The sequence below is a fragment of the Rhizobium sp. AN5 genome, from assembly GCF_900215255.1.
In the GTDB taxonomy this organism is placed as follows: Bacteria; Pseudomonadota; Alphaproteobacteria; order Rhizobiales; family Rhizobiaceae; genus Agrobacterium; species Agrobacterium tumefaciens.
The window spans coordinates 1809853-1867523 of record NZ_OCMJ01000004.1; the positions used below are offsets into that span (position 1 = coordinate 1809853).

At 58.9% G+C, this 57671-nt stretch carries 54 protein-coding genes and 1 other RNA gene (1 of these 55 running past the window's edge); 19 read left to right on the forward strand and 36 right to left on the reverse strand.

The features are described 5' to 3' along the window. On the forward strand, positions 1-493 hold the 3' portion of the coding sequence (pncA, locus tag CRP02_RS21590; protein ID WP_097172246.1) for a bifunctional nicotinamidase/pyrazinamidase. 134 nt of this gene lie to the left of the window's left edge; the window shows 493 of its 627 coding nt (coding positions 135-627); its start codon lies off the left edge, out of view; it ends in the stop codon at positions 491-493. 7 nt (positions 494-500) lie between these two features. On the opposite strand, the gene CRP02_RS21595 is transcribed toward pncA, so the two are convergent. After that, positions 501-737, reverse strand: coding sequence for a DUF2164 domain-containing protein (locus CRP02_RS21595; RefSeq protein ID WP_003513169.1), 237 nt, complete (start codon positions 735-737; stop codon positions 501-503). A gap of 181 nt (positions 738-918) precedes the next feature. On the opposite strand from CRP02_RS21595, the gene CRP02_RS21600 reads away from it, so the two are divergent. Further along, complete coding sequence (locus CRP02_RS21600) at positions 919-1638, forward strand: AzlC family ABC transporter permease (RefSeq protein WP_097172247.1); 720 nt, start codon at positions 919-921, stop codon at positions 1636-1638. Further along, positions 1635-1949, forward strand: a complete 315-nt coding sequence (locus CRP02_RS21605; protein ID WP_097172248.1) for an AzlD family protein — start codon at positions 1635-1637, stop codon at positions 1947-1949. Before CRP02_RS21600 ends, CRP02_RS21605 begins: the two co-directional genes overlap by 4 nt. Here the strand turns inward: CRP02_RS21605 and CRP02_RS21610 are convergent. After that, complete coding sequence (locus tag CRP02_RS21610; RefSeq protein ID WP_097172249.1) at positions 1946-3787, reverse strand: aminopeptidase P family protein; 1842 nt, start codon at positions 3785-3787, stop codon at positions 1946-1948. The genes CRP02_RS21605 and CRP02_RS21610 overlap by 4 nt on opposite strands. A 338-nt stretch (positions 3788-4125) precedes the next feature. Between CRP02_RS21610 and CRP02_RS27655 the strand changes: the two genes are divergently transcribed. Continuing rightward, complete coding sequence (locus tag CRP02_RS27655; RefSeq protein WP_003513176.1) at positions 4126-4299, forward strand: hypothetical protein; 174 nt, start codon at positions 4126-4128, stop codon at positions 4297-4299. 149 nt (positions 4300-4448) lie between these two features. Here the strand turns inward: CRP02_RS27655 and CRP02_RS21620 are convergent, their stop codons facing one another. The 3 genes from CRP02_RS21620 to CRP02_RS21630 all read right to left on the reverse strand — a co-directional run bounded on the left by CRP02_RS21620 (position 4449) and on the right by CRP02_RS21630 (position 6462). After that, positions 4449-5327, reverse strand: coding sequence for a 50S ribosomal protein L11 methyltransferase (locus CRP02_RS21620; RefSeq protein WP_097172250.1), 879 nt, complete (start codon positions 5325-5327; stop codon positions 4449-4451). A gap of 94 nt (positions 5328-5421) precedes the next feature. Continuing rightward, positions 5422-6021, reverse strand: a complete 600-nt coding sequence (gene sco, locus CRP02_RS21625) for a cytochrome oxidase assembly protein Sco (RefSeq protein WP_097172251.1) — start codon at positions 6019-6021, stop codon at positions 5422-5424. Between the two features lie 144 nt (positions 6022-6165). Then, positions 6166-6462, reverse strand: a complete 297-nt coding sequence (locus tag CRP02_RS21630; protein WP_414896239.1) for a hypothetical protein — start codon at positions 6460-6462, stop codon at positions 6166-6168. Between the two features lie 85 nt (positions 6463-6547). On the opposite strand from CRP02_RS21630, the gene CRP02_RS21635 reads away from it, so the two are divergent. Next, a complete protein-coding gene (locus CRP02_RS21635; protein ID WP_003513183.1) occupies positions 6548-7015 on the forward strand; it encodes a chemotaxis protein CheW in 468 nt (155 codons plus the stop codon). 208 nt (positions 7016-7223) lie between these two features. On the opposite strand, the gene CRP02_RS21640 is transcribed toward CRP02_RS21635, so the two are convergent. The 3 genes from CRP02_RS21640 to gcvA are packed head-to-tail and all read right to left on the reverse strand — an operon-like array spanning position 7224 to position 9316. Then, positions 7224-7715, reverse strand: a complete 492-nt coding sequence (locus CRP02_RS21640) for a CreA family protein (protein WP_097172252.1) — start codon at positions 7713-7715, stop codon at positions 7224-7226. Positions 7716-7761: 46 nt separating this feature from the next. Further along, complete coding sequence (locus tag CRP02_RS21645; RefSeq protein ID WP_097172253.1) at positions 7762-8370, reverse strand: 3'-5' exonuclease; 609 nt, start codon at positions 8368-8370, stop codon at positions 7762-7764. Between the two features lie 43 nt (positions 8371-8413). Further along, positions 8414-9316, reverse strand: coding sequence for a transcriptional regulator GcvA (gene gcvA, locus CRP02_RS21650; RefSeq protein WP_097100585.1), 903 nt, complete (start codon positions 9314-9316; stop codon positions 8414-8416). Between the two features lie 196 nt (positions 9317-9512). On the opposite strand from gcvA, the gene CRP02_RS21655 reads away from it, so the two are divergent. Together CRP02_RS21655 and CRP02_RS21660 are read left to right on the forward strand one after the other, a co-directional pair. Then, the gene (locus CRP02_RS21655; RefSeq protein ID WP_179784093.1) at positions 9513-10445 is read left to right on the forward strand and encodes a DMT family transporter; all 933 of its coding nucleotides are present in this window, start codon (positions 9513-9515) and stop codon (positions 10443-10445) included. A 187-nt stretch (positions 10446-10632) separates the two neighbouring features. Continuing rightward, positions 10633-11163, forward strand: coding sequence for a GNAT family N-acetyltransferase (locus CRP02_RS21660; RefSeq protein WP_097172254.1), 531 nt, complete (start codon positions 10633-10635; stop codon positions 11161-11163). 4 nt (positions 11164-11167) lie between these two features. Here CRP02_RS21660 and CRP02_RS21665 read toward each other — a convergent pair whose 3' ends face one another. Next, on the reverse strand, positions 11168-12061 hold the full coding sequence (locus tag CRP02_RS21665; RefSeq protein WP_097172255.1) for an aminoglycoside phosphotransferase family protein: 894 nt from the start codon (positions 12059-12061) through the stop codon (positions 11168-11170). A 64-nt stretch (positions 12062-12125) separates the two neighbouring features. Then, positions 12126-14300, reverse strand: coding sequence for an NAD-dependent DNA ligase LigA (gene ligA / locus CRP02_RS21670; protein WP_097172256.1), 2175 nt, complete (start codon positions 14298-14300; stop codon positions 12126-12128). A gap of 130 nt (positions 14301-14430) precedes the next feature. On the opposite strand from ligA, the gene CRP02_RS21675 reads away from it, so the two are divergent. Then, positions 14431-15045 carry a LysE family translocator gene (locus CRP02_RS21675; RefSeq protein ID WP_097172257.1) on the forward strand — a complete coding sequence of 205 codons (615 nt, stop codon included), beginning with the start codon at positions 14431-14433 and terminating at the stop codon, positions 15043-15045. On the opposite strand, the gene recN is transcribed toward CRP02_RS21675, so the two are convergent. The 7 genes from recN to CRP02_RS21710 form a co-directional block, all read right to left on the reverse strand. Beyond that, positions 15042-16715: a DNA repair protein RecN gene (gene recN, locus CRP02_RS21680; RefSeq protein ID WP_097172258.1), complete on the reverse strand. Its 1674-nt coding sequence runs from the start codon at positions 16713-16715 to the stop codon at positions 15042-15044. The genes CRP02_RS21675 and recN overlap by 4 nt on opposite strands. A gap of 15 nt (positions 16716-16730) precedes the next feature. Continuing rightward, positions 16731-17597 carry an outer membrane protein assembly factor BamD gene (locus tag CRP02_RS21685; RefSeq protein ID WP_097100591.1) on the reverse strand — a complete coding sequence of 289 codons (867 nt, stop codon included), beginning with the start codon at positions 17595-17597 and terminating at the stop codon, positions 16731-16733. Between the two features lie 237 nt (positions 17598-17834). Then, complete coding sequence (gene lpxC, locus CRP02_RS21690) at positions 17835-18791, reverse strand: UDP-3-O-acyl-N-acetylglucosamine deacetylase (RefSeq protein ID WP_003513204.1); 957 nt, start codon at positions 18789-18791, stop codon at positions 17835-17837. Positions 18792-19062: 271 nt separating this feature from the next. After that, positions 19063-20808, reverse strand: coding sequence for a cell division protein FtsZ (gene ftsZ / locus CRP02_RS21695; protein ID WP_065659193.1), 1746 nt, complete (start codon positions 20806-20808; stop codon positions 19063-19065). Positions 20809-20900: 92 nt separating this feature from the next. Then, positions 20901-22232 (reverse strand): cell division protein FtsA, encoded by a 1332-nt coding sequence (gene ftsA / locus CRP02_RS21700; RefSeq protein WP_003513208.1) that lies wholly within the window; start codon positions 22230-22232, stop codon positions 20901-20903. Continuing rightward, entirely contained in the window at positions 22229-23161 is a 933-nt protein-coding gene (locus CRP02_RS21705; protein WP_003513210.1) for a cell division protein FtsQ/DivIB, read from the reverse strand. Before CRP02_RS21705 ends, ftsA begins: the two co-directional genes overlap by 4 nt. Then, entirely contained in the window at positions 23149-24075 is a 927-nt protein-coding gene (locus CRP02_RS21710; RefSeq protein WP_097100593.1) for a D-alanine--D-alanine ligase, read from the reverse strand. The genes CRP02_RS21705 and CRP02_RS21710 overlap by 13 nt, the downstream gene beginning before the upstream one ends. 542 nt (positions 24076-24617) lie before the next feature. Here CRP02_RS21710 and CRP02_RS21715 point away from each other — a divergent pair. Next, entirely contained in the window at positions 24618-25922 is a 1305-nt protein-coding gene (locus tag CRP02_RS21715; RefSeq protein ID WP_097102977.1) for an MFS transporter, read from the forward strand. Positions 25923-25991: 69 nt separating this feature from the next. Here the strand turns inward: CRP02_RS21715 and CRP02_RS21720 are convergent, their stop codons facing one another. From CRP02_RS21720 to mraZ, 13 genes are all read right to left on the reverse strand, one after another. Continuing rightward, positions 25992-26834, reverse strand: a complete 843-nt coding sequence (locus CRP02_RS21720) for a GGDEF domain-containing protein (RefSeq protein ID WP_323455385.1) — start codon at positions 26832-26834, stop codon at positions 25992-25994. A 200-nt stretch (positions 26835-27034) separates the two neighbouring features. Continuing rightward, the gene (gene murB, locus CRP02_RS21725; RefSeq protein WP_097172260.1) at positions 27035-28000 is read right to left on the reverse strand and encodes a UDP-N-acetylmuramate dehydrogenase; all 966 of its coding nucleotides are present in this window, start codon (positions 27998-28000) and stop codon (positions 27035-27037) included. Next, positions 27997-29412, reverse strand: coding sequence for a UDP-N-acetylmuramate--L-alanine ligase (gene murC / locus CRP02_RS21730; protein ID WP_097100594.1), 1416 nt, complete (start codon positions 29410-29412; stop codon positions 27997-27999). Before murC ends, murB begins: the two co-directional genes overlap by 4 nt. Continuing rightward, positions 29409-30545: an undecaprenyldiphospho-muramoylpentapeptide beta-N-acetylglucosaminyltransferase gene (gene murG, locus CRP02_RS21735; RefSeq protein WP_097172875.1), complete on the reverse strand. Its 1137-nt coding sequence runs from the start codon at positions 30543-30545 to the stop codon at positions 29409-29411. Before murG ends, murC begins: the two co-directional genes overlap by 4 nt. A 6-nt stretch (positions 30546-30551) precedes the next feature. Beyond that, the gene (ftsW, locus tag CRP02_RS21740; protein WP_003513223.1) at positions 30552-31706 is read right to left on the reverse strand and encodes a putative lipid II flippase FtsW; all 1155 of its coding nucleotides are present in this window, start codon (positions 31704-31706) and stop codon (positions 30552-30554) included. 4 nt (positions 31707-31710) lie between these two features. Then, positions 31711-33120 (reverse strand): UDP-N-acetylmuramoyl-L-alanine--D-glutamate ligase, encoded by a 1410-nt coding sequence (gene murD / locus CRP02_RS21745; protein WP_097172261.1) that lies wholly within the window; start codon positions 33118-33120, stop codon positions 31711-31713. A gap of 3 nt (positions 33121-33123) precedes the next feature. After that, on the reverse strand, positions 33124-34224 hold the full coding sequence (gene mraY, locus CRP02_RS21750; protein WP_003513226.1) for a phospho-N-acetylmuramoyl-pentapeptide-transferase: 1101 nt from the start codon (positions 34222-34224) through the stop codon (positions 33124-33126). A 23-nt stretch (positions 34225-34247) separates the two neighbouring features. Further along, complete coding sequence (locus CRP02_RS21755; RefSeq protein ID WP_097172262.1) at positions 34248-35681, reverse strand: UDP-N-acetylmuramoylalanyl-D-glutamyl-2,6-diaminopimelate--D-alanyl-D-alanine ligase; 1434 nt, start codon at positions 35679-35681, stop codon at positions 34248-34250. Further along, positions 35678-37138, reverse strand: a complete 1461-nt coding sequence (locus tag CRP02_RS21760) for a UDP-N-acetylmuramoyl-L-alanyl-D-glutamate--2,6-diaminopimelate ligase (RefSeq protein WP_097172263.1) — start codon at positions 37136-37138, stop codon at positions 35678-35680. The genes CRP02_RS21755 and CRP02_RS21760 overlap by 4 nt, the downstream gene beginning before the upstream one ends. 59 nt (positions 37139-37197) lie before the next feature. Further along, on the reverse strand, positions 37198-38940 hold the full coding sequence (locus tag CRP02_RS21765) for a peptidoglycan D,D-transpeptidase FtsI family protein (protein ID WP_003513230.1): 1743 nt from the start codon (positions 38938-38940) through the stop codon (positions 37198-37200). Further along, positions 38940-39500 carry a hypothetical protein gene (locus CRP02_RS21770; protein WP_003513232.1) on the reverse strand — a complete coding sequence of 187 codons (561 nt, stop codon included), beginning with the start codon at positions 39498-39500 and terminating at the stop codon, positions 38940-38942. The genes CRP02_RS21765 and CRP02_RS21770 overlap by 1 nt, the downstream gene beginning before the upstream one ends. A 1-nt stretch (position 39501) precedes the next feature. Further along, positions 39502-40527 (reverse strand): 16S rRNA (cytosine(1402)-N(4))-methyltransferase RsmH, encoded by a 1026-nt coding sequence (gene rsmH / locus CRP02_RS21775; protein ID WP_013636514.1) that lies wholly within the window; start codon positions 40525-40527, stop codon positions 39502-39504. A gap of 14 nt (positions 40528-40541) precedes the next feature. Next, complete coding sequence (gene mraZ, locus CRP02_RS21780) at positions 40542-40982, reverse strand: division/cell wall cluster transcriptional repressor MraZ (protein WP_013636515.1); 441 nt, start codon at positions 40980-40982, stop codon at positions 40542-40544. Positions 40983-41590: 608 nt separating this feature from the next. Between mraZ and CRP02_RS21785 the strand changes: the two genes are divergently transcribed. Genes CRP02_RS21785 through CRP02_RS21795 form a run of 3 tightly spaced genes read left to right on the forward strand, consistent with a single transcriptional unit; the run spans position 41591 to position 43736 of the window. Then, positions 41591-41992: a DUF350 domain-containing protein gene (locus CRP02_RS21785; protein ID WP_097172264.1), complete on the forward strand. Its 402-nt coding sequence runs from the start codon at positions 41591-41593 to the stop codon at positions 41990-41992. A 9-nt stretch (positions 41993-42001) separates the two neighbouring features. Beyond that, positions 42002-42577 carry a DUF1190 domain-containing protein gene (locus CRP02_RS21790; protein WP_097172265.1) on the forward strand — a complete coding sequence of 192 codons (576 nt, stop codon included), beginning with the start codon at positions 42002-42004 and terminating at the stop codon, positions 42575-42577. A 1-nt stretch (position 42578) separates the two neighbouring features. After that, positions 42579-43736, forward strand: coding sequence for a glutathionylspermidine synthase family protein (locus CRP02_RS21795; protein WP_097172266.1), 1158 nt, complete (start codon positions 42579-42581; stop codon positions 43734-43736). Positions 43737-43792: 56 nt separating this feature from the next. Here the strand turns inward: CRP02_RS21795 and rnpB are convergent. From rnpB to CRP02_RS21825, 6 genes are all read right to left on the reverse strand, one after another. Continuing rightward, an RNA gene (gene rnpB / locus CRP02_RS21800) (RNase P RNA component class A) lies at positions 43793-44198 on the reverse strand. A 56-nt stretch (positions 44199-44254) separates the two neighbouring features. Beyond that, positions 44255-45445: an NAD(P)/FAD-dependent oxidoreductase gene (locus tag CRP02_RS21805; protein WP_097172267.1), complete on the reverse strand. Its 1191-nt coding sequence runs from the start codon at positions 45443-45445 to the stop codon at positions 44255-44257. A gap of 66 nt (positions 45446-45511) precedes the next feature. Continuing rightward, complete coding sequence (locus CRP02_RS21810; protein WP_097172268.1) at positions 45512-46699, reverse strand: NAD(P)/FAD-dependent oxidoreductase; 1188 nt, start codon at positions 46697-46699, stop codon at positions 45512-45514. Between the two features lie 186 nt (positions 46700-46885). Next, positions 46886-47425: a lytic transglycosylase domain-containing protein gene (locus tag CRP02_RS21815; RefSeq protein ID WP_097172269.1), complete on the reverse strand. Its 540-nt coding sequence runs from the start codon at positions 47423-47425 to the stop codon at positions 46886-46888. A 247-nt stretch (positions 47426-47672) separates the two neighbouring features. Beyond that, positions 47673-48452 (reverse strand): N-acetylmuramoyl-L-alanine amidase, encoded by a 780-nt coding sequence (locus tag CRP02_RS21820; protein ID WP_097172270.1) that lies wholly within the window; start codon positions 48450-48452, stop codon positions 47673-47675. Continuing rightward, positions 48449-49189, reverse strand: a complete 741-nt coding sequence (locus tag CRP02_RS21825) for a J domain-containing protein (protein WP_013636520.1) — start codon at positions 49187-49189, stop codon at positions 48449-48451. Before CRP02_RS21825 ends, CRP02_RS21820 begins: the two co-directional genes overlap by 4 nt. Positions 49190-49507: 318 nt before the next feature. On the opposite strand from CRP02_RS21825, the gene CRP02_RS21830 reads away from it, so the two are divergent. From CRP02_RS21830 to CRP02_RS21860, 7 genes are all read left to right on the forward strand, one after another. Next, positions 49508-50719: a pyrophosphate--fructose-6-phosphate 1-phosphotransferase gene (locus CRP02_RS21830; protein ID WP_097172876.1), complete on the forward strand. Its 1212-nt coding sequence runs from the start codon at positions 49508-49510 to the stop codon at positions 50717-50719. Between the two features lie 51 nt (positions 50720-50770). Then, positions 50771-51406 carry a LysE family translocator gene (locus CRP02_RS21835; protein WP_097172271.1) on the forward strand — a complete coding sequence of 212 codons (636 nt, stop codon included), beginning with the start codon at positions 50771-50773 and terminating at the stop codon, positions 51404-51406. A gap of 125 nt (positions 51407-51531) precedes the next feature. Further along, on the forward strand, positions 51532-52611 hold the full coding sequence (locus CRP02_RS21840) for a lytic transglycosylase domain-containing protein (protein WP_097172272.1): 1080 nt from the start codon (positions 51532-51534) through the stop codon (positions 52609-52611). 294 nt (positions 52612-52905) lie between these two features. Then, positions 52906-54156 carry a DUF3419 family protein gene (locus CRP02_RS21845; protein ID WP_097172273.1) on the forward strand — a complete coding sequence of 417 codons (1251 nt, stop codon included), beginning with the start codon at positions 52906-52908 and terminating at the stop codon, positions 54154-54156. Further along, positions 54153-54869 (forward strand): class I SAM-dependent methyltransferase, encoded by a 717-nt coding sequence (locus CRP02_RS21850; protein WP_179784094.1) that lies wholly within the window; start codon positions 54153-54155, stop codon positions 54867-54869. The genes CRP02_RS21845 and CRP02_RS21850 overlap by 4 nt, the downstream gene beginning before the upstream one ends. Positions 54870-55113: 244 nt before the next feature. Further along, complete coding sequence (locus CRP02_RS21855; protein ID WP_097172274.1) at positions 55114-55893, forward strand: GH25 family lysozyme; 780 nt, start codon at positions 55114-55116, stop codon at positions 55891-55893. A gap of 122 nt (positions 55894-56015) precedes the next feature. Further along, entirely contained in the window at positions 56016-57242 is a 1227-nt protein-coding gene (locus tag CRP02_RS21860) for a lytic murein transglycosylase (protein WP_003513276.1), read from the forward strand. The last annotated feature ends 429 nt before the right edge of the window (positions 57243-57671 follow it).

Below are 57671 nucleotides of genomic sequence, written 5' to 3' on the forward strand. Positions count from 1 at the left end.
CTCGCAGGATTGGCACCCGGAAAATCACGGCAGCTTTGCCTCGCAGCATGTCGGCAAGAAGCCGTTCGATATGGGTGAACTCTCCGGCAAACCGCAGATGATGTGGCCGGACCATTGCGTGCAGGGCACCCCGGATGCGGAATTCCATCCCGACCTCAAGACGGAGGCTTTCGACTATATCCAGCAGAAAGGCGAAAATCCCGCCGTCGACAGCTATTCCGCCTTTCGCGACAATGATCAGGGGGCAACGACAGGTCTTGCCGATTATCTGACGCGCCAAGGCGTAACCCAGCTCGACATATGCGGGCTCGCCACCGATTATTGCGTCAGTTTTTCGGTGCTCGATGCCCTCGACATGCTGCCTGGCGTAAAGGTCCGCTTCATCGAGGACGCAAGCCGCGGCATCGATCCCCAAGGTATACAGGCGTCGATTGCGGCCATGCGGGAAAAAGGCGCCACCATCCTCAAAAGCCGCGACATTTTGCGCGACTGAGGGCCGGTCAGCGCAGCCTTGGCTTCTCCAGCACGTCGATATCGCCTGCCGCATCCTCGAGACGCCGCAGGATCGCGGCATGCGCATCCTTGAGCCCCTGATTGTAGAAGACATATCCGACTTCTTCGGCCAGAAAGTCGACGAAGATTTCCGCCTGCAGCAAGCCGATCTCGGTTTCGGTCTCCCGGGCCAGATACTCCCGAACACGCGCGGCCAGCACGGCCCTGTCCTGCTTCTCCAGCATTGATCCTCCATTATTCAATCGTTTGGGCGGGGAGCAAAAACCGGGTGAGGCCTTCCGTCCGACGTCGCGTATCGGCGTTACCGTAACGGAAGCTTCAAGGGAATCAATCGATCCATTCATGCAATTTGTTTGCCAGCCGGCCGGGACGGCGATAGAGCGGCGGGCAAGGAGTTCCTGAACAATGTCCAATGCAGATTTCCGCGAAGGCCTCAAAAGCGGCTTTCCGATCGCCCTTTCCGCCGCTCCCTTCGGCGCGCTGTTCGGCGCGGTCGCAGTCGATAACGGGCTGAGCGTCGCCGAAGCGACGATCATGAGCGGCACCGTCTATGCGGGTGCCAGCCAGCTGGTCGGCATCGAATTATTCGGCCAGAAGGTAGCCCCCTGGCTGATCGTTCTATCGGTCTTTGCCGTCAATTTTCGCCATATTCTCTATTCGGCCGCCATTACCAGGATGATAACCAACTGGACTTTCCTGCAAAAGGCCATGGGGTTCTTCGTGCTGGTGGATCCGCAATTCGCCGAGTCGGTCAGGAAATACGAAAACACCGGCGTGGTCGGTTTCGCCTGGTACATGGGCTTCGCCACGCCGATCTATATTCTGTGGCTGGTGATGACCATTGTCGGTGCATCACTCGGCAATCTCGTCGGCGACCCGAAAGCCATCGGCCTTGATGTGCTGTTGCCGATCTATTTCATGGGCATGGTTTTGAGCTTCCGCCAGCGGAAGAATTTTTACCCGGTGATGCTGGCAAGTGCGCTTGGCGCGACCGTTGCCTATCACATCGTCGGCTCGCCCTGGCATGTCAGCCTCGGCGCGCTTGCCGGCATTCTCGTCGCAGTCGTCTATCCGCCGAAACCAACCGGCGAGGCCAATTCTGAAAGCAAGGTGGAAACGCCATGAGCGATCTGCTGCACGCCGACACGCTGATCCTGATCGCGCTCGCCACCGTCGCCACCTATCTTACCCGCATCGGCGGTTATGTTCTGATGACGCGGATGAAATCCATCCCGCCGCGCATGGAGGCGGGATTGAACGCCGTTCCCGTGGCGGTTTTGACGACCCTTGTCGCACCCGCCTTTTTTGAAGGCGGATACGAGGTGAAGATCGCCATGGTGGCCGCTCTTCTGGTCTGCCTGCGTTTCCCCGGCCTGACGATGCTGGCCGTTGGCTGGGCGATCGTCATCGCCATCAGGCACTTTTCCATCCTTTAAGCGTTCCGCGCCAGAGGCTGCGTGGCCGCAACAAGCCACGCCTTCACCTCTTCATCCGCGATCAAAGGCGAGAGCTTTTCCAGAACGCTGGCGTGATAGGCATTCAGCCAGTCCAGTTCGTCGTCGGTCAAAAGTGCTGTAACGACCAGCCTGCGATCGATAGGGCACCAGGTCAGGGTCTCGAAGGACAACATCGGCTGATCGCCGCCCGCGACTTCCGCCGCCTCGCGCACATAGATCAGGTTTTCGATGCGGATGCCAAAAGCGCCCGGGCGGTAATAACCTGGCTCATTCGACAGAATCATGCCCGGCAGAAGTTCCTGCGTCGAAAGCCGAGAAATACGCTGCGGCCCCTCATGCACCGAAAGATAGGAGCCGACGCCGTGGCCAGTGCCATGGGCATAATCCGCCCCGGCCTTCCACAACGCGATACGCGCCAGGGGATCGAGATCGCAACCGCGCGTTCCCTTGGGAAACCGTGCGTCGCTGATGGCGATCACGCCCTTCAGCACCAGCGTGAAGAAACGCCGCTGATCTTCCGGGACATTGCCGATTGCCACGGTGCGGGTGATGTCAGTGGTGCCGTTGACATATTGCGCGCCGGAATCGACGAGGAACATCTCGCCATCGCCAAGGGTGCGGTCGGTATCGGTGGTGACGCGATAATGGATGATGGCGGCATGTTCGCCCGCGCCCGAAATCGTATCGAAAGACACGTCCTTTAGAGGATTCTGGAGAGACTGCCCCACCTTGGCGCGCGCAGCCTCCAGCGCCTTCACGGCCGCGATTTCGGTAACGCTGCCCGGTTGCTGACGATCCAGCCAGCACAGATATTCGGCCATGGCTGCACCGTCCTGCACATGTGCTGCAGCAGAACCGGCAAGCTCAGCCGCATTCTTGCAGGCACGCGGCAAGCGGACGGGATCGGCCTCCTCAATCAAGGTGCAACCCGCCGCCGTAATCGCCCCTGTCAGCGCCACAGGCGTCAGATCGGCGTCCACCATGACGCGGCCCTTGGCGCTGGCAATGGCGTGCAGACGATCGGCGATATTCGATGGCGGCAACTGCGTCGCCAGCTGTGCCAGATAGGCCTCGGCCTCTATACCGGTCTTGCGTTTGTCGAGAAAAATATCGGCCTTGCCATCCGCATAGATGATGGCACGGGCAAGCGGATGCGGCGTGTGCGGCACATCGTTGCCGCGAATATTGAAAATCCAGGCAATGGAAGACGGATCTGTTACCAGCAGGGCATCGGCTTCCTTGGCAGACACCGTCTCCGCCAGCGAGGCGATCTTTTCCTTCGCCAGCTTGCCGGTGAAGGCTTCCGGCTGAATAACGACAGGCTCCAGCGGTTCGGACGGGCGGTCGTGCCACAGGGCATCGAGCGGGTTGTTTTCGAGCAGGACGACGGAACCGCCCTTCCCCGCAAGCGCCTTTTCCAGCCGCTTCAATTCAGCGCCGGTATGCAGCCATGGATCGATCCCGAGCCGAAAGCCCGGAGCCCCGTGCTCCGACAACCAGACGGAAGGCGGGGCACCGACCAGATCACCACCGCTGAACACCGTCTGGTCGACCTGCGACTTCAGCTGTGTGGTATACCGACCATCGACAAACACCACCGCTTCTGCGCGCGTTACCAGCGCAATGCCGGCAGAGCCGGTAAATCCGGTCAGCCATGACAGACGCTCAGATGATTCAGGTACATATTCGCCCTGATATTCATCGGCACGCGGCACCAGGAAACCATCGATACCAAGGGCGTCGAAACTGGCACGCAGCGCCTCGACGCGGGCCTTGCCGAATTGCGGCGCGGATTTGTTTTCGAAGGTCTGGAACATGGGCATCTTTCGGGAACTGTCATGAGGAAAGCTGGTCAGTCACGCCGTCAAATCATTGGCGCGCAACGACAATGCCATGCCGGCAAACCCTGTTTCAAGCCATATGTGCCATCACCCATTACGACAGGCGCGCGCGCTGCCGTTTACCCCAAAGGCTGAGAAAAGAAGCCGCTAAATTGAGCAGTTTTCCCTAAATAAGTAATATTGAAAAGCCGCAGACATGTGAAAAACGCATACCTACCTTGAAGCAAGACCCCTAACCAAACAAAAACACATCGCTTATCTTCAAGCCAACACAGCGAGAGACACACTCTCCTGGCAAACAAGGATTTGAAGCAATGGCAAAATCTTTCCTCCGCACCGCCTTCGATCGCGTCATTGAAGCACGCGAGCGTCAGGTCAGCCGTCATGTCAACGCAGCCCTGCTCAACCTCGACGACAAGTCGCTCGAAGCGCTCGGCATGAACCGCGCCGAACTTCGCCGCACCGCAAAGTCCAGCTACGTATTCTGATCACTTCGGGCGCGGCCATCCTCCCTCCACCGCGCAGGAACAGGAATACGTCGACCCGCTTGAGCGATTCTCCTCCAATATGCTCGCGGGTTTTCAGGCGGCGCGAAAGCGCCGCCTTTTCTTTGTCCAAAACGGATGCTGCTAAAGCTTCAGTCCTTGCGCAGATGCAGCGTGACCCAGCCATTGCGCCAGATGGTGCGGATGTGGGAAAGCCGCGCGCCATTATAGGCCGCAAGCACCTTCCAGCGCTGCGATGCGAGAATTCCCGACAGGATGACGGTGCCGCCGGGCGCCAGATGCGTGACAAGCTGCGGCGCCATCTTGATGAGCGGCCGCGCCAGAATATTGGCGATGATGAGATCGAACGGGCCGTATTTGCGGAAAGCGTCGGAGTGGAAACCCGGAGCGGTTTCAAGCGCCAGCCCGGAGACGATGCCGTTCAGCCGCACATTCTCCCTGGCCACGCGCACCGCGATGGGATCAATATCCGTTGCGAGTACCGGAATATGGCGCATCTTGCGCACGGCAATTGCCAATACACCGCTGCCGGTGCCGAGATCGAGCGCATTGCGCACGGTCCGCGCCCGCAGAACGTCCTCGATCATCTCAAGGCAGCCCGCTGTCGTGCCATGATGGCCGGTGCCGAAAGCCTGACCGGCCTCGATCTCGATGGCCAGATCGTTGGGCTTGATCTTATCGCGATCATGCGCGCCGTGAACGATGAAGCGCCCTGCCCGTACCGGTTTCAGCCCCTCGAGCGACTTGGCGATCCAGTCGATGTCGGGAACGATCTCCTTTTCGATGGCGAGGCCGGGAAAGGCCGGTGCCAGCAAGGTGTCGATACGCTCGCGGAATTCGTCTTCCTGCTCGGCCATCAGGTAAACCGAAGCTTCCCAGATGTCGCGTTTCTCATCCACCTCGGTGGTGGCGATCGCGACATCCTCCTCGCCGAAATAGTCCGACATGAGATCGAGGATTTCACCGGCCTTGATTTCGGTCGTGGTGACGTAAAGTCGGATTTCGCTCACGGCAGGCTGCTTTCTCTAGCTAAGGTTCTTAGGCTTGCCTTTGCCACAAAACCTCCGCCAGTCCAATAAGCCAGGCACAATTATGCCGTCTCGTTCAGCCCTTCAGCAGATTCTGAAGCTTCTGCTCGGCAACATCGGGGTTTTCGCCATAGGCGATGGTGCCGGAAAAACGACCATTGGCGTCAAGCAGGATGACGGAAGCCGTGTGATCCATGGTGTAGTCACCGTTCGGATCCTTGTCATCGACCGGCACCTTCTTGGCATAGATGCGATAGCCTTTCAGCGTTTCGGCAATCTTGTCGGCCGGACCGGTGATGCCGGTGATCCGCTTCGAGACGTTGGAGACATATTGCTGCATGAGCTCAGGCGTATCGCGCTCGGGGTCTACGGATAGGAAATAGGCCTGCAGCTTGTCGCCGGCCGGGTCTACCTTCTCCATCCAGCCGTTCAGCTCGAACAACGTCGTTGGGCAGACTTCCGGGCAGTGGGTGAAACCGAAAAAGAGCGCCGTGGGTTTGCCCTGAAACGCCTTTTCGGTGATCGGCTGACCGTTTTGCGCCGTGAGTTCAAACGGCACGCCATAGGCCGTTTCCACCATTTCCTCACGGGTCTTCGTCATTTCGAGCGTCAACCAGCTGACGACACCGACAAGAACGACCACCACGGCCCACAATACGATGCGAATATTTCTCATTGTCCTAATCCTACCCCCCGAAGGCCGGCCGCATGACGTGGGCCTCCATCGTCTGATAACGAACAGCGGTGGCGACGGCAAATCAACTGGGCGTATTTGCGTAAACCGCGCTGATTTGTCACAAAGCCGGGACGGGACGGCAGATTACAGACACCAGGCGATGCCGCTTTGCACGGCGGAGAGGAAAATATCCGTGCCGTGTCGCACCCAGCCATCGAAGGCAAGAAGCACGACGGCAAGCGAGGCCGCTACCGCAAGGCTTGCAAGAATAAACTTCAGCGGATTGGCAACGAGTGCGTTCATGTGTCTGTTATACCCTGTTTGCACCGGCACGAAAACCGCCAAAATACTGGGTTTTGCGATCGGGACACCGCCAATTGTTAGGGAAAGTTTAAAATCTTGCTGTGCAATATGGCCATAGCGGTTTTTAACTTCCGACATGATGTCTCCCGGTCCATTCCGGCCACCGCATAAAGCTCAATCATGCATGGGCCTGCCTAAGAGCCGCCAGAGGAAACCTGCCGTCATGTCCAACGCCATCAAGCAATCCGGCGCATATCTCGAAATCGTTTCCTTCCATCTCGGCGGTCAGGAATTCTGCATCGACATCATGGCGATCCGCGAAATCCGCGGCTGGGCGCCGGTTACACCGATGCCGCACACGCCGCCTTATGTTCTCGGCCTCATCAACCTGCGCGGCGCCGTCATCCCCGTGATCGACATGGCCGGCCGTCTCGGCATGAAAATGACCGAACCTTCCGAGCGCTCCGCCATCATCGTCACCGATATCGGCGGCAAGCTGGTCGGACTTCTCGTAGAACAGGTCTCCGACATGATGACCATCCGCTCCGAAGACCTGCAGCCCGCGCCCGACATCATTCCCGAAGAACAGCGCAACTTCTGCCGCGGCATCGTTGCGCTGGAAAAGAGCATGGTGTGCTTCCTCAACCTCGACACCGTGATTGCCGACGAGCTGGCGCGCGAAGCGGCTTGATAGAGCCGGTTTTGATAATATAACGCGCAGGTTCCACAGCTTGCCCTGAGGGGCACGGCAGGGTCGGAAACCTCTCCTCCGTCATGCTCGGGCCTGTCCCGAGCATCTACAACCTATCGATTTTACGATACGTGATTGGATCCTCGGGACAGGCCCGAGGATGACGTCGCGGGTGAATTATGGTGTCAGCAGTACCAAGGGCAAAGCCTCAAGGCTTGCCCTTTTCCCACGTCACCTGCTGGTTGTAGAGCGGCACCGTGGAAATCGCCATCTTTGCCGAACCGTCGCTCAATTCCCGCGCATGCACCAGATAGATCAGCGTGTCATTCGTCTTGTCGTAAACGCGACTGACGACCAGCTTCTTCCAGACCAGTGACATGCCCTGCCGGAAAACCTCTTCCCCGCCCTTCGACAGATCGATGTCGCCGATTTCGACCGGTCCTGTCTGGCTGCAGGAAATGGCATTGTTCGAAGGGTCTTCAAACCAGTTGCCGTTCTTCAGGCGGTCGATAACGCCGCGCTCGAAATAGGTGACGTGGCAGGTCACGCCCTTGATCTTGGGATCGGCAATAGCCTCGATGACGATATCGTTGCCGATCCAGTCGACACCGACCTTACCGACGACTTGCGAATGCGCAACTGTCACCGGGAACAACACCAGAAAGCCCGCAAACAAACCCGAGAGAGTTTTCATCGTCATCGCATGTTCTCCGTTACGCTGCTTCAAACATAAGTGCGTGGAACGGTTACGCAACCCGCGAGACGGCACGTTTTTTCATGCTGCAGGGCTGATAGCCGGTGGAAGTGAGACGGCCGGCAACCATGCCGATCTTTTCCGGCAGGTCACGGATATGGGCAACGCGCAACGCCCTGGCCGCCGCAATCGACGCTGCCGCGCAGACGACAGCATCCTCGGCAGCATTGTGGTGCACGAAACGCAACTGGAGATGATGGGCAATAACATTCAGCTTATGCGATTCCAGCTGCGGCCAGACATGGCGGGCAATCTTGACGCTGCACAAATAGGAAAGGTCAGGATAGGACTGCCGGTATTTGTCGAAGGAAGCCCGCATGACGCTGAAATCAAAGGCGGCATTGTGGGCGATCATCGTGGCGCCGTGGAAATCGTCGATGAATTCTTCTATCACATCAGGGAATTCCGGCGCGTCCTCGACATCGGCGGGGCGAATTCCGTGCACGGCGACGTTGAAGGGCGAAAACCGCATGTCCTTCGGCCGGATGAGCCGTTCCTCGACGCGAACGATCTCACCGTCTTCTATCCACGCAAGCCCGATGGAGCAGGCGCTACCCCGCTCCTCATTGGCGGTCTCGAAATCGATGGCGATGGTTTTCAAGAGTGATTCCCGTTGTTTCATTCCGGCATAGACCGGATCGGCGTCAAAGAGAACCGGCTTCGGTAGACCCCGCTTCCGCAAGCATCCAGTCAAGCAGCCTCACAAGATCGGGATTATCAAGCATGCGCCGTGGATAAACCAGGAAATAGGCAAGCGTGCTGGCAATGTCCGTGCCGAAGGGAGCTATTAGCGCTCCCTCGGCAAGTTCGCGGGAAACAAGCGATCGCCGCGTTAGCGCAACACCATGCCCGGCCTTGGCCGCATCCAGCGCGCCGTTGCTGTCGATGAACACGGTGCCCCCGGAAGCATCGACCTCTGTAGCCCCCGCCGTTTCCAGCCAGCGCCGCCACTCGTTGCGGTTTTCATCGTGCAGAAGCGGCACGCATTTCAGATCACCGGCCACCCGAAGCGGGCCATATTTTTCAAAAAGCTGTGGCGAGCAGACCGGCAAGGTGCTGTCGTCTATGAACCGGATGCTTTCCAGCCCTTCATAGCGACCAAAACCGTGACGCACGGCCAGATCGACATCGTCCCTTGAGAAATCCACCAGCCGGTTCGTCACGCTGATACGAACATCCACTTGCGGATGTTGTTGCTGAAAGCCGGGCAGTCTCGGCATCAGCCATTGCACCGCGAAAGTCGGCGTGCAGCTTAGCGTTAAGACCGTAATCTCTGATCGCGCCGTCAGCTCCGCCGTCGCCTCGCGCATCATCCGGAATGCGGTGCGAAGGGAACCGTAATACCGCTCGCCTTCCCTCGTCAGCTGGATGCTGCGCGGCCTGCGCAGAAACAGCTGCACGCCAAGGCGGGCTTCCAGCTCCCGGATTTGCAGGCTGACCGCGCCGGGGGTGACGTTCAACTCGTTGGAGGCAAGCGTGACACTGCGATAGCGCGCCGCAGCCTCAAAGGCCTGCAATCCTTTCAAAGACGGAAGTTCTGCAACCATGGTTTAGCTGAGCTCAATTATCCGACGAGAAACTATCGTTTGAAAACAGCATAATGTGAGGAGTAGATAGATGCAACGGCGCGGACGGGACCAAGATTGCCAAACGACTGATTGAGATAAACTCAACCGATATCGGGTGGCTGAGCGTGGCGTTCTCTGCGACTATTTCAATTTTCCAGCGGCGGGAGAGACGAAGATGGCAATACAAAAACAGATGGATGCCAGCGAATGGGGGATGCTTGTTGCGCTCTCGCTGCTATGGGGCGGATCGTTCTTTTTCATCGGCATTGCCGTCAAGGAACTGCCGCCAGTCACCATCGTCACGCTGCGCGTCAGCCTCGCTGCCACGGCACTGCTGATCGTCTGCCGCATCATGGGCCTTCATCTGCCACGGCAATGGGCCGTTTGGCGCGCCTTTTTCGGCATGGGCCTGCTCAACAACATCATTCCCTTCTGCCTGATCGTCTGGGGCCAGACCCATATTGCCAGCGGGTTGGCCTCGATCCTCAATGCGACGACGCCGCTCTTTACCGTCATCGTCGCCCATTTTCTCACCGTCGACGAGAAGATGACCGGCAACAAGCTGGCGGGTGTTCTCATCGGTTTTGCCGGCGTGGCGACGATGATCGGCCCGGCAGCCTTTGGCGGTGCGATCTCCGGCCTCTGGGGCCAGATTGCCATTCTCGGCGCTGCCATCTCCTATTCTTTCGCGGGCATATTCGGCCGCCGCTTCAAGGCCATGGGCGTGCCGCCGCTGATGACCGCCACCGGCCAGATATCGTCCTCGACACTGATGCTGATCCCGGCCGCGCTCCTCATTGACAAGCCTTGGACGCTTGCCATGCCGAGCCTCGGCACCTGGGGCGCACTCATCGGTATCGCGCTCTTGTCCACAGCCCTGGCCTACCTCATCTTCTTTCGCATCCTTGCCACTGCCGGCGCCACCAATCTCGCGCTCGTCACCTTCCTCATTCCCGTCAGCGCCATCCTTCTCGGTTCGCTCATTCTCGGAGAACAGCTGGAAATCAAGCACTTCGCTGGCATGGCGATGATTGCCGCCGGCCTTGCCGCGATTGACGGCAGGCTGCCGGCAAAACTAAGAGATTTCCTGCGCAAGGCACCCGCTTGACAGTGACAGTTCGTAAAAGCATTCTCGCCATCATGATCGCTATCAAGACGACAACCACCCGCCATATGACGATGACCGGTCAACCGGCAGGGAAAGGCATGTCCGCGCACTGAGCGATCAACATCCACCCCTGCCGATAAGAGCAGGGGTGTCACGCCTGCTCCGAACGCGCCACAAGGAGACAGGCATGAACATGAAACCAGCGGATATTACAAACAAGCCATTTGATCTGAAGGACGTTGTCCTGCGCGCGACCCGGCTTGAAGACGTCGAAGCCTTGACCGAAATGCTCAATCTTCCCGGCGTCCGGCACGGTACCCTTCGGCAGCCTTTCCAGACGCTCGAAAAAACGAGAAAATCGATAGAAAACCGAGCCCCTACCGACATCGTCATCGTCGCTGAGTGGCACGGAAAACTCGTTGGTAACGCCGGATTATATCGCAGAGCGGGCAGACAGTACCATGTCGCCGATCTTGCGATGTCCGTTCACGACGATTTCGCCGGAAAGGGCGTTGGTTCAAGGCTCTTGGCGGCACTCATCGACGCGGCCGATAACTGGCACGATATCCGCCGCATCGAACTGAACGTCTTCACCGACAATCTTGCCGCCCTCCGGCTCTATGAGAAACTCGGTTTCGAACGCGAGGGCACCTTGCGCAACGATGCCTATCGCGACGGCAAATATGTGGATGCCTACGTCATGGCACGTCTGCGCTGATGTTTCAGGCGGACAAATGATCGGCCATCACTTCCCGAATGGTCCGACGTGACCATTCGGCCAGTTTCTCATCACGTCCACGTTGAGCCTTAAGCGTGATCAACGCCTTCCACAGCGCCCAGCCGCGCCCGCGCTGCCATGTGGCATCGCCGAGATCCATCGCCAGGCGAAAGACGTTCCGGCTTTCGGCGTCGAGCACGTTCCATGCCAGAATGAGATCGGAAGATGGGTCTCCGACGCCGGAACTGCCGAAATCTATGACGGCTGAAAGGCGGCCATCCCTCACCAGCAGATTGCCCTCGGCAATATCGCCATGCACCCAAACGCCTTGGCCCTGCCAACTGCTCGAAAGAGCAAGCTGCCATATCTCCATGGCCAGCGTCTGATCGACCTCATCGGCAAGGCGCAACGCCGCCGCTCTCGCCTCACCGTCATAGACCGCAAGCGACCCGCCGCGGTGGAAATTGTGCTCGCCCGCAAGCGGACCATCCGTCGCATTGATGCCCTGCAGGGCTTTCAAAAACGCTGCTACGTCGACGGCTATTGTTGCGAGATTTATATGCCCAAGATGCAGGGCGAGAGGCTCGCCATCAAGCCAGCCATAAACGGACCATGGAAACGGATAATCTCGTCCCGGCTCACCAATCGCCAATGGCTTCGGGATCGGAAGAGGCAAAAGAGGCGCAAGCTTCGGCAGCCAGCGATGCTCCTTCTCTACCTGCGCGACATAACCCGCAGCGCTCGGCAGGCGAACGAGCATATCATCCCCAAGGCGGAAGCTGCGATTATCCCAGCCGCTCAGTTCCACCGGCCTTACATCAAGCCCCGCCCATTGCGGAAACTGGCTCGCGATCAGCGCCCGCACCTGCTGCGTCGAGATAACGATGCGATCACCCATGTCCCGTTCCCCGTTTCAGGATGAGAACCATAGCGGCGCAAAACAACGAGGCGATGACGGTGCCTCAGCCACCGATCAGCGCCAGCCACTCGTCCTCGTCCATGGTCTGCACGCCGAGCTCCGCCGCCTTGGCAAGCTTGGAACCTGCACCCGGCCCGGCCACCAGAATATCCGTCTTCTTCGATACGGAACCGGCCACCTTGGCGCCCAGACTTTCGGCGCGGGCCTTGGCCTCGTCGCGCGTGAATTTTTCCAGAGACCCGGTAAAGACCACCGTCTTGCCCGCCACCGGGCTGCCTTCGGTCGAGGGCTTCTCGGCCTCCTTCGGCCGCAGCTCCCGTATCAGCCGGTCGATGACGTCGAGATTGCGCGGTTCCTTGTAGAATTCGATGATGGCGCGGGCCACGACCTCGCCGATACCATCGATACTGTTGAGTTCGGCCCAGGCATCGCTCGCCGGATCGGCCGCCGCCTTCATGGCTTCCTCGAAATGCTCATAGGTGCCATAGGAACGCGCCAGAAGCTTCGCCGTGGTTTCACCGACATGACGAATGCCGAGAGCGAAGATCAGCCGATGCAGATCGATCTCGCGGCGGGCATCGATGGCATCGAACAGTTTCTTGACGCTGACCTTGCCGAAACCATCGATGTTTTCGAGCTTGGTAAGATGCGATGCCTCCTGCCGCGCCTTTAGCGTGAAAATATCAGGAGCGGTCTTGATGGAGAGGGCCGGATCCTCGCTTGCGAAGAAGAAATCGATCTGCTTGGTACCCAACCCCTCGATATCGAAGGCATTGCGCGAAACGAAATGTTTCAGATGCTCGACCGCCTGCGCCCGGCAGACGAAACCGCCTGTGCAGCGCGTGACCGAATCGAGCTTGCCGGTCTTTTCATTGCGCTCCCGCACCGCATGGCTGCCGCACACAGGACATTTCTCCGGAAACGCATATTTCACCGCCTCAGCCGGGCGCTTTTCCAGAAGCACATCCAGCACCTGCGGAATGACGTCACCTGCACGCTGCACGATGACAGTATCGCCAATGCGGATATCATGATCCTCGGGCCGAATGCGCTCGCCGCTATTGCCGATACCCTCGATGTAATCGGCATTGTGTAGCGTCGCATTGGTGACGACGACGCCGCCGACGGTAATCGGGGTGAGACGCGCAACCGGTGTCAGCGCGCCGGTGCGCCCTACCTGGATTTCAATGTTCTCGACCGTGGTGAAGGCCTGTTCGGCCGGAAACTTGTGTGCGGTCGCCCAGCGCGGACTGCGCGAACGGAAACCCAGCCGTTCCTGAAGGTCAAGCCGGTCGACCTTGTAGACCACGCCGTCGATATCATAATCGAGATCGGGTCGCGCGACGCCGATTTCATTATAATGTTCAAGCAATTGTTCGGCAGAAGTGAATCGCTTCATCAGCGGATTGACCGGGAAACCCCATTCCCGGAATTTCTCGACGATACCATATTGCGTGTCGGCAATCCGCGTCGGCTGGCCGCCATTCGAGACCTCGCCAAGAGCATAGGCAAAGAACCGCAGCTTGCGTTTCGCCGTCACATTGGCGTCAAGCTGGCGCAGCGAACCGGAGGCCGTGTTGCGCGGGTTCACATAGGTCTGCTTGCCATCGGCCTCCATCTGGGCATTGAGCGCCATGAAGTCGCTCTTGGCCATATAGACCTCGCCGCGCACCTCAACCACATCGGGTACATCGGCAGGGAGCTCGTTCGGAATTTCCTTGATGGTCTTGATATTGGCGGTGACGTTCTCGCCCGTCGTGCCGTCGCCACGTGTTGCCGCCGTCTTCAGCTTGCCGTTCTCGTAGCGGATGGACATGGAAAGTCCGTCGATCTTCGGCTCGGCGGTAAAGGCAATCGAATCATCCGGCAGGTGCCCGAGGAAGCGGTAGACCGAACTGACGAAATCGCGCAGATCACCTTCAGAAAACGTATTGTCGAGTGACAGCATCGGCCGCGCATGCACGATCGGCGCGAAGGTGGGAAGCGGCGTGAAGCCGACTTTCTTCGATGGGCTGTCGGCCCGCACCAGCGCCGGGAAAGCCGCCTCTATGGCATCGTTGCGCCGCTTCAGCGCATCGTAGTCCGCGTCCGAAATTTCCGGCGCGTCCTTGCCATGATAAAGCGCATCGTGGCGGGCAAGCTCGGCTGCAAGAAATGCCAGCTCGGAAGAGGCCTCAAGCTCGGTCAGGTTTTCGACGGGAATCTGGTCTTTCGACATGGAAGAAGCCTCACGGATGAATCTGCAATGCTTTTAGCGAATTATTGGCAAACGCAAAACCATCCTCGCTTTTCAACAGGCGGGAAACCGTTATTCTGAGCATCCGGATGAAACGGAAGCCGGAGCCACCATGGAACTCACCACCCTCATTGCCTTTGCAGCAGCCTTCTTCGTGTTCGCGGCCAGCCCCGGCCCGGACAATATGACGATCGTCGCCCGCACCATCACCCATGGTGCCGCCTCCGGCCTCGCCTATGGGGCCGGAACCGTGGCAGGAATATTGATATTCCTCACGTTTGCAGCCTTCGGCCTGTCGATCCTCGCCGCCGAAATGGGAACGGTGATGGCAGTGCTGCGCTATGGCGGCGCGGCTTATCTGATATGGATGGGCTTCAAACTCTGGACAGCGGAACCTGTGGTTCCCGATCTGCAACCCATGAATGGCGGCCGTAGCCTTCTTTCGATATTCGCCACCGGAACTGCGCTCAATCTCGGAAATCCGAAAATGCCGCTCTTTTACGTGGCATTGCTACCGAACGTCGTCGGCGCCTCGCTGACGGTCGATCACCTTCTGGCGCTGGCATCCGTCATCGTCGTGGTGGAGGCGGTTGTGATCGGCGCTCATGTGGTTCTGGCGGTGCGGGCAAGAAAGCTGCTGCGTGAGCCAAGAATCGTCCGCAGGGTGAACCGCGCAGCGGGCGGCGTCATGATCGGCTCCGGCGTGGCGGTGGCCGTCAGCCGTTAATCCTTGGCGGCAAGCAGGCGGGCGGCGGCAGCCCTCGCCTCATCGGTCACCGAGGCACCGGCAAGCATGCGGGCGATTTCTTCGGTGCGATGTTTCGGCTCCATGGTAGCGACACGCGTGGCGATGCGCTCGGTGCCGTCGCCGGAGGGGCCTTTGGAAATGAGAAGATGTGTGGCCGCCCGCGCGGCCACTTGCGGCGCATGGGTGACGGAGAGAACCTGCACGGTTTTCGACAGACGACGCAGCCGCTGACCAATGGCATCTGCCACAGCGCCGCCAACGCCCGTGTCGATTTCGTCGAACACCAGTGTCGGTGCCGAACCACGATCCGCCAGCGCGACTTTCAGCGCCAGCAGGAAACGGGACAATTCGCCACCAGAAGCGACTTTCATGATCGGGCCGGGCCGCGTTCCAGGATTGGTCTGAACGTGGAATTCCACGATGTCGATGCCGTCAGCCGTCGCCTGCTCCGGGTCGGAGCTGACTTCGACGGTAAAACGTGCCCGCTCCAGCTTGAGCGCCGGAAGCTCGGCCATGACCGCTTCGGAAAGCGCACTCGCCGCATTGCGGCGTTTTTCGGAAAGCGATTTGGCCGCGTGGTCGAAATCGGCTTTCGCGACGCCGAGGTTGGCTTCAAGTTTGCCGAGCTTTTCTTCGCCCGCATCGAGGTCGGCGAGATCAGCGACCATTTTTTCCGCAAGCGCCGGTAGATCAGGCACCGCGACATTATATTTGCGTCCGGCGGCGCGTAGCGCAAACAGCCGTTCCTCTACCCGCTCCAGCTCACGTGGATCGAACTCGGTGCGGCGAAGTGCGGCCTCCACTTCCATCTGCGCGTTGGAAAGGCTGTCGAGCGCGGCATCCAGCAATTGCACGGTGTCTTCCAGCAATCCCGGCGCCTCGTGGCTCTTGCGTTCCAGGCGGCGCATCATGGATGCGATCATGGGCACTGGCGAGGCGTTGCCGTTCAAGAACTCGCTCGCTTCGGCGATATCACCGGCAATACGTTCGGATTTCTGCATCACCGCCCGACGTTCGGCAAGCTCCTCCTCCTCGCCGTCGCGCGGCGAGAGCACTTCAAGCTCCTCGACGGAGGAACGCAGGTAGTCCGCCTCTCGGGCAGCAGCCTCCACCTTGGCACGATGGGTTTTCAACGCCCGCTCGGCGTCCTTCCATGTGCGGTAGAAACCCTGAACGGCACGGGCATCGTCGCTCAGCCCGGCAAAAGCATCCAGCAGCGTGCGGTGGGCATCGGTATCGACAAGGGCGCGGTCGTCGTGCTGGCCGTGAATTTCGACCAGTAGTTGCCCCAGCTGACGCATCATCTGCACGCTGATGGCCTGATCGTTGATATAGGCCTTGGTGCGTCCGTCTGCGGATTGCACGCGGCGGAAAATCAGGTCGCCATCGTCATCCAGACCGTTTTCGCGCAGGAGATGCCGTGTGGGATGGTTGTTCGGAACTTCGAAAGTGGCAGTGACCTGCCCCTTCTCTTCCCCGTGGCGCACCAGACCGCCATCGCCGCGTCCGCCGAGCGCAAGCGACAGGCTGTCGAGCAGAATCGATTTGCCGGCGCCAGTCTCACCCGTCAACACGGAAAGGCCCGCCTCAAAACCGAGGTCGAGCCTTTCAATCAGAACGATGTCACGAATCGAGAGCTGGACCAGCATGGCCTATGCCCTGTCTCAGGCGCCGATAAGCTTCTTGCCGGCGCGCGAAATCCAGGACCCCTTGTTTTCACGCGGCTCCAACCCACCGCCCTTCAGCAGCTTGTAGGAATCCGCATACCATTGGCTGTCGGGATAGTTGTTACCGAGAACGGCGGCCGCGGTCTGCGCCTCGTCGGAAAGACCCATCGCATAGTAGGCTTCCGCCAGACGCGCCAGTGCTTCCTCGATCTGGTTGGTATTCTGATATTGCTCGACGACGATGCGGAAACGCGAAACGGCGGCGAGATATTCCTTGCGCTCAAGGTAATAACGACCGACCTGCATTTCGCGGCCGGCGAGCTGGTCGCGGGCGAAACGGATCTTGGCCTGCGCGTCAGCGACATATTCCGAATCAGGGTAGTCATTGACCACCTTGCTCATCGCCTCAATGGTGCGCTGCGCGGCGCGCTGGTCCTGCGTCACGTCGGAAATCTGCTTCGAATAGGCAAGACCGATCATGTACTGAACGTAGGCGGCATCCTTGGAGCGCGGATATTGCCGCAGGAAGCGGCTGCCCGACGCGATGGCCACGTCGTTCTTGCTGGTGCGCGTGGCGATGAAGGTCTGCATGACCAGCGCCTTCTGGCCCCATTCGGTGAAGGGATATTGCTTGTCGATCGCCTCGAACTTGCGCGAGGCTTCGGTCATGTTGCCGGCGTTCATGTTGGCAAGCCCCTGCTTGTACAGAACGTCTGGCGGATCGGTCTCGACGCCGAGCTTGGTAATGTCGATATCCGGATCGGACTGGCAGGCCGTGACGGCAACACTCGCACCGACCAACATCAACGAAACGGCGATCCCCCGCATCGTACCCTTCATTGCACCAGACCCTACATGCTTCATTCGACAGTTCCCACTTCCCGCGCAAATACATAAGCATCGGCTTTGCACTGGCGTTTCTAGCCATAAAAGCATCTGCAGGGCAACGCAATGATGATGCATTAACGCATTTTTATGGCATCGGCCCATGCAATCGCATGAATATCAGGCGGTATGACGAAACATCCCGCCCCTCATCGTGAAAAAAGCCGCCCCGAAACGGAGCGGCTTTTCCTGTCAATCAATAGCCTGCAAACAAACTCAAGCGGACCAGGGTGCAAATTCCGGCATGTTGACCGGAACGAATTCGCGGGCACGTACCTGGTTGCGAGCGGCCGGAGCCTCCACGATCTCATAGGCCGAGCGGTCGCTCAGCAAAGCCTTCAGCGCGTTGGCATTGACCTTGTGGCCGCCGCGATAGGAGCGATAGCAACCGATGAACTGCGCACCGGCAAGTGCCAGGTCGCCCACGGCGTCCAGCGTCTTGTGGCGAACGAATTCATCCTTGGCGTAACGCAGGCCTTCCATGTTGATGACGCTGTTGTCGTCGGAGATGACAACAGAGTTTTCAAGCGAGGAGCCGAGTGCGTAACCGGCAGCCCACAGGCGCTCCACGTCACGCATGAAGCCGAAGGTGCGGGCCCGCGAAAGCTCGTTCTTGAACGTATCCGCCGTCAGGTCGCCCTTCCAGGACTGCTTGCCGATCAGCGGCGTGTCGAAATCGATATCGACCTCGAACCGCGTGCCGTCGTAAGGGCGGAACTCCGCCCAGGACGCACCCGAATCGATGCGCACCGGCTTGATGACGCGGATATAGCGGCGTTTCACACCAAGGTTCTTGATGCCGGCCGATTCGATCGCATCGATGAAAGGCGCAGAGCTGCCGTCCATGATCGGCACTTCCGGACCGTCGACCTCAACGACGAGGTTATCGAGGCCCATGGCGTAGATGGCGGCCATGACGTGCTCGACCGTTGCCACTGACTGGGATAGCGAGCGGCCGAGCACGGTGCACAGATCAGTATTGCCGACATTGGAAGACACCGCCTTCAACTCGGTTACGCTGCCATTTTCATGAAGGCGCTGAAACACGATGCCCGTTCCGGCTTCTGCGGGCTGGAACGTCATCGAAGCCGGATTGCCGGAATGCACGCCAATGCCCTTGAGCTGAACAGCATTTGCGATAGTCGTTTGAAATCCGAGCAGTCCGATAGTCATGCCTATATGCCTTGTTTTGAAAACCGCGCCGTATATTCAGCGCCGTTCAAGTTTTTCAAGCCGGTTTTAACAACCGGCGAGGTCAATGTTTTCCCTTACCCAGCCTCATACATACGCACATGAAAGTGCCAGGACAAATCACTGTTCGTTTCGGATTGTTACACGCACAAGCCATTGAAAAGATGAATTAATTTACTGTTAATAACGCACAATAAAACAAAACGCCCGGGTCGTGTGACCCGGGCGTTTGGAGAGGCGAACGGAATCGCTGTTAGTTGGACTGGCGACGCAGGAAGGCCGGAATTTCCAGCTGGTCGTCGTCATGGTGGCTTGCCGAAGAAGGCGTCGCACGACCGTGATCGTCAAGCTGGCCACGACGCGGAGCGTAGAGGCTGGCTTCCGGCGAAAGTGCGCGGCGCTGCTGCGGCGCCATGCTCGGCGCATCCATCATTTCGGAAGGAACTTCTTCCTCTTCGCGTCGGCCAAGCGAGTTGGTGATGCGCTTCAGAAGACCCATCGGGCCACGCTCTTCCTGGGCTGCAGGAGCTGCGTGGGCACGGTGATCCATCTCGGCCTTCACGACCGGCGGAAAGTCCTCAACCTTCGGCATGCGGACAGGCTCGGGCTGGCGGGCAACAGGAGCCTGCTCCTGATAGACGGGAGCCTGCGGCTGCTGCAGACGCGGAGCGGCAACCTGTTCTGGCGCATGATAGACCGGTGCCGGGGCAACAGGTGCCGGAGCAGCCTGCTGAACCGGCTGGGCCGGACGGAGAGCTGCCGGTGCTTCAGCCGGAGCGGATGCAAACAGCTTGCTCTGCGGACGGAAATCCTGAGAGGGCTGCTGGTGTGCTGCGAAACCAAGTTCACGTTCCATTTCGGCCTCCGCCGAACGGATGGTCTGGGCGATCTGGTCTACGGTCTTTGGTGCCTGCGATACTGCTTGTGCAGGCTGAACTGCGGCCGGAGCGGGAGCAACGGCCGCGGAAGGACGGATAAGCGGCTTGGCGGCTGCGGCGCGCATATCGGCAATGTTCTGTTCGCCAACGCCCGCAACGCGGTCGATGCCGGTCGCGACGACGGAGACGCGGATGAGACCTTCAAGTGCCTCGTCGAAGGTTGCACCGAGGATGATGTTGGCATCCGGATCGACTTCTTCGCGAATACGGGTAGCCGCTTCGTCGACTTCGAACAGGGTAAGATCGCGACCGCCGGTGATGGAGATCAGGAGGCCCTGTGCGCCCTTCATCGAGGTTTCGTCGAGCAGCGGGTTGGCGATTGCCGCTTCCGCAGCCTGCATCGCACGGCCAGGACCGGAAGCTTCGCCAGTACCCATCATTGCGCGGCCCATTTCACGCATGACCGAGCGAACGTCAGCGAAGTCGAGGTTGATGAGACCTTCCTTCACCATCAGATCGGTAATGCAGGCAACGCCGGAATAGAGAACCTGGTCAGCCATGGCGAAGGCATCGGCAAAGGTCGTCTTGTCGTTGGCAATGCGGAAGAGGTTCTGGTTCGGAATGACGATCAGCGTATCGACGGACTTCTGCAGTTCCTCGATGCCCTGTTCGGCAAGACGCATGCGGCGACCGCCTTCGAAATGGAAAGGCTTGGTAACGACGCCGACCGTCAGGATGCCCTTGTTGCGGGCAGCCTGTGCGACGACAGGCGCAGCACCCGTGCCGGTACCACCACCCATGCCGGCAGTGACGAAGCACATGTGGGTGCCGTTCAGGTGATCGATGATCTCATCGATGCATTCTTCAGCGGCGGCGCGTCCGACTTCCGGCTGGGAACCGGCACCGAGACCCTCGGTGACGTTGACGCCGAGCTGGATGACCCGGTCTGCCTTCGTCATGGTCAGAGCCTGTGCATCCGTGTTGGCGACGACGAAATCGACACCCTGGAGGCCAGCCGTGATCATGTTGTTGACAGCGTTACCGCCACCGCCGCCCACACCGAAAACAGTGATGCGTGGCTTCAGCTCGGTGATATCAGGCTTTTGCAGCTGTATCGTCATTTTACCATTCCTTCTTTCTCTGGCCGCATCGCCCCGCTGGCCGATTCTTGAAAACTCAACTTGGAAACCTCCGGCTCACGCCACGAGGCCACTCAGAAACTCTCTTTCAGCCATTGCCCTACCCGGGCTATCCGGCCGCTACCCGTACCAAACGGCGAGAACATTCCGCCTTGCGCCGCATGAATTTCGATGTCCGCCACCTGCGGATAGATCATCAGTCCGCATGCGGTTGAAAATGCCGGTCCCTTTGCCGCAACCGGAAGACCCGCAACCCCCATGGGGCGACCGATACGAACGTTGCGGGCAAGAATGCGCCGTGCCGTTTCCGGCAGCCCCGTCAGCTGGCTCGCGCCGCCCGTCAGGACAACACGTTTGCCGACGATGGGGCTGAAGCCGGACTTCTGGATACGATCACGGATCAATTCCAGCGTCTCTTCGATACGCGCCCGCACGATGCGGGTAACAAGTGCCCTTGAAACTTGCGATGGTTGATCGCGATCATCTTCGCCAATCGGCGGGATCGAAATCATGTCGCGCTCATCCGCGCCATTCAGCAAAGCCGAACCATGCACCACCTTCAGTCTCTCCGCATCTTCGATTCGTGTCGAGAGGCCTCGTGCAAGATCTGTCGTAACGTGATGGCCGCCAAGGCCGATCGCGTCGGTATGAATGAGACGGCCTTCGGCGAAAACCGAGATCGTCGTGGTGCCGCCGCCCATGTCGATGGCCGCACAGCCAAGCTCGACCTCGTCATCGACCAGTGCCGCAAGACCGCTGGCATAGGGCGTCGCCACCATGCCCTCGACCGAAAGATGCGCGCGATTGACGCAAAGCTCGAGGTTCTTCAGCGCCGTGCGTTCGACAGTCACCACATGCATGTCGACACCGAGAAGATCGCCATACATCGACAGCGGATCACGAATGCCGCGCTCGCCATCCAGCGAATAGCCTGTTGGCAGCGAATGCAGGATCGCCCGGTCCTGACGCATGGACTGCTGGCTCGCCGCCACCAGAACCTTGCGCAGGTCGCTTGCTTCCACTTCCTGTCCGCCGAGATCGATGCTCGCGGTATAGATGTCGCTTGCCAGCCGGCCGGCGGAAACATTGACGATCAGGCTGTCGACGGTCAGGCCCGCCATGCGCTCGGCCGCATCCACCGAAAGACGGATCACGCCTTCGAGTGCGTCAAGATCGGCGATCACGCCGGACTTCACACCCCGCGAGCGCTGGTGACCAATGCCGATGATTTCCACCTTGTGGGTGCGACCCGGCAGAATTTCGCTTTCCTGGCGCGGCGTCAGCCGTCCGATCATGCAAACGACCTTGGTCGAGCCGATGTCGAGCACCGAGACGATGTGGCTGCGCTTGGAAGACAGCGGCTTCAGGCGAGGCAGGCCGAAATGGGAAGAACCAAAAAAGCTCACGTGTTCTTCTCCGCTTTCTTGAGTGCCTTCGTGCGTGCATCTACCGCCGTCTGGCGGCGCTCTGCTGCGCCTTCGGTCAACTGGATCGTGGTGCGGTCCGTCAGGCGCAGATCGACGGCAGCGACATCACGCGACAGAACCTTTTCCTCGAGATCGAGCCGTGCCAGCAATTGCAGTGCCTGCGGCAGGTTCTCTTCCGGCAGCTTGACGACGATGCCGTTGTCGAGATGCAGATCCCAGCGGCGGCCGGCAATGCGAACATAGGCGCGAACGCGGTTGCGAATTTCCGGCCAATCGGCCAGTTGCGCGACGAAACCGGCAGCACCCGTTTCCGCGTCACGTCCGACGAACAGCGGCAGGGCGGCAAATTTATTGTCACGCAGCGGCGCGATCACGCTGCCGCTTTTTTCGATCAGCGAAAGTTCCGTGCCATGCTGCCAGATGCCGAAAGCTTCACGCTCCTTCAGGCGAACCTCAACCGTCTTCGGATAGACCTTGCGGATATCGACATCTTCGACCCAGGGAAGCTGGACGAGCTTGCGGCGTGCCGCATCAATATCAAGCGCAATCAGGGAGGTGCTGCCGTCAAGGCCGAGAAGCTGGAAGACTTCGATTTCCGATGTCTGCAAATTGCCTGATACCTTGACGTCCTCAACCGCAAAACCGGCGGCCGATGTCGTGGTCTGGGTGACGATATTCGTATGTCCGCCAAGCGACATGCCGTAAAGCCCGATCACCGCGTAAAAGGCAACAGCCGAAATCGTGCCGGTATGGGCGGGAATGTGGATGCGTCCGGTCGCAAGGCTGACACCGAAACGCACGAAACGACGCAGCGGACGCGGCAGCACCCTGCGATCGTCGGCATTTGCCGTCGCCACGAATTGCTCGCGCTTTTTTGCCGTCGACTTTTTGCCGGTCACCGCAAACACGAAGCGTCCTCCACCATCCAGCTGACAAGGTTACCAAAGGAGCGGCCAGCATGGGCCGCCATTTCCGGCACCAGGGAGGTCGGCGTCATGCCCGGCTGCGTATTCACTTCAAGCCAGATAACTTCGCCATCTTCTGAGAAGCGGTCGTCGTAACGAAAGTCTGAACGGCTTACGCCACGGCACCCGATCGCCCGATGCGCCATAACCGCCAGTGTTTGAATTTTTTGGTAAATTTTTGGTGAAATTTCTGCAGGAATGACATGCTTTGAGCCACCGGCTGCGTATTTAGCGTCATAATCATAGAAATTGTGACCCAGCGGCACCACTTCCGTGACACCTAACGCCTCGCCGTCGAGCACGCCGCAGGTCAGTTCGCGACCATGGATGTAACGCTCGACCATGACCTGATCGCCGTAACGCCATTCGGACGAGGTAAGGATTTGCGGCGGATGCGACTGGTCTTCCTTGACGATGACAACGCCGAAGCTCGAGCCTTCGCGCACCGGCTTCACGACGTAGGGCGGCGCAAGCGGATGTTCGCTGGTGAATTCGAACCGGTTCATGACGCGTTCGGCAGCCACCGGAATGCCGGCAGCCGCAGCCACTTTCTTGGCCTGCGCCTTGTCCATGGCAAGCGCAGAAGCGAGCACGCCGGAATGGGTATAGGGAATGGCGAGATATTCGAGAATGCCCTGAATGGTGCCGTCTTCACCGAAGGGGCCATGCAGCGCATTGAAGGCGACATCCGGGCGCAGCTCGCCGAGTACGGCGGCGATATCGCGCCCCACATCGACCCGGGTGACCTTGTACCCCTCGCCCTCAAGGGCGAGCGCGCAAGCGTTCCCGGACGAGAGGCTGACCGGCCGCTCCGACGAAAACCCACCCAAAAGAACAGCTACGTGCTTGCCGCCCATCGATACCTCTGACACCAAATCTCCGCTACGAACCGCGCCGGAACCAACCGAATTTGACGAACGGTGATTCTGGCACATGATCCTTGAGATCAGTTAAACGCCATTAAGGTTAATGAATCGTTTACTTTCGTTAACCGCCGCGCCCAACATGCCAGTTCCATTAAAGAATCAGCATCGATCCGAATTACCTCCTTGGAATCAGAGAGTTGCACGGATTGCAACATGCAGGTTTTCAATGATCGGAAATAGAACGAGGATGCCGCGCACTTCTATCCCTGATAAAGACAAGGCGAAAACGTTAACGGATGACGCTTTTCCCCAGCGAAAATTATCTGACGTTTCAGCGTTTTAAATCCGTCGCCTGAATCAGTCTCTCAATCTTGAGACTGCGTCCTCGCACACGCTGCGGCCCCTGTCGCACCAGCCGATCACATTGTCCGCATTATTTCTTTTTTAGCATTCCAAAAGAACAAAAATTGCGTTAACGCAGTCAATGCCCCCCAAGGCATGACATGCAATCATCCAAAAATGGGACCAAAACCATGACTGACGCGATATCTCCGGTATCGCCGACAGCTGGCAATCCGAACGTTGTAAAGACAAATTCGCCTGCACGAGTTCTCACCGCCAGCCTGGTCGGCACGACCATCGAGTTTTTCGATTTTTACGTTTACGCCACGGCCGCAGTGCTCGTGTTTCCGACATTGTTCTTCCCGAACAATGATCCGATGACGGCACTTCTGGCATCCTTCGCCACCTTCTCCATCGCCTTTTTCGCCCGCCCGCTCGGCGCCGTCGTTTTCGGCCATTATGGTGACCGCGTCGGCCGTAAAGCTACGCTTGTCGCCGCTCTGCTGACCATGGGCGTATCGACGGTCGTGATCGGCCTTCTGCCGTCCTATGAGACAGCCGGTGTTCTGGCACCTCTGTTGCTGGCGCTTTGCCGCTTCGGTCAGGGCTTCGGTCTTGGCGGAGAATGGGGCGGCGCGGTCCTGCTGGCCACGGAAAACGCTCCTCCCGGCAAGCGCAGCTGGTACGGGATGTTTCCGCAGCTCGGCGCGCCCGTCGGTCTGTTCCTCTCCTCCGGCGTCTTCTGGATCCTGCTGCACTTCATGTCGCAGGAAGCGCTTCTGAGCTGGGGCTGGCGCATTCCCTTCGTCGCTTCGATCATCCTGATCGCGGTTGGCATGTGGGTTCGTCTGTCGATCACCGAAACGCCTGCCTTCCAGAAGGCAATCGAAAAGGAAGAACGTGTTGCCGTGCCGGTCGTGGAACTGTTCCGCAACCACAAGCGCAGCCTCGCGCTCGGCACTTTCGTGGCGCTGGCCACCTTCGTGCTGTTCTATATCGGTACCGCCTATCTGCTGTCCTACAACGTCAAGGTTCTGAAAATCCCGTTCCTCGACGCACTCGAAGTGCAGATCATGGGCTCCATCGTTTTCGGCATCTTCATCCCGATCGCCGGCAAGCTCGCTGAGCGCTTCGGCCGTCGCGAAATCCTGATCCTGACGACGGTGCTGATCGGCCTGTTCTCGTTCCTGCTGCCTACCCTGATGACAGGCGGCGAAGGTTCGATCTTCATCTTCGCGGCTCTTGCGATGACGCTGATGGGCATGACCTACGGCCTGATTGGAACGGCGCTTGCCGCCCCCTTCCCGACAAGGGTGCGCTACACCGGCTCGTCCATCACCTTCAACATGGCCGGCATCTTCGGCGCATCGCTGGCGCCCTACATCGCCACATGGCTGCAGGTGAATTACGGCATGGGATATGTCGGATATTACCTCTGCGTATCCGCCCTCATCACGCTCGCCTGCATTCTTCTGTCCCGCAAGGATGAAGTCTGAACGACAGGCCACTAAAAGATCAGGGCCGCGAAATCACTTTTCGCGGCCTTTTTTCGTCTGTGATGATCCTCAGGCGATAATTTGGCGGCCACTTTTCGCGCCCGAAGAACAGATGCGATTACGCCCGCTACGTTTCGCCTCATAGAGCGCCATATCCGCACTGTGCATGACCTTCTCGAAAATCTCCCTGTTCCCGCGCAAGGCCACACCTATTGAGATGGTGGTACTGATCTGCAAATCCTGAAAATGAACCGTTGTCGTCGCGATCTTCTCACGGACGACTTCGCACTGTTCCAGGAACCGGTCCGGGGCAAGGGTGTGGACGACGACAAACTCTTCACCGCCCATCCGCGCCACATGAGCGGCTTCATCGAAACCTTCCCGAATTGTCTTGGCGACACTGGAGATAACCATGTCACCAGCCAAATGTCCGTAGCTGTCATTCACGGACTTAAAATGATCAATGTCGATAAATGCGACGCAATATGGCGTGCTCAGGTGAACGCAATTCGAATAAAGACCTAGCCGGTTGTGAAGACCTGTCAGAGCATCAGTCTGGCTGAGCTGCGCAAAGCGCTCGTGTGACTGGATCAGTAACTGCATCTGCCTCGCATTGAGCCAGCAAATTAAAAAGCCGACGGTGAAAGAGATTGTCGAACTAAGGACCAGGCCGATTGTGAGCCCATTGCTCAAGTCCGATACCAGGTCCAACTGCGCCATCGTCAGGATCGCAACGACACAGATAATGGCGGCTATGGAAGCGATCAGGCAAGCCAATCGAAATGATGACTGTACCGGGTCAAGCCGACGCCATCCATCCGGTGTCGCCACGGTGAAAGTCGTTATCGCGACGAGTTCGCTTAAAAAACGTGACAGCTGTCCGCTTACGCGATCGGCAATGAAAATGCTCATAAATATCACCCAAGCAGTAGAGTGGCGCAACGCTGCCTCTCCCGTAATCTAAATACTGCTTATAGATGAAAACTATTGATCGACCGTTACCCGTCGACAAGGGTGATCTGAAACAAAAACTCCCGGCCGCTTGGTGCTGCCAGGAGAGATATAGAACGGCTAACGCTGTTGCTCATGGCAATCGCGAGGCATCGCAATTTTCAGGCACCGAGGAAGGGTTCCACTTCACGACCCGGCATGAATAGCCCAAGCCGTTTGATTTCCCACTCCAGCCGAATGCCCGACTTCTCGAACACGCGCTTGCGAATGGTCTCGCCCAGATATTCCAGATCGTAACCGGTCGCATGGCCGGTATTGATCATGAAATTGCAATGCAGCGATGACATCTGCGCACCGCCGATGACCAGACCGCGACCGCCCGCTTCGTCGATCAGTTCCCAGGCGGAATGACCTTCAGGGTTCTTGAAGGTCGATCCACCGGTCTGTTCACGGATCGGCTGCACGGTTTCGCGGTGGTGACGCACGGCGTCCATATCGGCGCGGATCTTCGCGCGGTCTTCCGGATAACCCTCAAACAGAGCGCCGGTGAAGATCAGACCGGCATCGGCGCCGGAGTGGCGATAGCTGTAATTCATATCCGCATTGGAGAGCACATGCTGGTTGCCCTGACGGTCCACCGCATAAACTTCCACGACACGCTCGCGCGTTTCACCACCGTTGGCGCCTGCATTCATGCGCAGCGCGCCGCCGATGGAGCCGGGAATCCCGTAATAGAAATGGAAACCGCCAATGCCATTATCCATGGCCATCGCGGCAATATGCTTGTCCGGGCAGATCGCGCCTGCCTTGATGCGATTTTCACCCGAAAGCTCCACCGAGCCGAAACCCTTGGCGGAAAGACGGACGACGACACCGGGAATGCCGCCATCGCGCACCAGAAGGTTCGAGCCGACGCCGACCACGGTCAACGGCACGTCCTCCGGCAGGATTTTCAGAAATGTAACCAGATCGTCGGTATCGTGCGGCTGGAACATGACTTCCGCAAGACCGCCGGCTCTGAACCACGTCACGCGGTCCATCGGCGCATCCGGTGTCAGACGTCCCCGCAATTCCTTTACCCCGTCGCCGAGCCTCCCCAGCAATTTAACCCCATCGACCTGTCTCATTCAGACTTTCCTGATATGCTCTTCAATTCCGAAGGCAGCACTGCCGCCCATTGCGTGATATTTCCGGCCCCCAAGAGAACCACGAAATCACCCGGATTCGCAATGCCTGCAACCACTGACGCGAGATCTTCCCGTTTTTCGAGAAAACGGGCATCGCGATGGCCGGCAGCCCTGATCGCAGAGACCAGCGCTTCCGAGCTTGCGCCCTCGATCGGATCTTCGCCCGCTGCATAGACCGGAGCAAGAATAATCGTATCGGCATCGTTAAAACAATGCGCGAAATCATCGAACAGGCTCGAAAGTCGGCTGTAGCGGTGCGGCTGGTGCACGGCGATGATGCGACCCTTGCAGGCTTCGCGCGCAGCCGCCAGCACAGCCTTGATCTCAACCGGATGGTGACCGTAATCGTCGAAGACCTGCACGCCATTGGCTTCGCCCGTCAGCGTGAAACGACGCTTGACGCCGGCGAAGGACGCAAGGCCCTTCTTGATGTCCGCTTCCGAAATACCGAGACGATTGGCGACGGCAATCGCAGCCGTTGCGTTCGAAACATTGTGACGACCGGGCATCGGCAGGACGAGGTCGGTGAAGGAGAATATCTTGCCGGTGCGGCGACGGCGAATTTCCACATCGAAGATAGACCGCGTGCCGTCGATGCGCACATTCGAAAACCGCACGTCGGCCTGTGGGTTCTCACCATAGGTGATGACCTTGCGGTCTTCGATACGCCCAACCAGAGCCTGCACCTCGGGATGGTCGAGGCACATGACGCCAAAGCCGTAGAACGGAACATTCTCCACGAATTGCCGGAAAGCAGCGCGCACGGCGTCGAAATTGCCGTAGTGGTCAAGATGTTCCGGGTCGATATTGGTGATCACGGCCACATCGGCCGGAAGCTTCAGGAATGTGCCATCGGATTCATCGGCCTCCACCACCATCCACTCGCCCTCGCCCATGCGGGCGTTGGTGCCATAGGCGTTGATTATACCGCCGTTGATCACGGTCGGGTCGAGATTGCCGGCTTCCAGCAGGGTCGCGACCATCGAGGTCGTCGTGGTCTTGCCGTGCGTGCCACCGATGGCAATGGCGTTGCGGAAACGCATGAGTTCGGCCAGCATTTCTGCACGGCGAACGATCGGCAGGTGTTTTTCCCGCGCGGCGATCAGCTCCGGATTGTTCTTCTTGATCGCGGTGGAAACGACCACGACCTCGGCATCACCGAGATTATCCGCCGTGTGGCCGACGAAGACCTCGATGCCCTTGTCGCGCAGGCGCTGCACATTGGCGCTGTCGGCCTGGTCGGAGCCCTGTACGCGATGACCGAGATTGTGAAGCACTTCGGCAATGCCGCTCATGCCGATCCCGCCTATGCCGATGAAATGGACAAGGCCTATGGCTTTCGGCATCTTCATGCCTCAACTCCTTCAATGTTCTTCTTGAATTCCTGTACGGACTTTCCGCTCGCAATCGCTTCGACCAGATCGGCCAGCACGTCCGCCGCGTGCGGTTTTCCTGTCGCCTTGGCCGCCGCCGCCGTTGCGGACAACCGATCCGGCTCGGACAGCGCCAAGGACAGAAGGCCCGAGAGCTTCTGCGGCGACAGTTCAGCCTGCTTGATGACGCTTGCGCCGCCGGCTGCCGAAAGCGCTGCCGCATTGGCCGCCTGATCGTGATCCAGCGCATGCGGATAAGGCACGAGGATCGAAGGTCGGCCGATGACCGAAAGCTCCGATACCGTCGATGCACCCGAACGGCTGATGACCAGATCGGCCTCACCGATGCGGGAGGCCATGTCGCCGAAGAAAGGCGAGACATCCGCCTTCACGCCCAGCTTCTGATAGGAGGCGATCACACTGTCTTTGTCTTCGGGGCGCGCCTGCTGGGTCACGACGATACGCTTGCGCTGTTCGTCCTTCAACAGGCAGATCGCCGCCGGAACGGCGCTGGAAAAGAACTGCGCCCCCTGGCTGCCGCCGAAAACCACGAGCTGGAACGTCTCGCCGGTCTGAGAAGGCGTATAGGGTATCTCTGACGCCGCCAGCACCGCCGGGCGCACGGGATTGCCGGTCGCAACCGTCTTGTCGGAATATTGGCCGTTGGCGGGCGGCAGAAAACCGCCGGCAATCGCCTTCACACGTGCCGCCAGCGCCTTGTTGGCACGACCCATCACGGCATTCTGCTCGTGAATGATCGATGGCACGCCAAGCCCGGTCGAGGCAAGCAGCGGCGGCACGGTGGGATAGCCGCCAAAGCCGACGACCGCAACCGGCTTCAGCTTCGTGATCAGCCGGCGCGCTGAACGCAGCCCTGTCCACAGCTTCCACAGCGAACGCGCCACGGAAATCGGGTTTTTCGAACCAATGGTGGCGGATGGAACGACGTGAATTTCTTCCGCCGGAAACTTGCCCGCATAACGCTCGGCACGGCTGTCGGTGACCAGATGCACCTGATAACCGCGCGCTTTCAGCGTGTGCGCCAAGGCCTCGGCTGGAAAGACATGGCCGCCGGTACCCCCGGCGGCGAGCAGAACAATACCCTTGCTCATGATCATTTACTCCGCAGGAACGCCGGAACCGACGCGGAAGAAGCTGCGCTCCTGCGCCCTCTTTTCCGGCCTGTGGCGTGTCAGCGCCAGAAGGAAGCCTGCCGTGACGCAGATCGCCATCATCGACGAACCACCATAGGAAATCAGCGGCAGCGTCATGCCCTTGGCGGGCATCAGCTCCAGATTAACGCCGATATTGATCATCGACTGCATGCCGATCTGCAGGACCAGACCGGCCACGGCAAAGCGGCAGAAATCGTCCTTTTCCCTGAAGGCGTGCGAGAGGCCGCGCAACACGATGAAGGCGAAGATCGCCACAAGGAACATGCAGAAAACAATGCCGAATTCTTCCGCCGCCACCGAAAAGATGAAGTCGGTATGGCTGTCGGGAATGATACGCTTGACGATGCCCTCACCCGGGCCGCGACCGAACCAGTCGCCACGAATGATCGCCTCGCGCGCCGTATCCACCTGGAAGGTATCACCCTCACCGGTCCAGAAACGGTCGATACGGCCGGCGACGTGCGGCAGCAGCAGATAGGCGGAGACGATGCCGAGAACGCCGAGGCCGCCGAGCACGATGATCCAGAACCAGGGAACACCGGCCATGAAGAACATGCCGCCCCACACCACCGATGTCAGGATGGTCTGGCCGAAGTCGGGCTGGGCGATCAGAAGTGCCGCCACGATACCGAAGGTAATGATGGCAAAGAGGTTGCCGGGAATTTCGGGGTGGCGCGCACGTTCGGCAAACAGCCAGGCGCAGACGATGACGAAGGCGGGCTTCATGAATTCCGATGGCTGGATCGAGAAGCTGCCGATGGAAATCCAGCGTCGTGCGCCCTTGACCTCGATACCGAAGAACAGCGCGAAAATCATCATCAGCAGCGACGCGATCAGCATCATCACCGCCACGCGCCGGACCTGACGCGGCGACAGGAAGGAGAGACCGATCATGATCGCCAGCGAAGGCACCATGAACATCGCCTGACGTTCCACGAAGAAGAAGCTGTTGAGACCGATGCGTTCGGCAACCGCCGGCGATGCCGCAAATGACAGCATCAGGCCGATGCCCATCAGCGCGATGAACGCCGCCAGAAAGAAACGGTCGATGGTCCAGAACCATTCCGCGACCGGACCGCGATCAACTCGGCTTACCATGGCATCAGCCCCCTTTTCCAGAGTGAACGAGCATCGTCATGCCATCGAGCGCCGCAACCTGCGCGACGAACGAATCACCTCTGATTTCAAAGTTCTTATATTGATCGAAGCTTGCGCAAGCCGGGGATAACATCACGATATTGCCGGCCGTCGCATCTTTTTCCGCATCCGCCGCCGCATGCTGCACCGCCTTGTCCAGCGTGCCGGATATTTCGTAAGGCACGGCTTCGCCGAGCGTCGCTGCAAATTCCGCCGCCGCCTCGCCGATCAGATAGGCCTTGGCGATGCGCGGAAACAAGGGCGCAAGGCTGGCGATTCCGCCGGCCTTTGGCAGACCGCCCGCGATCCAGAAGATGCGCTCATAGCTCGACAAGGCCGGTGCTGCTGCATCGGCATTGGTGGCCTTGCTGTCATTGACGAAAGTGACATTGCCGCGCTGACCGACCGGCTGCATGCGATGCTTGAGGCCGGGGAAAGACTTGAGACCGGCGCGAACGTCCTCTTCGGAAACGCCGACGGCAAGGCATGCGGCAATTGCAGCCGCTGCATTCTGGGCATTATGGCTGCCGCGAAGCGTCTGGATACCGTCGAGATCGACCAGCAGCGAGGACTTGCCGCCATGCGCCCGCAGGATGCGGCTGCCTTCGGCATAAAGACCTTCGGAAACGACATTGCGCTTGGAAATGCGCTCCACCTTCACGCCGGCACGCTCGATGCGGTCGGCGATCAGCGTGGAATAGCTGTCATCAACGCCGACAATTGCCGTGCCACTACCGGCCACAAGCCGTTCCTTGACATCGGCATAATGCTGCATGGTGCCGTGGCGGTCGAGATGGTCAGGCGTCAGATTGAGCAGAATGCCGGCCGTCGGATTGATCGTCGGCGCCAGGTCGATCTGGTAGGACGAGCATTCAACGACGTAGAAACGCTGTGCCTTCGGCGGATCGAGGCTCAGCACCGCAGTGCCGATATTACCGCCGAGTTGTGTATCGCGGCCCGAAGCCTTGAGGATATGGGCAATCAATGCGGTCGTCGTGGATTTGCCGTTCGTGCCGGTGATGGCGATGAAGGGGCAATCCGGCGCATGCGCCCGGCGCTCGCGAATGAAAAGCTCGATATCGCCGATAACCTCGACACCCGCCGCCCGGGCAAGATCGACCGACCAGTGCGGCTTCGGATGCGTCAGCGGCACGCCGGGTGCGAGCACGAAAGACGAAAAGGAATGCCAGTCTATCGTTCGAAGATCAGCCGTCGTCATGCCTTCGGCCTCAGCCGTGGCGACGCTGTCGGGATTATCGTCGAAAGCAACGACATCCGCCCCGCCGGCAACCAGCGCCCGGGCCGTGACGAGGCCCGAACCCCCAAGCCCGAAAAGCGCCACCTTCTTACCTCTGAACGACGAGACCGGGATCATCGCTCACCTCAGCTTCAGCGTAGCGAGGCCGAGCAGCGCCAGACCGACGGAAATGATCCAGAAACGGATGACCACCTGGCTTTCCGTCCAGCCTTTTTTCTCGAAATGATGGTGGATGGGCGCCATCAGAAAAACGCGCCTTCCTGTGCGTTTGAACCAGAAAACCTGGATGATGACCGACAGCGTTTCCATCACGAACAGGCCGCCGACGATGACCATGACGATCTCGTGCTTGGTGGCAACAGCGATGGAGCCGATGAGGCCGCCGAGCGCCAGCGAACCCGTATCACCCATGAATATGGCAGCGGGCGGCGCGTTGAACCACAGGAAGCCGAGGCCAGCCCCGACCACCGCGCCGACGATGACGGCGAGCTCACCCGTTCCGGGCACGAAGTTGATCTGCAGGTAATTGGCGAAAACCGCGTTACCGGCGAGATAAGCAATCACACCGAAGGTGGCGGCTGCAATCATGACAGGCACGATGGCGAGACCATCGAGACCGTCGGTCAGGTTAACCGCATTGCCGGCGCCGACAATCACGAAAGCACCGAACAGCACGAAGAAATAGCCGAGATTGATCACGAGTTCCTTGAAGAACGGAAAGGCGATGGAGCTTCCGAGCGTGCCGCCATGCGGTGCGGAAGCAAGCGCCACCTTCATCATGAAGAACACGGCAATCGCGGCAATCAGGAATTCGATGCCGAGACGCGCCTTGCCGGAAAAGCCCTTGTCGCTCTGCTTCGTCACCTTGAGATAGTCGTCGTAAAAGCCGATAGCCCCGAAGCCGAGCGTCACCATCAGAACGGCGACGACGTAGACGTTCGACAGGTCACCCCAGAGCAGCGAACCGCCGAGAATACCGGCAAGAATCATCAGCCCGCCCATGGTCGGCGTGCCTGCCTTCTTGAAATGCGTCTGCGGCCCGTCGGCGCGGATCGGCTGGCCCTTGCCCTGGCGCACGCGAAGCGAATTGATGATCGCCGGTCCAAAAAGGAAGACGATCAACGCAGAGGTGAACATCGCCGCACCCGCCCGGAAGGTGATGTACCGGAAGAGGTTGAAGACTTGAATTTTATCCGACAGTTCGACGAGCCAGATCAGCATAATTGCCCTTTCAAAAGGCTATTTCAGACTTGGCGTTCCGTCTCGGGGAATGCCGGATACTTGTCAAGCAGTGCCGCGACAATCTTGCCGAAACCCAGCCCAAGTGACGATTTTACCATCAGCGCATCGCCCGGTTGCACCCATTGCAGGGCGAAATCGGCAAGTTCAGCTGTCGTCGGGAACCAGATGACAGTTACACTGTCCGGAAGCGCATCGCGAAGGGCGGCCATCGCCTCCCCCGCCAGCCAGACATGTTCGATACCCCCGGCCAGCAACGGTCCGGCCAGTTCCTCGTGTAGCTGGGCTGAGAATTCGCCCATCTCCAGCATGTCGCCGAGAACGGCAACGCGACGGCCATAACCCTGCGTTTCTGTTTCCGCAAGCACGGCAATCGCCGCCCGCATGGAGGCGGGGTTGGCGTTGTAGCTCTCATCGATCAGCAGGAAGGAACCGCTTTCAATCTTCAGGCGATGGCGCTGGCCGCGCCCCTTGACTGCCTCGAGCGTTCCGAGCACCTCGAAAGCGCGGTCGAGATTGGCGCCGGTAACGGCAACAGCGCCAAGCACCGCCATGGCGTTGTCGGCAATATGCCTGCCGGGAATGTTCAGGTGCAATTCGCTCGTTTCGCCGTTCAGGATCGCCCAGATGGTCGAGCCCGTGGACGTGCTTTCGAAATCGGCCAGCCGGAAATCGGCCTTGGCGTGCTGCCCGAAGGTCAGGATATGCTCGATACCCTGGTCCTGCGCCGCTTCTTCAAGTTGCTCGAACTGGGCGTTGTCACGGTTGAGGATGACGGAGCCGCCCTCCTCCAACCCTTCGAATATCTCCGCCTTGGCGCTCGCGATCTCTTCTATGTTCTTGAAATTGCCCAAATGAGCTGGCGCGATGGTGGTAATGATCGCGACATGCGGGCGCACCATCTTGACCAGCGGACGGATTTCGCCGGAGTGGTTCATACCGATTTCGAAAACGCCGAATTCGGTATCGGCGGGCATGCGCGCCAGCGTCAGCGGCACACCCCAGTGATTGTTGAAGGACGCCACCGCCGCATGAACCCGGCCCGAAGGCGCCAGAGCCTGCCGCAACATTTCCTTCGTCGTCGTCTTGCCGACAGAACCGGTCACCGCGATGATCCGCGCCGTGGTCCTTTCACGCGCCGCAACGGCGAGCTTGCCAAGCGCCGCGAGGACATCCTCCACGACGATCATCGGCACGGTCAGGCGGCCGAGAGCCGGCAGCTTGCCTTCGGCGACGACCAGCAGGCCCGCACCATTGGCGACAGCAAAACTCGTATAGTCATGGCCGTCGACCCTATCGCCCTTGATGGCGAAAAATGCTTCACCAGCCTTCACAGTCCGGCTGTCGATGGAAATGCCGGTGATACCGGTCGGCAGGTTCCCGACGGGACGCCCTGCCGTGATGGCGATCATGTCGGCGACTGTCCATAACCAATTCAAATCTTCAATCCTTCCAGCGCGGTACGCACCTGTTCATGATCGGAAAACGGCAGCGTCACGGAACCGACGATCTGCCCCTCTTCATGCCCCTTGCCCGCGACGATCAGCGTATCGCCGTTCGAAAGCAGCGACACCGCATGACGGATCGCTTCTGCCCTATCGCCAATTTCCAATGCACCCGGCGCGGCCGCCATGACTTCGGAACGGATCGTTGCAGCGTCTTCCGAGCGCGGATTGTCGTCGGTAACGATGACGATGTCGGAAAGACGTGTCGCCACTTCGCCCATGATCGGGCGCTTGCCCTTGTCACGGTCGCCGCCGCAGCCGAAGACGGTGATGATGCGGCCGGAGGTGAAGGGCCTGACCGAGGTCAGAACATTTTCAAGCGCATCCGGCTTGTGGGCATAATCCACATAGGCAAGCGCGCCGTTCTTCGTCTGCCCTACAAGTTCCAGGCGACCGGCAGCACCGATCAGCTTTTCAAGCGCCTTCATGGCCGTTGCGGCGGAGACGCCGGTGGACATGGCAAGACCGGCGGCGACGAGAGCATTGGCTACCTGAAAATCGCCGGCCAGCGGAATGTCGACCTCGTGGATCACGCCGTCATGATGCACTTCGATCAGCTGCTTGTGACGGAAATGCTCTACCCGCTTCAGCGTCAGATAATCGCCCTTCCGGCCAACGGTGCGCACATTGAGGCCTGCATCTGCGGCGGCACGAATGGCCTTATCCGACCAAGGGTCGTCGGCAAAAATGACGGCCGGCGCGCCCTTTTCCATCAGCGTGTCGAACAACCGCATCTTCGCGGCCATGTAGTCCTCGATGGTCGGGTGATAATCCATGTGGTCACGGCCGAGATTGGTGAAACCGGCCGCAGCGAGCTTCACGCCATCAAGGCGACGCTGGTCGAGGCCGTGGCTCGAAGCTTCCATGGCCGCATGGGTCACGCCTTCGGCAGCAAGCTCGGCGAGAAGCGCATGCAGCGTCACCGGATCCGGTGTGGTGAGCGCGCCATAATCTTCGCGGCCGGGAGCGATGACACCCGTCGTACCGATCTGGGCGGCGGCATGGCCAGCGAAAGCCCAGATTTGCCGCACGAAGGAGGCAACGGAGGTCTTTCCCGCGGTGCCGGTAACGGCGACCATGGTTTCCGGCTGTTTTCCGTAAAAGCGGGAAGCAGCGAGCGAAAGGTAGAGGCGCGGGTCGGTGACAGCGAGTACCGGCACATCGGCATCCACCGCATGCCCGGAAACGACGGCGACCGCACCCTTGGCGACCGCGTCCTTCACATAGGCCACGCCATCCGCCTTGGTTCCCGCAACCGCCACGAACAGGCTGCCGGGCGCAGCCTTGCGGCTGTCTGCGGTAATTCCCCCGATTTCGATTGCCCCTATCTCAGACAGGAGCAATTCATTCAATTCCGGAAACGCCGTCCCGGATATATCTCGCAAATTCATCGACTGTGTCCGTCTTGTCCCCCCGGCGCGATTCGCCGGAACACCATAAGCTCTAACAATCAATAAGACACGAGCAAGGCCGAGCCATCCTTGCCGAACTTCGGCTTCACGCCCAGCACTGCCGCTGTGCGGCTGATGATATCGTGCACCATCGGCGCGGCCGAGGTCCCTGCAAGTGCCGCGCCATTGCCCTTGTCCGTCTTCGGTTCGTCGATGAAGGAGAGCACCACATATTGCGGGTCGTCCATCGGGAATGCCGAAAGGAAGGCATTGAAGTTCTTGTCATGCACATAACGGCCATTGACGACCTTGTCAGCCGTACCGGTCTTGCCGCCGACATTGAAACCGTCGACGCGCGCATTACGGCCAGAACCGTTGACACCGTTCCATTCGAACAGGAAGCGCATATCCTTGCTGGCGCCGGGCTTCAGCACCTGTTTTGCGACCTGATCCGCCTGTTCGCGCGTGCGCGGCAGGAATGTCGGCTCGATCAACTTCCCACCATTGACGAGCGCGGCACCGGCAACTGCTGTCTGCAACGGTGTTGTTGAAACGCCGTGGCCGAATGAAATGGTGATCGAGTTGATCTTCTTCCATTCGCGGGGCTGCGAAGGCAGCGCCACTTCAGGAAGTTCGGTCTGCATGCGCGTCAGAAGGCCAAGCCGCGTCAGGAATTCCTTGTGTCCTTCGGTCCCCACGGTGTCGGCGATTTTTGCCGTACCGATGTTCGACGAATACTGGAAGATTTCCGGCACCGAGAGCATGCGGCCCTTGCCGTGGAAGTCCTTGATGGTGAAGCCACCGATGCGGATCGGATAACGCGCGTCGAACATATCGCCCAGGCGGACGCGACCCGAATCGAGACCCATGGCAATGGTGAAGGATTTAAAGGTGGAGCCCATTTCGAACGTGCCGTTCGACATGCGGTTGAGCCATCCTTCCTTGGCACCTTCTGCCGGGTTGTTCGGATCATAATCCGGCACGGAGGCCATAGCGAGCACTTCGCCGGTATGCACATCCAGAACCACAGCCCCTGCGCCGATCGCCTGGAACTTGGTGATGGCCGAGGTCACGACTTCACGCACGATGGACTGGACGCGTAGATCGATGGAAAGCTTCACCGGCTCCAGCGGCTGATCGCTGGTCATGCCGAGCGCCGTCAGATCGGCCAGTCCCTGGCTGTCAACGTAACGCTCCATTCCGGCAACACCGCGATTGTCGATATTGACGTGACCGACAACATGGGCAGCTGTTGGCCCGCCAGGGTAGAAGCGGCGCTTTTCCGGGCGGAAACCGACGCCGGGAATGCCGAGCGCCAGGATCTGGCTCTGCTGCTTCGGCGTCAACTGGCGGCGCAGCCACTGAAAGCGTGAATTGGAGGAAAGCTTCTGATAGGTGCCGCGCTGGTCGAGATCCGGCAATACGGTGCGCAGCTTCTCGATGGCTTCGTCGATATCGACGATGCGATGCGGCTCCGCAAACAGCGACACGGTGCGAATATCGGTCGCCAGAACCTCGCCGTTACGATCAAGAAGATCGGGACGCGACGCCATCAGCCGGTCGGCAGGGGCAATGCTCGAAACTGTTTCCTGCTCGGCAAGGCCATATTGCACCAGACGGCCGCCCACGACGCCGTAAAAGGCGATGAAGCCGAAAATGATGAGACCAACGCGGCTTTTCGCCTGGGCCGCCCTCTTCTTGCGAGCGCCCTCGAAAGCAGCATGGTCAGTGTGAATGCCGGTGGTGCTGGCGGAAAAGTGAGCCTTGCTCTTCAGAACCATGACGCGGGAGAGAAAAGACATCAGCGGTCCACCGATCCAGTTATGGTTTCATCCATTTCGCCATCTTCATCGCCTGCGACAGCGGCGACGGCAGGAGCCGGAGCCGCCGTGGGACGGGAAACACGCGCCCGCGGTGTTGGAACAGGAGCGCCATTGGCGGCAATCTGGCCGGCGGGCGGTGATTTCTTCTTGGCAGCTCCGCCAAGCGTAGCGCCCGGCTTGGAGCCGTTGACGGCGGCGGCGATGACATCAGCAACGCTCATGCCTTCCGGCTCGGGCGGCTGCGGCAATTGCGAGCGCAGCATCGGCAGTTCGCGCGGCTGCGCCAATTGTGTCGGCAGCGTTGGTGAAAGGCCAAGCTCGTCCTGATAGGCATTCACGAGACGATGGAGGCGGTTCGGCTGCGTCAGCAGTGCCCAGTCGGCCCGCAAAAGATCGATCGTGTCTTTTTCGAGCTTGATTTCGGTCTCGAGCTTGCGGACCTGTTCCAGCTTGAGATCGGTCTTGTGCTTGATCGAATAGGTCACCACCGCCGCAGCGACCATGACCCCCATCAACACGACGTCGAATGTGCGCAGCATATCAGCCTCCCATCTTTTCAAGGCTGGCGAGATCGGGAAGTTCGAAAATCGAAAAATCTGCCGCCCGGGCAGGTGCCGCCGTGCGCAGGCCGGCACGCAGCTTGGCCGAACGGGCCCGCGGATTGATCTCTGCCTCCTCGTCGCTTGCAGCGACCATCGGCTTGCCGATATTTTCGAAAATGGCGGGCTTGTCTTCCACCATCGGCAGATGGCGGGAACCCGCCGCCTTTCCGGAACGTTCGGAGAAGAATTTCTTGACGATGCGGTCTTCGAGCGAATGGAACGTGACGACAACCAGCCTGCCGCCGGGCTTCAAAGCCCGCTCGGCAGCAAACAGGGCCTGCGCCAATTCGCCGAGTTCGTCATTGACGAAAACGCGAAGCGCCTGAAACACCCGTGTTGCCGGATGGATCTTGTCTTTAGCCTTGCGCGGCGTAACGATTTCAATGAGGCCCGCCAGATCACGCGTGGTGCGGAAGGGCTCTTCCGCCCTCCTCTTTTCGATCGCGCGGGCGATGCGGCCCGGCTGCTTTTCTTCGCCGAGAAAACCGAAGATGCGGATGAGATCGCCGACCTTGGCGCGATTGACGACATCCGCCGCCGAGACACCGGAGCTGGACATGCGCATGTCAAGAGGACCGTTCTTCTGGAAGGAAAAACCGCGCTCGGCCTCGTCTATCTGCATGGAGGAAACGCCGATATCGAGAACCACGCCGTCAAGACCGCCTTCCGGCGCGTGCCTTGCCAGATCGGAAAATTGCGACTGAATGAGTGTAAGCCTGCCGCCATTTGCAGCAACCATGGCCTGGCCGCCGGCGATCGCGTTCGGATCGCGGTCAAGCGCGATGACATTGGCACCTTGATCGAGAATTGCCTGGGTGTAGCCGCCGGCGCCGAAAGTGCCGTCGAGGATGACCTTGCCGGATGCGGGTTCGAGCGCAGCGATCACTTCGCGAAGCAGGACCGGGATGTGACGCTGAGGTCCCTCACCGGCATCAGAAGATCGCCCGCCAGAATTCGCCGCCATTCCGTGTCCCCGTCCTATGCGGGGCGTGCAGCCGAAAAACCGCGCCCCGCTCTTGCTGCCGCCTGCGCCGCCAAAAACGCCTGCGGTTGCCAAAGCTGAAAATGATCCGCTCGTCCAACGAAGGTGACATCGGTGGATATGCCGGTAAATTCCCGGACGAAATCCGTCACCGTCAACCGACCTTCCTGATCGAGCTTCATGAAAACGCCGCCGCCGTGTACCAGCAGCGACATTGCGTTCGCCTCCGGCGAGAAGGCATCCATGGACGCGATCTGCCGCTCGTAGCGCTCCAGCAAATCCGGACCGCCGACACTGATTGCCGGAAACGCGAAATCCTGAAGACAATAAAGCTCCTGAATGCCACGCTGTGCCAGCACCGAACGAAACGGAGACGGAACCGAAACGCGCCCCTTGGCGTCGATCCTGTTCGTTACGTTCGATAAAAAGCGGTCCATTACTCAACTCGCCAAAACCGCATTCCGCAAAGCGAATCATCCGCCCCACAGACAACACCGGTACGCACGACACATCGCCAAGCGTCAGGGCGACATGCCCTGCAGCAGCCCGTTGCAGGCTCCTCACTCGTTTCAGCGATTGCGGGTCAAAAACACGACCCAGTGTGGTGTGCATTTGGGATACCATGGGACACTATGGGCGTCAATGGGAGAAGCCGGCACGATACCGACTCCGCATCGGAAATTCATAAGCCGTTAAGTTTAACGAATGGTTTACTTCGCACGCCCACATCTCATCCACGGCGGTGCGAAACCGCGTGAAAATACCGGTTTTTTCGGGAAAAACAGTGGATTGAAGAAATGGCTCTGCTGACGGAAACACGCTCTCTCTTGCATTCAACAGACACCAAGCCGCCGCCAAGTCATTCAGGCCCGTAATTGCCCCACCGGCATCACTGCACAGTATTCAAGGTGCCTATGCGTACTGTCTGACTGGCCAGTTATTGGTACAATCCCAATTGTTGCCGAACCGGCCTTGACTTTTTAAACTTTTAATTGATTTTGCGTTCTTAAAGTTGTGTTTTACATGAGTATTTCGAGATATAGCAATGACAGGTTATGTCGCGGGCCTGCCCGCCTTTTTAAGTTATTTCACCATAGGCCTGGTTTGTTTCGCCGTATTTTCAGCAATTTATACCCACCTGACACCCCATCGCGAAGTTGAGCTCATCAAGGATGGCAACACGTCAGCAGTTGTCGCTTTTCTTGGGGCTCTGATAGGGTTCAGCTTGCCGCTGGCTTCAGCCGCGGCCAACTCTGTTAGCTTGCCTGACTACATAATTTGGGCTGTGATCGGCATATTGGTTCAAGTTCTGGCTTTTTACATCGCCAAGCTCACGATGACCGATCTTCATCACAAAATCACCGAAGGAAACATAGCAGCCGGCCTTTGGAGTGGAGGGATCGCCGTGGTGATCGGCACCCTGAACGCTGCCTGCATGACTTACTGAGGAACGGGTATGCCCAAACGCTGGATTGGAAACAACCCGTACCTTACCATCGGTACGATTGCCGCGACAGGTCTCGCGCTGACAACTTGCTCCCCGGACGAAGACGTCCTCTATTCCTCCGCCGACAAATGCATTTCCTCGAAGATCAATCCTGAGGTTTGCAGGGTCGCGGCGGAAGATGCCAGACAGTCTCACCTCGCCACCGCGCCGAGATATCGGAACATGGTCGCATGTGAGATGGAGTACGGCGCAAGAAATTGCTCGGAGCAAAAAGAAACGCCCCTCGTCAACAATGCTATCGGCAACAGCATTTTCACGCCGGCACCGGTCGGATTTATCCTGCCTGCGGGTATTCAGAGCATCGAGGACTACAACAAATATCGGCGGAGACAGGAGGGGCGCCGCGATTCGGATTCCGGCTCCGCAATTTCAGTCTATAAAAAACGCAACGGCGACCTTGTTACACCTGATCTCAGCGAAAAAAATTCAGGCAAGACGGATTTTACTAAAATGAAACCGTTAAACTCGAAAACGAACGTCACGGGCCGCAGCGGATTTGGCAGCGGATTCTTTTCCGGAGGGTGACATGCGGCGCATCTCGATCCCGCCGCGCCCGGATTGGCGTGAAAAGGCCAACGATGTCGGGTTTTCGTTTCATGAAATGCACGGCGAACCATATTGGGTGGATGACGCGGCCTATTGCTTTGAGATCGAGGAGATTGAAGAGAGCATAGAGGCGCCAAGTCAGATGCTGCACGAAATGTGCATGGATCTCGTCGCCGACATCGTGAAAAGCGAGGAAGCGCTGGAGCGGCTCGCTATTCCCCGCGACTATCATGATGTCGTCAGCGCTTCATGGGAACGAGGGGATCGTCACCTCTATGGCCGCTTTGATCTCGCATATGATGGCTCTGGTCACGCGAAATTACTCGAATATAACGCCGATACGCCCACCTCCGTTTTTGAAACGGCATATTTTCAGTACAATTGGCTTACAGATCAGATCGCTCTCGGGACGATCGCTGCGGAAACCGATCAATTCAATTCGGTTCAGGAAAGCTTGGTCGAGGCGTTCGGGCAATTCTCGAATGACAGAATTTTTCATTTCGCAGCGGTTAGCGACAACCCCGAAGATTATGGCACCACGATCTATCTGATGGACTGCGCCATTCAGGCTGGCCACCGGGCTCAGTTCCTCGATATTCGCGAAATCGGCATCGATGCAAACGGGCGTTATGCCGATCTGCAGAATCGCCTCATCGAACGCTGCTTCAAACTTTATCCCTGGGAATTCATGCTTCGGGAATCTTTTGCTGCGCAACTCCCTATGCAAAGCGCAATTTTTGTCGAGCCCGCCTGGAAAGCTGTTTTATCGAACAAAGGTCTGTTGCCGATGCTGTGGCAGCGACATCCAAATCACCCGAATCTGCTGCCGAGCTTCTTCCCGGATGATCCCGATCTCTACGAATTGCGGGATTATGTGGTGAAACCACTGCTGTCGCGCGAAGGTGAAAATGTCAGCCTGTTCCGCAACAGACGCGAGGTTTTGTCCGCACCGGGAAGTTATGGCGAAGAGGGATATGTCATCCAGGCCTATGCGCCATTGTTCAAGAGCGAGTTTGGTTACGCCGTGCTTGGAAGCTGGATTGTCGGCGACCGCGCCTGTGGACTTGGCATTCGCGAGGACTTGTCTCCGATAACCGCAAATCTCTCGCGTTATGTTCCTCACATCATTGAGGGGTGATCTCGAGCTTTCGTGACGAGAAAGCGCCGTCACCGCCCACGCTTACAGACAGGAAAATCGCCAGTTGGCCTGTAAGCCGGGTTCTGTATGGCCCCGGTTTGACCCGGAACGTGGCAGCCATTCATCTGGGACGGCATTTGCATGCCGCCTCTCGCAACCCACCCGGATGACGGGCCCGGAAACCGGCTGTAGACGAAGGCTTTCGCCCGCGCCCCGTGTCATCCCTATTCGGTCTTGCTCCCGGTGGGGTTTACCTTGCCACCACTGTCACCAGCGGCGCGGTGGGCTCTTACCCCACCCTTTCACCCTTACCATGCCAGGCATGGCGGTTTGCTCTCTGTGGCACTTTCCCTGGGGTCGCCCCCGCCGGACGTTATCCGGCACCGTATTTCCGTGGAGCCCGGACTTTCCTCACCTTACCGTCTTTCGACATTGGTAAAGCGCGGCTGCCCAGCCAACTGGCATGGCGTCAATACCCATGTTCTTTGGCGAAAGCCACCGAAAAGCGTAACGGAAGATCAAAGAAATGCAGGCTTGAAATCCGTGGCATAGGCGTCGTTGCCAATTTTTCCATCCCGCAGCAACAGGGCGCCTAACCGCCCGATCTCCTCGGAACTCTTGGCCGCCGTACCGTTGCCGCCAGTCAGAACCGCAATGCGCGGTGACGTCGTAAAGCCGATGGCCGGATAACCGCCCGGCGTTTTGGACACCACGCACGCGGCCATGGAAATGCGCGACCGGTCGATGGATGGCACCAAGGTCCCGACGATGGCGGAGAGATGGTCGCGAACGCTTTCCCGTCCGCCGGAGCGAAACCATGCGCGGATTTCGGGATCGCTATCGAGCTTCTTATCATCGGGATCGCCGCCGATTTTCAGATAGAACCTGCCATCGGGATAACGGACGGGCGGCAGGAGATAGATATGTTTCATAGTGTCGCGCGGCTCGTAGATCAGCGACGGCATGCCCGCATATTGTCCCAGCTCCGCCTCGTCTACCTCGAAGAAGGCGACGGTGCGCGCATAGACATTGAGAGCGACGGGCTGCGGCAACAAATCCTTCGTGATCGAAAAGCCACCCGCAGCGACCAGCACCCGGTCTGCCGTATAAACCGCACCCGAGGCCGTCTCGACGCGTGCACGGCCAGCCTCTTCCCGCGTCAAGACAACTATATCGTCGATGAGCGCAACGCCGGCTTTGTCTGCCAGAACGCTCTGCGCCTTCACCAGCGCGCGCGGATTGACGTAACCAGCATTGTCCTTTTCGAACACACCCTCGCAGCCCGGCTCGAAGGAAAAATAGGGAAAGCCGCTTTTTAGGCCTGCGTCGTCAAGCATTTCGGTGGAAACCCGCAGACGCGCCGCTGCCTCGCAGACGTTGTCGACAAAGGGATTGTCGCCGCCGCGTTCAGGCCCGACCATCAGGCAGCCAACGGGCGCGTAAAATTCGACGCCGCTCCTTGCCGCGATGTCGGCGTAGCGCGCGATCGAGCGGTTGGCGAGCAGTGCCCAGTCAGCATCGCCGTCAATGGTGCGGGTAATGCGCGCCTCATCGTAATGGCTGGCGAAAACACCCGGATGTGACTTGATATCGGCAGGTTCACCGGGGCCGATCAGGGCCACAACTTCGGTGTTTTCCGCCAGATGGCGGGCGGCAGCAGCACCCATCATGCCACGACCGACAACGATATATTTAAAATGTTCCGACATGCCGCCCTCTTCGCCTCAACCCGCTCTAGTACAGCCGCGATTTTGTAGCCGCTTCGCTGCTGAATGTCAGATAAAAACCGGCGACATTTCGGCGGCAAAATCACTCTCGGTCAGCTGGCCATCCAGAAGCAGCACCGCGCCTAGCCGCCCGATTTCGTCGGAAGACTTGGCGGAAACGAAATTGCCACCGGTCAGAACCGCGATATTGGAGGATTGCGTATAGCCGATATAGGGATAACCGCTGCGGGTGATGGATGCGACGCAGGAACCAGAGGTCACGGGGCAGCCCGCAAGTTCCGGCATGAGCGATAGCGCCCGTTTCGTCAGGAATTCCACTTCGCCCGGCGTCCCGTCGGAATGGAACCAGCCGACTGCTTCGGCCAGCGTTTGCAGCCTGCCCTTTTCGCTCTCACCGCCGATCTTCAGATAGACCTTGCCGTCGGGGTAACCCACAGGCGGCAGGATATAGACGATATCGTCCTCGGTCTCCGCCAGCACGATGGTCGAGGGCATAGAGCCGAACAGGGCCTGCCTTGCTTCGTCGAGTTCGAAAAACACGATGGTGCGGCCCGTTGCCGCCATATCGACGGGGGAAGGCAGAAGATCAGCCATGTTGGTGAAACCGCCAGCGGCCACTATGACCTTTTCGGCCGTGTGCACGGCCCCTTCCCTGGTGGAAACTTCCACACCTTGGGAGGTATCGCGAATATGCGCCGCCGTCTCGCGGATCAGCCGCGCGCCCTGCGCAGCAGCAATCGTGCATTGCGCCCTCACAAGCGCACGCGGATTGACGTGGCCGGCATTGTGCGCCTCTAAGTAACCGTCGTGATCCGACGGCAGGGAAAACATCGGGAACCGGCCAGCCAGCGCATCGCTGCCGATCGTTTCCACGCCAAGACCAAGGCGGTCGGTCGAGACCAAGGCTCGCGAAACGTAGTCTCCGGCAAGCCCCTTGCCGTTTCCGGTAAACAGGCAGCCCGCTTCGGTGAAGAAACGGATGCCGCTTTTTGCTTCGATCTCGGCATAGCGCCGGATGGAGCGTTGCGCCAGCTCCGCCCAGACGGGATCGCCATCGAAACCACGGGTGATGCGCGCCTCATCATAGTGACTTGAAAACACACCGGTATGGGTCTTGCGATCGGCGGGTTCGTCCGGCCCGATCAGCGCCAGGCCATCCGTTTGCGCCGAAAGGTGCCTCGCTGCCGCCGCACCCATCATTCCGGCACCGACCACGATATATTTGAAATCCGGCATGTCATGCTCCGCATCAGGTTTGCTCCTGACTACAGCATGCACGCATAAACCGGAATCGATTTTCGTGACGTCCGAAACATGTCGCGCAAGAGCGTGCAGCGGTTTTGCAATAACGAGATGCGATAAAACAAGGACTTAAAGCTTATCGCCAATCTGAAAGATCGCGACACGCTTGAGCCAAAGACCTCAGCTGGCCAGAAGCGCCTGGACCTTGCCGCAATAACGCTTGGACACCGGGTTCATGCGGGTGGCGCCGTGGCCGGCATTGTAACGCAGGATCGTGCTGCAAATCTCACCGCCGCCAAGCTGGTGGGCGGTTGCCAGATATTGCATGCCCCAGCGAATATTGGTCTCGGGGTCGAAGAGGGCTTTGGTCGTGCCGCGAAAGCCCATCATGCGCGCCGTTGCCGGCTTGATCTGCATCAGCCCGACCTCGCCTGCGCTGCCGCGGGCCCTAGGGTTGAACTTGCTTTCTACAGAAACGACGGCATGGGCCAGATTGGTGGGGACGCCGTAACGCTTGGCATATTTGACGATCAGATCGGAATAGTCGTTCTTGAGCGATGAAGGCAGGCTCTTTTCGGGAACGGGATAACCGGGCGTACGGAAGAAGGTCCCCAGCGTCACGGTTTTGGTTTTGACGTCCTCGTCTTTGGCAAAAGCAATCCCCGCCTGCGAAACGAGCATAGCAACGCCCGCTGCGACAGCAACAAAAACTCTGTTCATCTGTTGAAATAGTCTCCAGATCGGATAACCGGAACAATGAAACGATAAAAACGTCCAGCGCGCGGAAAGTCGATTACGACCTTCTACCGTCCAGTCTCCTTGATTGATATTGACGGCAAGCTCCCCTGAAGAACAGCACCGCGTCCACTGCGGCTCTTAGACTTCCTCAATGCGGATTAACTGTGGCACAACAAAAAAATCGACTTGCGCGACCGGGAAACGGGGAAGGCTTTTCCAGAAACAGCGTTCAGACGGCCGAAAATTTCGGAAGGCTGGCAATCAGCCGATGCAGCGTGTCGATCGTGGAAAAATCCGCGATACCATCCACCAGCGCCGGGCGGAAATGCCGCTGAAAGGCGGCTACGGCACCTTCTGTTTTTTCGCAATATGCGCCTGTTATTTCAACGCCATATCCGTAAATGGATAGCATGGACTGGAGCGCTTCCACCGGCTGGCCGTGATCGCCGCGCTGAAAAAAACGTCCGCCGCGGATCGGCGCTGGCTCCACCCAATGACCGACACCGTGCCGCGACAGGATGTCCCATGGGAATTTTTCACCCGGATCAACCTTGCGGATCGGCGCCACATCGGAATGCGCAAGCACCCTTTCAGGGGCGATAGACCACCGCTGGCCGCAATCGCGACACAATTCGATGACGGCAGCTACCTGTTTTTCCGGAAATTCCGGCAGACCGCCGGGATGCCCCTGATTGGCGATTTCAATCCCGATGGAGCGGGAATTGATGTCCGCCTCTCCCGCCCAGGTGCTTTTGCCCGCATGCCAGGCCCGGCGTGTTTCCGCAACAAGCTGCATGACACGCCCGTCTTCAAAAACGAAATAGTGGCTGGAGACCTGGCTTTCGGGATTGCAGAGCCACGAAAGGGCGCCATCGGCGGTCGTCATGCCGGTATAGTGCAGAAGAATGATATCCGGGCCTGCCACGCCCTGTCTTTCGCCATGGTTGGGAGAAGGCGCAATGGTTGCGCCCCCGAAATCCGGGTTGAAGTCCGGCAGAAATTCACTCATGCGACGCGGCGTTCTTTCTCGATGGCCTCATAGGCGGCATTGAGAGCCGCCATACGCTCATTCGCGGCAGCGTGCAATTCCATCGGCACACCGCGCGCGATGAGCTTGTCCGGATGGTGCTCGGCAACCAGCGAACGGTAACGCTTGCGAATATCCAGAAAGTCGTCCGAGGGCGAAACGCCAAGCACACGATAGGGATCGCGCCCGTCCATATGAACGTGCCGTGCCATGATCGTTTCGAAATGATCTTCGGTAATATGGAAGATTTCCGCGATGCGGCCGAGGAACGCCAGTTCCCGCTCGTGGATCAAGCCGTCTGCCTTGGCGATGTGGAACAGGCCATCGATGACGCTTTCCAGCATCTCGCAATTGTCATGGCCGGAGCCGCAAAGACCGGCAAGACGCTCGGCATAGGCCTCGTATCCCGCAACGTCCTGGCGTGCGAGATTATAAAGGCGGGCAACGTTTCTGGCTTCTTCTTCAGGAAAATCGAAAATCTGCCGGAAGGCGCGCACTTCGGCATCGTTCACGACACCGTCGGCCTTGGCCATCTTTGCCGACAGCGCGATAATGGCCACGGAAAAAGAAACCTTGCGGCGGGTCTCCGGATCTCCCTCGAACAGGGTGCGGATCGCCTCTACCACGCGACCTAGCGTGCTGCCTGCCGCGTCACCGATCGCGCCGAGCAGCCGTTCCCACAGGGATGAAATATGCAAACAGGCGAAATCGAACATCATGACGCCAAGCATGACGGCATATCGCCGTGAATGCAATATGCGCGGCGCCGCTGCGGCATTAACTTTTATTCATTTTTGCGACAGTTTTTCTTCAGGAGCAAGGGGGCGGTAAACGGGAGAGCGACGGTTTTCCACAGACGGCGAAGCCCGGTGCAAGGTTGGAGGCGATTGAAACGATTATATTCGGTTTCTTTGCCCAAGCTGCTGAAAAACCGCGAGAAATCGGCATTTTTCGTGATAAATTCACTTTACACCTACACGTGGCTGTCGCATCCATTTGCCAGACATATCTTTCTATCCAAGCAAAGGAGAGCCACAATGGCCAAACAGAAAGTCGCAATGCTGACCGCGGGTGGCCTTGCTCCCTGTCTCTCTTCGGCCGTCGGCGGCCTGATCGAGCGCTATAGCGACGTCGCGCCTGATATTGACATTGTGGCCTATCGTTCCGGCTATCAGGGCGTGCTTCTGGGCGACCGGATCGAAATCAACAAGGACATGCGCGAAAAGGCGCATCTGCTGCACGGTTATGGCGGATCGCCGATCGGCAACAGCCGCGTAAAGCTCACCAACGCTGCCGATTGCGCCAAGCGCGGGCTGGTGAAAGAGGGTGAAAATCCGCTGCGCGTTGCCGCCGAACGGCTGGCTGCCGACGGCATCACCATTCTCCACACCATCGGCGGCGACGACACCAATACGACGGCCGCCGACCTTGCCGCCTATCTCGGCGCCAACGGTTACGATCTGACCGTCGTCGGCCTGCCGAAGACCGTGGATAACGACGTGGTTCCGATCAGGCAATCGCTCGGCGCATGGACCGCGGCCGAAGTGGGCGCTTCCTTTTTCGACAATGTCAGCAACGAGCAGAGTGCTGCGCCCAAGACCTTTGTCATCCACGAAGTCATGGGCCGCCATTGCGGCTGGCTGACAGCTGCGACCGCGCGCGCCTACATCCAGAAGACCAACGGCAATGAATATGTCGAAGGCCTGATGATGAACACGCAGATGAAGAACATAGACGGCATCTACCTGCCGGAAATGGCGTTCGACATCGAAGCGGAAGCCGAACGGCTGAAGGCGATCATGGACAAACACGGCTACGTGACGTTGTTCGTTTCCGAAGGTGCGGGGCTCGATTCCATCGTTGCCGAACGCGAAGCCGCCGGTGAAGCCGTCAAGCGCGATGCCTTCGGCCATGTGAAGATCGACACCATCAATGTCGGCGGCTGGTTCCAGAAGCAATTCGCCGGCCTCATCGGCGCCGAACGCTCCATGGTCCAGAAATCCGGTTACTTCGCCCGCTCCGCTCCCGCTAACGGCGACGATCTGCGCCTCATCCAGGGCATGGTCGATCTTGCCGTCGAAAGCGCGCTGAACAAGGTGTCGGGCGTCACCGGCCACGACGAAGACCAAAAGGGTAAATTGCGGACCATCGAGTTTCCGCGTATCAAGGGCGGAAAGCATTTCGACCTGTCTGCAAAATGGTTTACCGAAGTGATGGAACACGTCGGTCAACCGTTCACAGCGGCCTAATTTTACGATAGGCTGGAGAAAGCGGCGACAGGGAGGGCAAGGAGGAAGAGAATGTCTGGACAGGCGTGGCTGGTTTTTTGTGCAGCATGTGCCGTTGTGTTCGCACTTCCCTCTCCCCTTGTATTCTCTGTCGCCTCCTATGCCGCTATCCGCGGCAAAAAAACGGTGTTTGCCTCTGTCAGCGGCGGGGCGCTGGGCATCGTCACAGCCATGACGATATCTGCGATTCCAGCGGCTGGCCTTGCCTATCTGCCGCATGCCTTTGTGGAAATCGTTCAGTGGGCGGGTATCGGCTGGCTGATTCTTTTCCTGTTATGGACCTTTGCCACCCCCGCCGCCCAGGCAGCCAATGCAGACAATGACAATCTGCCCGGCAAATCATCCAGCGGCATTTTCCGTGATTGCTATGCCATAGCAGCGTTGCGTCCGCGTTACTTCATGTTCTTCCTGGCACTGTTGCCGCAATTCGTTTCCACCTCCGGCAATGCGGTCGAAACGCTGGCCGTAGCGCAGGCCGCAGTCCTGCTGCTGGCGCTTGGCATTCTGGCAGCGCAGGCGCTCTTTGCCGGCTCCACACTGGCACTGGTGCGCCGCATGTCCGGCAACAAAAAAATCCGGCCGAAATACCGCACTCACTTCATTTCTGGTCGTGCCGTCAGCGCCGGATACCGCCGCATCGCCGCCTGAAAAACCGCGACGCCACGTCCCGGCTTGCCGCTATCCTTACAATAGGTTAATGAAGGCTCGACGGGACACTGCCTGCTTCGCTCGACGCGGGGGTATCGACAGACAGGCATAACGAAGGCGGCAACATGCGAAATTCGGCAAAATTCCGCGGAAGAAGCGCACTTCTTCTGTCTTCCACGGTGGGCCTTGCACTGGCTTTGGCCGGATGCACCAGCGTCGAATATGCCGCAAAGGAAGGGCCGAACGGCCCGAAAATAGCCCCAGTCAACCAAACCGCACCGGCACAAGCCTCCGCCCAGTCGGAAACGGCTGGAGCCCCGGCTGATGCCGCCGCACCGGCAGCACATGCCACTGACGTGGCAGCCTCTTCCCAACCCGAATCGCTTCCAACCGTCGCCGCCGTCAAGGGTGGCCGCGTGGCGCTGCCGCCGGCAGCCGAAATTGCAGCGGCAGTGGCAAGCCCAACACAGATGCAGCCGCAGCAACAACAGACAGAGGTCGCGCAGGCGACGGTAACGACAACCGCGCCGACGACGGCTGCGGCTCTTGCACCGCACGCCGCAACGCCGGCAGCCGCAGCGATCGAAACCGCAAGTGCCGCCGCGAAACCGGCGGCCCACAACTCTGCCGCCGACCTGCCGCAGGTGGTTGCCGTCAAGGGCAGCTTCCCGCCCGCACCGCCGCCGCCCGGAACGCCGTCGATCGGTACCGAACTGACCGCGGAACGGAAAGTCATTCCCCTGCCGAAGCCGGACAGCACGGTTCTGGCCTATGCGGCCGGTCCGACCAACGCCGCCCTTGCAGCTATCCGGCAGAACGAAACGATGACGGCGCCGTACAAATCCGCGCCGGCCGGACGTGAAAAGCTGAGCGGGCTTATTTCGAAATACGCTGTCATGTATAATGTGCCGGAAGATCTGGTGCATCGCGTGGTGCAGCGTGAAAGCAGATACAATCCCGGCGCCTATAATGGCGGCCACTTCGGCCTGATGCAGATCAAGCACGCCACGGCCCGCTCCATGGGCTTTGATGGCCCCGCCTCGGGCCTGTTCGATGCCGAAACCAACCTCAAATATGCCGTAAAATATCTGAGCGGCGCCTGGCTTGTTGCCGACAACAACCGGGACAATGCTGTCAGGCTTTATGCACGCGGTTATTATTACGACGCCAAGCGCAAGGGCATGCTGCACGTTCTGCGCAAGTAAGCCTTTGAGCAGCGCCGGGACTGCAATGCAGCAAAGTGGCTTTTCTTAAAAACGTCGAGCACGTCACTTTCGTCATCCTTGGGCTTGTCCCTGGGATCTGCAAGCTTTTGATTTTACGATACGTGGTTGGATCCTCGGGACAAGCCCGAGGATGACGTCGCATCGAAATGAAAGCTTGAGACCCGAGTTGGTTTCACACCGCCTTTTCGATTCGTTACGTCGGCCCACAACCCCTGTCATCAAACTGTAGCGTCGTGACTGTAGACGCCTCTCAATCTATTGAGAGGTGAACATATGACGAGTGCGGCACCCAAGACCGGCTTCAGCAAGAATACGAAACTGAAGTCCGCATTGCTCCAGCACAAGGCGCTCTCGAAAAGCGGTTTTTCCGAACGGTTCTTCGGGGTTCTCTTTTCCGGTCTGGTTTATCCGCAAATCTGGGAAGACCCGGAAATCGATATGGAAGCGATGGAGCTTGCTGAAGGCCACCGCATCGTCACCATCGGCTCGGGCGGCTGTAACATGCTGGCTTACCTCTCCCGCAACCCGGCCAGCATCGATGTGGTGGATCTTAACCCGCATCACATCGCTCTCAACAAGCTGAAGCTTGCCGCCTTCCGCCATCTCCCCGCCCATCAGGATGTGGTTCGCCAGTTCGGCCGCGCCAATACGCGCAGCAATAGTCACGGCTACGACCGCTTCATCGCCGACCATCTCGACGACACGACCAAGGCCTACTGGTCGAAGCGCACCCTGTCCGGCCGTCGCCGCATCTCGGTATTCGACAGGAACATCTACCGCACCGGTCTGCTCGGCCGTTTCATCGGCGCCGGCCACCTCATGGCCCGCCTGCACGGCGTCAAGCTGACCGAAATGGCCAATAGCCGCACGCTGGACGAACAGCGTCGGTTCTTCGACAGCAAGGTCGCACCGCTGTTCGACAAGCCGGTGGTGCGCTGGCTGACGAAGCGGAAAAGTTCGCTGTTCGGCCTTGGCATTCCGCCCCGCCAATATGACGAGCTGGCAAGCCTTTCCAACGACGGCACGGTCGCCTCCGTCCTCAAGGAGCGGCTGGAAAAGCTTGCCTGCAATTTCCCGCTCAGCGACAATTATTTCGCCTGGCAGGCCTTCGCGCGCCGTTATCCCGAGCCGCATGAGGGTGCCCTGCCCGCTTATCTCAAGCGGGAATATTACGAGACGATCCGCGACAACACCGCCCGCGTTGCCGTGCACCACGCCACCTATACCGAGCTGCTTTCCAAAAAGCCGGCAAACGGCGTCGATCGCTACATTCTGCTCGATGCGCAGGACTGGATGACGGACGCGCAGCTCAACGAATTGTGGTCGCAGATCAGCCGCACCGCCGCTCCCGGCGCCCGCGTCATCTTCCGCACCGCTGCCGAAAAGAGCGTGATCGAAGGCCGTCTCTCGGCCGATATCCGCAACCAGTGGATCTATCTCGAGGAACGCTCCAATGAGCTAAACGCCATGGACCGTTCGGCCATCTATGGCGGCTTCCATATCTATCAGAGGGCTCTGGCATGAAGACCATCGGCGAGAATGTCGGCCTTGCGGATGAGGCGCATGCGAGCCTAATGGACCGCATGTATCGCCACCAGCGGCATATCTACGATATCACCCGCAAATATTACCTTCTGGGCCGCGACAGGACCATTTCCGGCCTCGACGTGCCCAAGGGCGGCACGCTGCTTGAAGTCGGCTGCGGTACCGGCCGCAACCTGCTGCTGGCGAGCCGCAAGTTTCCGGAAGCAAGACTGTACGGTCTCGATATCTCCGCCGAAATGCTGCTGACCGCATCCGAGAATTTTACCGGAAAGACGGAACGCCCCGTTCTGCGTGTGGCCGACGCCACCGCTTTCCGCGCCGCAGAATTCGGTCAGCCGGACGGTTTCGACCGCGTCATGATCCCCTATGCGCTTTCGATGATACCGGACTGGGAAAAGGCGATCGAACAGGCGCTGACAGCTCTCAAGCCCGGCGGCTCGCTGCACATCGTCGATTTCGGCCAGCAGGAACAATTGCCCAGGTGGTTCCGCGCACTTTTGCAGGCATGGCTCACCCGCTTCCATGTCACGCCCCGCGCCAATCTCCGTTACGTTCTGGCCAACATGGCGGGCCGTTTTGATGGCAATCTCGAATTCGAGGAGATTGCCCGGGGTTACGCCTGGCGGGCCATCATCACGCTTCCGGTCGCCGAAGTGCAGCCAAAAGTCAGCCGCATTCTGGCAGACGCCTGATCTTCAAGGGTTATGGCACCTCGCCTCTGCAAATGCGGGCGAGACGCTGCCAGCCGGCGTCCTACAAGTATACGCCACTGGGACTGAAAGACCGCAAATCTCTTGGAATCCAGCGACTTGCGAGCCGAAAATGGGCCACTGCCCCTTGCCATAACGACTTGTTTACCATGTTATGGGTAAATCGGGAGACGCGGCGCGCCATTTTGCGGCTGCGTATGGGCAACAATAATTCATCAGGGTTCCAATGCGGCTGCGTCTATCGGCACTTTTGTCGGCTATGTTGTTGATCGGCGGCTGTACGTCCACGAGCTATGACCTGCTTGAAACCGCCTCTGTTTCCAAGCCGAAATTCTCCGATACCGACCCCCAGGATTTTGGCACGAACAACCCGCATCGCCACGAGGTGCATGGCATCGATGTGTCCAAATGGAATGGCGACATCGACTGGCGGACCGTTCGCAAATCCGGCGTTTCCTTCGTCTTCATCAAGGCGACCGAAGGCTCAGACCGCATCGATCCGAAATTCGGCGACCATTGGCGCAGTGCGGCGGCGGCAGATATCCTGCACGCGCCATACCATTTCTATTATTTCTGCTCGACGGCGGACGCTCAGGCAGACTGGTTCATAAGCAACGTGCCAAAGGAAGCCGTCACCCTGCCGCCGGTTCTCGATGTGGAATGGAACCCCTCCTCCCCCACCTGCAAGACGCGCCCGGCCCCTGGCATCGTCCGTGCCGAGATGCAGCGTTTCCTCGACCGCCTAGAGGCCCATTACGGCAAGCGCCCGATCATCTACACCTCGGTCGACTTTCACCGCGACAACCTCGTTGGCCAGTTCAAGAATTACCATTTCTGGGTGCGCTCCGTCGCCGCGCATCCCGCCAAGATTTACGAAGACCGGCAGTGGGCCTTCTGGCAATATACGGCCACCGGCGTCGTGCCCGGCGTCAACGGCCCAACCGACATCAATGTCTTCGCCGGAAGTGAGAAAAACTGGCGGAAATGGATCGCTTCGGCCAAATAATACGGCCAAGAAGCAACACATTCGAAAAATCGGCGTTCTTCTGCACCGGCAGATCGCTGGACCCGTTTTTTTGTCGCAAACATGTGGGTAAAGCGGGCTAACAACCTATCGAGGAAATTCCCATGCCCACTTTTCGGTCGCGCAGCATCATTTTTGCCGCCGCTCTGTCGCTTCTCTCCACCGGCTCCGCCCTTGCCACACCGCCTGTGGCCTCGCCTGACGATCCAAAGCAGGTTGCCTGCGGCGGTGATCTCGGCGCATTTCTTGAGGGCGTGAAGGCTGAGGCCGCTGCCAAGGGTGTTCCGGCGGCTGCCATCGAAAAGGCGCTGGCCGGTGCGCAGATAGACCCCAAAGTGCTTTCGCGTGACCGCGCGCAGGGCGTCTTCCGCCAAACCTTCCTCGAATTTTCCCAGCGCACCGTCAGCCAGGCCCGTCTCGATATCGGCCGCAAGAAGCTGCAGGAGCTGTCATCGACCTTTGCCCGTGCCGAGAACGAATTCGGCATACCGGCTGGCGTCATTGCCGCCTTCTGGGCCATGGAGACCGATTTCGGTGCCGTCCAGGGCGATTTCAACACCCGTAACGCGCTGGTGACCCTCTCGCACGATTGCCGCCGCCCGGAACTCTTCCGTCCGCAATTGCTGGCCCTCATCGAAATGGTCCAGCACGGCGATCTCGACCCCACGTCCAACACGGGTGCATGGGCCGGTGAAATCGGCCAGGTACAGATGCTGCCCAAGGACATCATCGCCTTCGGCATCGATGGTGATGGCGATGGCCATGTCAACGTCAAGAGCAGCGCACCGGATGCGATCCTGACGGCGGCGAAATTCATCCAGCACCTCGGCTTCAAGAAGGGCGAACCCTGGATGCAGGAAGTTTCCGTACCGGAAAACCTGCCCTGGGAAAAATCCGGCCTCGGCGGTTCGCTTACCGCCGGTGACTGGTTTACCCTTGGCGTGACCCCGCGCGACGGCAACAAAAATTTCGCCTCCCTGCCCGCAGCTCTCATCATGCCGCAGGGCCGCAAGGGACCGACATTCCTCACCTATCCCAACTTCAACATCTATCTGGAATGGAACCAGTCATTCATCTACACGACCTCGGCTGCCTACTTCGCCAACCGTCTGATGGGCGCCCCTGTCTATAATAAGGGCAATCCCGATCCGGGCTTCGATGACGCGACGATGAAAGAGTTGCAGACCAAGCTTGAAGCGCGCGGCCACGATGTCGGCAAGGTGGACGGCATTCTCGGTTCCGGCACCCGCGTCGCCATCCAGAAGGAACAGCAGCGTCTCGGAATCCCCGCGGATGGATGGCCGACCCAGGCACTTCTCCAGGCGCTTTAACCTGTGTTAATCGCACCTTCAGGCCTTTAATCTATCGGCCGGAATCAAGGCGTAAACTGTTAATCTCGACCGGATGACTGGGGATAACACCCCGATCATTTACTTTTTTTAAAGATATGAAGCACTGCGTGATGAGAAAATAATCTTTTATTTTCAAATAATTACAGAAGTTACTTTTTTAAGCGGCCGCAAAGCATGCTGCACCGCATCACAGAAACCGCTTTTCAAGTGCCACAAAACGGTCATATTATCGAACTTGTCAACAACAGGAGGCACCCATGGGACTTACAAAATCTCTCAATGCCTTGGCAGTCGGTTTGGCGTTTTTGTTCGTAGCGATGATGCTTTTCATCTGACGAGACGTGAAGACCAAACGCAGAAAAGAACCGTAGATGACACAAGTTTGAAAAGCGCAGGTCCTGTCGGGCC

Bases quoted from the DNA above. Each gene is read 5' to 3' on its own strand.
- CRP02_RS21595 (WP_003513169.1), bottom strand. From the start codon at position 737: ATGCTGGAGAAGCAGGACAGGGCCGTGCTGGCCGCGCGTGTTCGGGAG.
- CRP02_RS21600 (WP_097172247.1), top strand. From the start codon at position 919: ATGTCCAATGCAGATTTCCGCGAAGGCCTCAAAAGCGGCTTTCCGATC.
- CRP02_RS21605 (WP_097172248.1), top strand. From the start codon at position 1,635: ATGAGCGATCTGCTGCACGCCGACACGCTGATCCTGATCGCGCTCGCC.
- CRP02_RS21610 (WP_097172249.1), bottom strand. From the start codon at position 3,787: ATGTTCCAGACCTTCGAAAACAAATCCGCGCCGCAATTCGGCAAGGCC.
- CRP02_RS27655 (WP_003513176.1), top strand. From the start codon at position 4,126: ATGGCAAAATCTTTCCTCCGCACCGCCTTCGATCGCGTCATTGAAGCA.
- sco (WP_097172251.1), bottom strand. From the start codon at position 6,021: ATGAGAAATATTCGCATCGTATTGTGGGCCGTGGTGGTCGTTCTTGTC.
- CRP02_RS21630 (WP_414896239.1), bottom strand. From the start codon at position 6,462: ATGTCGGAAGTTAAAAACCGCTATGGCCATATTGCACAGCAAGATTTT.
- CRP02_RS21635 (WP_003513183.1), top strand. From the start codon at position 6,548: ATGTCCAACGCCATCAAGCAATCCGGCGCATATCTCGAAATCGTTTCC.
- CRP02_RS21640 (WP_097172252.1), bottom strand. From the start codon at position 7,715: ATGACGATGAAAACTCTCTCGGGTTTGTTTGCGGGCTTTCTGGTGTTG.
- gcvA (WP_097100585.1), bottom strand. From the start codon at position 9,316: ATGGTTGCAGAACTTCCGTCTTTGAAAGGATTGCAGGCCTTTGAGGCT.
- CRP02_RS21655 (WP_179784093.1), top strand. From the start codon at position 9,513: ATGGCAATACAAAAACAGATGGATGCCAGCGAATGGGGGATGCTTGTT.
- CRP02_RS21660 (WP_097172254.1), top strand. From the start codon at position 10,633: ATGAACATGAAACCAGCGGATATTACAAACAAGCCATTTGATCTGAAG.
- CRP02_RS21665 (WP_097172255.1), bottom strand. From the start codon at position 12,061: ATGGGTGATCGCATCGTTATCTCGACGCAGCAGGTGCGGGCGCTGATC.
- ligA (WP_097172256.1), bottom strand. From the start codon at position 14,300: ATGTCGAAAGACCAGATTCCCGTCGAAAACCTGACCGAGCTTGAGGCC.
- CRP02_RS21675 (WP_097172257.1), top strand. From the start codon at position 14,431: ATGGAACTCACCACCCTCATTGCCTTTGCAGCAGCCTTCTTCGTGTTC.
- recN (WP_097172258.1), bottom strand. From the start codon at position 16,715: ATGCTGGTCCAGCTCTCGATTCGTGACATCGTTCTGATTGAAAGGCTC.
- CRP02_RS21685 (WP_097100591.1), bottom strand. From the start codon at position 17,597: ATGAAGCATGTAGGGTCTGGTGCAATGAAGGGTACGATGCGGGGGATC.
- lpxC (WP_003513204.1), bottom strand. From the start codon at position 18,791: ATGACTATCGGACTGCTCGGATTTCAAACGACTATCGCAAATGCTGTT.
- ftsZ (WP_065659193.1), bottom strand. From the start codon at position 20,808: ATGACGATACAGCTGCAAAAGCCTGATATCACCGAGCTGAAGCCACGC.
- CRP02_RS21710 (WP_097100593.1), bottom strand. From the start codon at position 24,075: ATGGGCGGCAAGCACGTAGCTGTTCTTTTGGGTGGGTTTTCGTCGGAG.
- CRP02_RS21715 (WP_097102977.1), top strand. From the start codon at position 24,618: ATGACTGACGCGATATCTCCGGTATCGCCGACAGCTGGCAATCCGAAC.
- CRP02_RS21720 (WP_323455385.1), bottom strand. From the start codon at position 26,834: ATGAGCATTTTCATTGCCGATCGCGTAAGCGGACAGCTGTCACGTTTT.
- murB (WP_097172260.1), bottom strand. From the start codon at position 28,000: ATGAGACAGGTCGATGGGGTTAAATTGCTGGGGAGGCTCGGCGACGGG.
- murC (WP_097100594.1), bottom strand. From the start codon at position 29,412: ATGAAGATGCCGAAAGCCATAGGCCTTGTCCATTTCATCGGCATAGGC.
- murG (WP_097172875.1), bottom strand. From the start codon at position 30,545: ATGAGCAAGGGTATTGTTCTGCTCGCCGCCGGGGGTACCGGCGGCCAT.
- ftsW (WP_003513223.1), bottom strand. From the start codon at position 31,706: ATGGTAAGCCGAGTTGATCGCGGTCCGGTCGCGGAATGGTTCTGGACC.
- murD (WP_097172261.1), bottom strand. From the start codon at position 33,120: ATGATCCCGGTCTCGTCGTTCAGAGGTAAGAAGGTGGCGCTTTTCGGG.
- mraY (WP_003513226.1), bottom strand. From the start codon at position 34,224: ATGCTGATCTGGCTCGTCGAACTGTCGGATAAAATTCAAGTCTTCAAC.
- CRP02_RS21760 (WP_097172263.1), bottom strand. From the start codon at position 37,138: ATGAATTTGCGAGATATATCCGGGACGGCGTTTCCGGAATTGAATGAA.
- CRP02_RS21765 (WP_003513230.1), bottom strand. From the start codon at position 38,940: ATGTCTTTTCTCTCCCGCGTCATGGTTCTGAAGAGCAAGGCTCACTTT.
- CRP02_RS21770 (WP_003513232.1), bottom strand. From the start codon at position 39,500: ATGCTGCGCACATTCGACGTCGTGTTGATGGGGGTCATGGTCGCTGCG.
- rsmH (WP_013636514.1), bottom strand. From the start codon at position 40,527: ATGGCGGCGAATTCTGGCGGGCGATCTTCTGATGCCGGTGAGGGACCT.
- mraZ (WP_013636515.1), bottom strand. From the start codon at position 40,982: ATGGACCGCTTTTTATCGAACGTAACGAACAGGATCGACGCCAAGGGG.
- CRP02_RS21785 (WP_097172264.1), top strand. From the start codon at position 41,591: ATGACAGGTTATGTCGCGGGCCTGCCCGCCTTTTTAAGTTATTTCACC.
- CRP02_RS21790 (WP_097172265.1), top strand. From the start codon at position 42,002: ATGCCCAAACGCTGGATTGGAAACAACCCGTACCTTACCATCGGTACG.
- CRP02_RS21795 (WP_097172266.1), top strand. From the start codon at position 42,579: ATGCGGCGCATCTCGATCCCGCCGCGCCCGGATTGGCGTGAAAAGGCC.
- CRP02_RS21805 (WP_097172267.1), bottom strand. From the start codon at position 45,445: ATGTCGGAACATTTTAAATATATCGTTGTCGGTCGTGGCATGATGGGT.
- CRP02_RS21810 (WP_097172268.1), bottom strand. From the start codon at position 46,699: ATGCCGGATTTCAAATATATCGTGGTCGGTGCCGGAATGATGGGTGCG.
- CRP02_RS21815 (WP_097172269.1), bottom strand. From the start codon at position 47,425: ATGAACAGAGTTTTTGTTGCTGTCGCAGCGGGCGTTGCTATGCTCGTT.
- CRP02_RS21820 (WP_097172270.1), bottom strand. From the start codon at position 48,452: ATGAGTGAATTTCTGCCGGACTTCAACCCGGATTTCGGGGGCGCAACC.
- CRP02_RS21825 (WP_013636520.1), bottom strand. From the start codon at position 49,189: ATGATGTTCGATTTCGCCTGTTTGCATATTTCATCCCTGTGGGAACGG.
- CRP02_RS21830 (WP_097172876.1), top strand. From the start codon at position 49,508: ATGGCCAAACAGAAAGTCGCAATGCTGACCGCGGGTGGCCTTGCTCCC.
- CRP02_RS21835 (WP_097172271.1), top strand. From the start codon at position 50,771: ATGTCTGGACAGGCGTGGCTGGTTTTTTGTGCAGCATGTGCCGTTGTG.
- CRP02_RS21840 (WP_097172272.1), top strand. From the start codon at position 51,532: ATGCGAAATTCGGCAAAATTCCGCGGAAGAAGCGCACTTCTTCTGTCT.
- CRP02_RS21845 (WP_097172273.1), top strand. From the start codon at position 52,906: ATGACGAGTGCGGCACCCAAGACCGGCTTCAGCAAGAATACGAAACTG.
- CRP02_RS21850 (WP_179784094.1), top strand. From the start codon at position 54,153: ATGAAGACCATCGGCGAGAATGTCGGCCTTGCGGATGAGGCGCATGCG.
- CRP02_RS21855 (WP_097172274.1), top strand. From the start codon at position 55,114: ATGCGGCTGCGTCTATCGGCACTTTTGTCGGCTATGTTGTTGATCGGC.
- CRP02_RS21860 (WP_003513276.1), top strand. From the start codon at position 56,016: ATGCCCACTTTTCGGTCGCGCAGCATCATTTTTGCCGCCGCTCTGTCG.